Source organism: Flavobacterium laiguense (genome assembly GCF_003097655.1).
GTDB lineage: Bacteria > Bacteroidota > Bacteroidia > Flavobacteriales > Flavobacteriaceae > Flavobacterium > Flavobacterium laiguense.
In genome coordinates, this window is sequence record NZ_QCZH01000002.1 from 229,015 (window position 1) to 286,685 (window position 57,671).

The following is a 57,671-nucleotide window of genomic DNA, read 5'->3' on the forward strand; positions in this document are numbered from 1 at the left end:
TTATAAATGGGGAATTATTGAAATTTAAAGGCGGTTTAGCTCAAGACAATGTAATCATTGTAGAAGAAATTCAAGCCTTAGAGTTTGAAGATGGCAATGCTCACGATGTAATATACATCCGATATGCCACTTTTGGAGTTGCTACCACACAATGGCCTTGGTCTGACTTTAAACGCGGTTTTGAAACGAAGCTCATACCGGAGGAATTGGAAAAGAAAGAAGACAAAGCCACTATTAATGCTTTGATCGAAAGAATAGAAGATTTGGAAGCACGGCCAGCAAGTAATATTCCAATAGGACTTATTGCAATTTGGGGGCTGCCTGTTGGTGATATTCCTGACGGTTGGATAGAATATGAGGACTTGCGTGGAAGAATGCCCGTTGGGTTAAAGACTAGTGATCCATTGTTTGACACATTGTTAGGTTATGGAGGAGCAAAAACTAAACTCCTTTCGCTACTAGAATTACCTAAACACTTTTTCTACCTTTTTTCTAATGAAATACGAGGTGGGGCGGGAAATACAGAACTTGTAAACCCTAATAAATATACTGCTAGATCGGCTGCAGGAGGTAAAGGTATTTTGGCTTATGAAATGTCTGAAGGTAATGATGCTCCAACACTTGGTAAATCATCAGAAATCGGAGGCGATCAACCTTTCTCAATTATGAACCCTTTTAGAGTAGTACACTTTATACAATACGTAGGATAATGGCATTACAAACATTAAACACAATAAAGAACTGGTTTAAAACTGGTTTAAAACCCACACAAGCACAGTTTTGGGATACGTGGGATTCTTTTAGACATAAAAGTGACAAAGTTCCTGTAGCTGAGATTGAAGGTCTCAATGAATTGCTTGCAGGCGTTAGTGCGGCCACAATTTATAAACCCGGGCAATTATTGATTTTTAAACGACTGCCAAATGAAAATAATTCTATCCTAGAAGCGGGTGATTTAGGGATTGGGATTGTCGAAAATGTTTTTATAACTGGGATTTATTTAGGAGGGGATTTATTGCTTCTGAATTTTAATATTATTAATCAAATAGACTTTTAAAATGAAAAAAAGAAAAAGAATTGAAATTTTAGAAAAAGAAATTTTAGAATTAAAAAAAGTCGTCAAAAAAGATAGCATAACGCTAACGGACGAATCAAACCCCAATCAAGTGGTAACCATGAGTTATAAAAATGGAGCATTCTCTACTGATAAAATTACTACCGAAGTTGTCACGCAAACTGAAAACATTTCTAACGAACAAAAAAATTAACATGAAAAAGATTTTATTAAGCTTACTATTATTTGTGGCAATAGCCACACAGGGACAAACGCATACTATTGCGAGCCAATTAAAATTGGGTACCGTTAATCAAGGCACTAGTAATGATAGTGTACTCGTGAGAGGTGTAGATAAGTTGGTTAAATTCATTCCTCGTAGTCAATTTGTTTCCCCAGCTGCGCCAATTCCTACGTTACAACAGGTTTTGTTACAAGGAGGCTATACAATTGAAAATATCTTTATGAATGGTGGGCATATAGTTTCGTATCAAGTAGAGGACGGAATTAACTACAGTTCCCAATTAGGAAATAAAGGATTTACATTACAAAATGATTTTAATAATGGCTATACTAGCTATAGTAGAGAATTTATAAAAGCGGGTACAACTAGTCCTGAAATTTATAATAAATTATTATTATCAAATAGAGTGGCTTCGGGCGAAGCTTTATATAGTTTTGACCCAAATAAAATTGCTGGAAATTACACAATAGTTACAAAAGATGAGATTCCTAACCTTATCCCTAGTGTTGACTATTTAACGCCTACGGGTAATGCATCGGGATTAACAAATTTCCCAATATTAAATCAAAATACCACAGGTGTCGCATCTAATATTACTGGAAACATCCTGCAATCTCAGGTGACAAATTTAGTTAGTGATTTATCGGCTAAACAATCTACTTTGATCTCAGGGGCTAATATTAAGACTTTAAACGGAACCTCGATATTAGGAAGTGGTAATTTAGTTGTTTCTCCAGGTACATCAATAAGCGGTGGAACTTCTAATAGAGTACCAAAATTTAATGCTACGGGGGATAATATTGTAAACTCTTCAATAACCGACACAGGAGCTTTAGTAACTATTGCAAATCCAACAGAAATAAATAGTGGAGTTTCTGGGACATCGGGTTTAAAGTTTACTAATCTAACATCTATTCCGTCTCCTGCTACTTCAAATTATGGCCTTACTGGAACTTATCCACATAGGATGGTTGTCACCAATGATGGAACTCTTTATGTTGCAGATAGGGCCGACGGAACAATTAGTAAAATCACACCCGCTGGAGTGTCAACAGTATTTGCAACACCAGGAGGTGTTTATTTATCGGGCCTGCTATTTGACTCATTAGGAAATCTGTTTGTTACTAATAGAAGCTTAAATGTAATTCATAAAATACTTCCAGACGGTACTGTTACAACTTTTGCTACTTTGCCAGCGGGATCACTTTTAACAACGATAAAAGACTCATCTGATAATTTGTATGTAGCAAGAGTCGTTGGCAGTAACTCGTCTTATATAGACAAAATAACGCCCGCGGGAGTTTTAACGCTATATTCAACAGTAGGAACTGGTTCCACTACTTTTGGGGGTTTAGTTGACATGGCTTTAAATCCTACTACAGGTGATATTTTTACTGTACATATCGGTAGTGGTTCAATTTATAAAATATCAACTGCAGGAGTAAGCACTTATTTTGCAAGTACCAATAGCCAAGAATGCTACGTAATAAAATTTGATAACAATACAAATAATTTATATTCTTACGGACTTGCTACATCAACATCCTTGCTTAAAACCAATATGTCGGGGATTACATCTCTTTTGTCAACAGTTGGTGGTGGCTTTGATTTGAATCTTGACTCATTAGGAAATATATATACAATAGGGAATAGTGCTACCAACATTACCAAAACTACGCCCGCAGGTGTATCGACAATAATTGGAACAACTGGTGCAAATCCTCGGTGTATCGCAGTCGACATTAACAGAACTGTTTATAGTGCTAACCGTACTCCAAGAAACATTACTAAAATAACCCAACCTACTAATAGGGATGTACTTGCACTTGACAATTTAGGTAATGTAACTGTTAATAGTAATATAGTTACCGATGCAGGAGGTTTGGCTTATGCACCTAATGCAAATAACACTTTGATTGGTGCAGAAATATCAGGTAAATCATTAATTACAAAAGAGTATTTAGGTGCTAAAATTGGTACAACTGCGCCAGCATCTGCAACCGATACCGGAACAACAGGAGATATAAGAGTCGTTCCGGGTTATGTGTATTGGTGTATAGCCACTAATACTTGGGTTAGGACGGCTGGAACAACTTTTTAAACCATTACAATGAAAAAAATAACACTCGACCCATCCATCGCGGCAGTTGTCGATATTGAGAATATTGCACATAATGAGCGTGTAGTTATCAATTTCACATCCGACGCTAACTGGGTAGGAGATTTTGCTTTTAAAGTTTATAACTCGGAAAAGAAAAATAGCGAAATAGTGGTTGTCAATGCGCTTATTGTACAGGATAACCAAATGACATTGACACTAGAACCCGCACCTCAAAATATTCCTGACGGCACTAAATATTATGAAATTTCGAGTGTAAGCACTAAAAGATTATTGTTTAAAGGCTCTTTAAAAATAAATCGATGATAGTAACAATAACAAGCGATGCTCCCAATATTGTATTTGGGGATTCACAACGAAAAATTGAGGTCACGATTGATCTTAAAAAAGATGGCATTGATGGCAAAAGTGCGTATGAGATTGCAGTTGATAATGGCTATAATGGCACGCTAGAGGAGTTCACGATCAACCTAGTTGACCAGGATATTGATTTTAATGCTTATTACATACTTTCAAAAAATTAGATTATGACAACAATACAAAGAATTATCGCATTAGCTACGGCTATTGGTACCGACATTAAAGGATTGACAACCAAACAAGGTGACTTAACTGGATTGTCAACGACAGCTAAGTCAAATTTAGTTCTTGCTATCAATGAAATTTTTGGATTGGTCGGCGGTAACTCGTCAATTGATGATGTAGCGGGCGATGGAATTACGAATAAGACATGGTCGGCAAACAAAATTTTTGACACCATTGAGGCGGCAAAAGTTGCAATAAAAAATGAGCTGACCAATGGAGCTGCAACGGCTTTGGATACACTTTCGGAACTGGCAACGGCTTTGGGTAATGATCCAAACTTTGCGTCGACAATTGCTACAGGATTAAGTCAACGAGTTCGATTTGATTCGGTTCAAACATTAACCGTTGCTGAAAAATTACAGGCGTGTTCCAATATTGGTATTGGCGATCCGGATTACAATTTTATAACAGACTATAATACGGCCAAAGCATAATGGATTTGATTGATAGAATTAAAGCTGCTTTTATAGCTGTTGGTGGTGACATCAAATCTATCAATAGCAAATTGATGGCTTTGGATGCCGATGCAACCAACGCAGACTTTACAGCGCTGGTTAATACTTCAAAATATTTACCATCGGCAACACTAACAGCCAATAGAACAATTACAATGCCCGTTGGTGTTGATGGAAATGTGATAGAATTTTACAACAACGAATCGGGTTTTGCTTGGAGTTTGGCTGGCAGTTTGGTATATCTCGCAGATGGAATCACAGTCGTTGCGTTTTTATATGCAAACACCAATTATATAATTAAGAAAATCTCTGGAAAATGGAGAATCGCAAATTAAAGATTATGAAAAAAATACTTTTACTTCTAGTACTGTTTGTTGGCGTTAATTTGTCGGCACAGGTGCAATTTGGGAATGTTCAAAAACTGGCTACGGTTACAGCAACTGGAAACATAACCACCCAAAATTTAGTACCAACTGGAACGGCTACGGCTAACAGTGCTGTTGAAATTGCTTTAACAGGATCTAATTTTTTGTCTATTCAAACAACTGGAACATACACAGGAGCTTTGACAATACAGGCGACGGTAAATGGAACCACTTGGGTAACTCTAGGAGGCTTACCTATTCTAAATTCAAATTCCACTAGTACGGGACTACCCACGATAACATCCGCTTTGCAATCTATTTTTCAAGTACAAGTTGCTGGGGCATTAAAAGCTAGAGTAACAGGACTTTCCGCAATGACAGGAACTGCAACGATTACGATGATTGGTTTACAAAATACGGCTATTGTTGCCCTCGGTGCTGCTATTCCTCCTGGAGGTAATGTAGTGGGAGGTGTGACGCAGTCGGGAGCTTGGACTTTTCAACTAGGAAATACTCCAAATACAACGCCTATACTTGCCAATGTCTTGAATCCCCTTGTAATTGCTACAGGAGATGTAGGCATAAAAACGGTAACATTCAACGGAGCTACGCAAACCAACACAACGGCAAAAGGTGCTGTTGTAGTGTTGAATGTTGGTGCCGTTACAGGTACTAGCCCCACAATGGTGTGTAAGGTACAAGGTTCTGCGGATTCGGGTACAACTTGGTTTGATGTGCCAAGTGCAACTACTGCAACTCTTACTACTACTGGTGTTTTTGGAATTGAAGTTTATCCCAATATTACTACGGTTATAGGAACGACAACCACAGGAACAATTGCACAGATAGCAAGTGTTTTGCCTAGAACATGGCGTGTAGTGTACACAATTGGAGGAACAACGCCCTCATTTACGTTAATAAACGTACAAGTTAATTATTTACTTTAATATTAATATAAAAACAAAAACAGTATGAAAGATTGGAAAACAACTCTCGCGGGAGTTATTGTTGGAGGGGTAGCCGTTGCTATTGCATTGGGTTACATCTCTGCAGAAGTGGGGGCTCAAATTATTGCAGTTGCAGGTGCATTGGGTTTAATTGCAGCTAAAGATGGTGATAAAACTGGAATAGCGAAGTAGTTTAAATTCTCAGGAGGAATGGAATTAAAAAAAGTCCTCCAACAATTAAAAACTTCTCACGGTAATTTAATTAAGCATAAAGCCACAGCGTTGGAGGACATAAGTCTTCTATGCTGTGGCTTTGTTATGTCTTGTAAATTCCGTGAGAGGTGCAAACTTAGGCTAATTATAGCAAATATAAAAAACAATTATTTATGATTTTAGGTTTAAAAACCAATGAAAAGCCACAGGCAAGGCTAAAAACGCCAATTTCTTATTATGGAGGCAAACAATCAATGTTGAAACATATTTTGCCATTAATCCCTGAGCATCGGGTATATGTTGAGCCGTTCTTCGGTGGTGGTGCCGTCTTTTGGGCTAAAGAACCGTCCGAGGTTGAGATAGTAAACGATTTGAATGGGAACGTTATTAATTTCTATAGAGAGTTAAAAACTAACTTCCAAGAGTTGAAAGATATGATTATGTCAACGCCATACAGTCGTGAGGTTTATAAAAATGCGATGGTAGTTTATGAAATTCCATATATATTCACTCCAACACATAGAGCATGGGCATTTTGGGTAGGAACTGTACAAGGTTTCTCTAATAAAATAGGTTCGTGGCGAAGTGCAACGCAACGAAGTAAGGAAAGCACATTGAATTATAACAAGAAAGAGGGTTTTAACGCCTCTTTGTCTAAAAGACTAGACATAACTCAGATTGAGTGTAAAGATGCCGTAGAATTGATTTTAAGGCAGGATTCGGAAGATACTTTCTTTTATATTGATCCTCCGTATGTAGGAGCTAATCAGGGGCATTATGGCGGTTACACACAGGAGCATTTTAATGCGTTGCTTAATGTGTTGAGCATTATAAAAGGAAAGTTCTTGCTATCCAGCTATCCTAATGAAGTGTTGGATGAGTATCGATTACAGTATGGTTGGTACAGTAGTGACAAAGATATGGTATTGTCAGCCAGCCGTAATAGCAATAAACGTAAGATAGAAGCTTTGACGGCTAACTATGTGATATAATAATTAAGCCCTTTAAATTGTTTTTAAAGGGCTTTTAAATGTCGTCTAGGTTTTGGGTATATTTGTCAAGAAAATGTACATTTCAATTTAGATTTTTGTACATTTCAATTTTTCGATTATAGAAGAGGAGAAATAAAATTACTTTAATAAAAAAAAAACACTCATTGAGTGTTTTTTTTTTATTAATTCTGTATCTATTTTTCAGGACCAGACATTTGAGGCTAATTTATTTCTTCTTTCACCTCTTCTTCAACTTCACTTTTTTCTTGAATAAGTGCTACTTCAGACTCTATTTCTTCTTCATTTTCAGTATTCTTACTTTTAGAAAACCATCCTTTTATTTTATTTTTGAAAACACCAAAAAAGCCTAAGAGACTTAATACGATTATTTTTCCGAATTTAAGAAAAATGGCAAAGAAACCAACTTTGGCTAAAACTTTCCCAGCTACAAGACCTCCAATTGTCCAAGCGGCAACTTCATCGACAGAAGAGTCGAAATCCTCATATTTATAGCCATCATTGAATTGCACAATGTCAAGCACTTTACTAATGTCTTTTTGTACAAGAGGCAATTCATTTTCGGTTGCAATAGCATTTAATACTAATACCCCTTTTCTGCCTAGGATTCTAACATTATAGTTTAGTGTATTTAAGGAATCTTGTCCAAATTTTATTTCTTTGGCCCAATGCAGTATTTTCCTGTCTTTGTCATAAAATGGTTTTGCGGCCCAACCTACAATACTAACAGGTGCATATCCTTCTTTTTGTCTTTCCTTGTTTTCTTCGACCGTTTCCTTTTGCATTTCGGTTAACAAATCATCGTAATTGACATCGTCTGCATCGTCGTCCTCAACATGACCAATTTCATCATATTGAATATTGAAAACATAACCAATTTGACTCATTACTCCTTGGTTTTCGGGTAATAGTAAACCTAGAGTTAAATTTTCTCCTTTTGGGTTTCCCCATAAATCAACCAACACTCTTTCTGCTTGTACAGGGTTTAAATATTTAAAACCATTTGGGACATTTATTTTACCTATTCCGTTTTTTAAATTAACAGAGCCATGTTCGTATCTAAAAGTTTTTTCAATAGAATCAATTTTCTTTTGAATGTTTTCTTCTTGTGAATACATGAAAAATGTGAACAGGCAGGAAATAATAGTTAAAGTAGTTTTCTTCATTCTCATCGTTTGGTTTAAAGGTTTGGTTAATTTAAAAAAAAAGTAGTCAAAGGACTATTTATTTTCAAATATAACTTTTGTTTTTAATAAATGTTAATTTTTTTACTTTTTTAAAAAAATTAACACAAATTGTCTTTTTTAAACCAATGATCTGAAATATAATAAAGAAGAGTAAAAGGTACTACTTTGAGAAATTAGTTTCAAAAGTCTTAAATTGATTATCCAAATCTTGAATTAGTTGTTTTTTTACTGCAGGGTCTTGTATGAAACTATAATTGATACTGTTATAAACAAATTGTTTGATATCGGTATAGGAAATGGTTTGGTATCTTTTGGCCAGTAAAACATATTGTTCGGTCATATTGGTTCGTAATATTCCGGCATCGTCTGTACTTATGACTATTGGTACTCCAAATTCTTTGTACAGAATAATAGGATGACGGTTTTCTTTTACTTTTAAAATGAACTCATTACTGGCAAGATTGATTTCGATTGGAATGTTATTCTTGGCCATGTAACGCATTAATTCATAACTATTTTCCTCGTAAGCCATATCTACTCCATGTCCGATTCTATTGGCGCCAGCGGTATAAACTGCGGCATTGATATGCCAAGTCAATTCTTCGGGGCGAACTAATCCTAAGGTGAGTTCACCGGCATGCATGGTATATTTTACCTTCGGGAAACGGCTGTGGCAATACTTGAACATGACCATGTGTAGCCAATAATCTTTCATGGATGTTTCGCCATCTTCGGGAGAAACGATATTCACTCCCGCCATCAGCGGACTGCTATCGGCCGATATAAAAGCAACCACAAGATTTTTGAATAAATCCACCGGTTCCATGAAACGCAACACAAAATTTTGGTAGCGCATTGTGAATTGTTTGTCATCCATTTTGAGCTCTTTGTGCATTTTGGCAACAAAATTGGTATTAAAATCAGCGGCGTATTTTTTGGCTTCTTTTTGGATGAAAATGGCATACAATGAATCCAAAGATTGCATAACGGCTTTTTCGTTTTTGTTAGCCGCCATTTGTCTCAATTGAGCATTGTATTGAGCTAAATCATCCGTTTTTATTGCACAAGGAATAGTAGATAATTGGGTTTCGATGTAACTTACATTTTCCTTAATGGCTCTATTTTTTAATTCCAATAAACCAGCTTCAAAATTGCCTTTTATAGCGGGTTCGAACTTCATAAAGGATTCGAAAAACAATTTGTCCGAAGGATAATCGACATTATTATAATCTTTGACAGACCATTTTTGCATTATTTTTTGTTTGTAGGTATCCAATTCTCCATTATTTTTCAAAGTCGAAAATAATATCCAGTCGCTACCAGTCTGTTTTTCTTTACTAACAGTCATGGTTTGGGTATTGAGATAAAAATCCTCGTCAATGGCGTGGGCTAATAAAGGTTCGGCATAAATAGAACCAGAATAATGGTGGTGTAAATCGCCTCCTTTGGGCATTTGGGCAAAGAAAGCGGTCAGCTCGGCTTCGTTATTTCTAATTTTTTCAAAATACTGATTGGCCGATTGGGAAAAACCTACTTGGAATAGGATGGTAAAAAGGAAGGTAAAAAATATCTTCATAGTATAAATTTCATTCAAATATACTTCAAATAAAAATTAAAAAAAAATTGGTAATTCTGAAATTTATCAAATGACCCCAAGAATTAGTAGTAAAGCAAAGAGAATTAACATTGTAGCAACTAGGGTTTGAAGGTTTTTTATGGTCACTTTTTTTAATAATTTATTTCCAAAATAGGCTCCGATAAAAGCGGATAATGTTGCTAAGCCCAACAAGAGGTAATCAAATTGATTATGGTGAATTATTATTTCCTTTGAATAAATAAAAAGTCTAGAGATGTCAATCAGACAGGCAATTACAACTCCTGTGGCAATATACGATTGAGGTGAAAGATTGGCTCGAATTAAAAAAGCGGCTCTCAATGCGCCTTGATTTCCGGAAAGTCCACCAAAAAAGCCACTTAAAACCCCACCAAGAGGCAAATATTTTTGATCAAACTGCAGATTGGTTAAACTTGGAATTACTTCGAAAAGAGAAAAAAACAGCAAAACGATGCCGATAATTAATTTTATAGGCATAATTTCGAAAGTATGATTTTCTATTTGATAGTCCAAAACAGAATGCATTTCGGTTAATAAAGATAGGAGATAGGCACCAAGAAAAGCAAATGCAATAGCGGGAATCCCGAAACGGAATACCACGTTTCGATTCGCATTTTTACCCAATAAAAATAACTTGAAAAGGTTGTTCAAAAAATGGACGATCGCTGTGAGCATTATCGCTATTTCGATAGGGAAAAATAATCCAAATACGGGTACAAGGATTGTTCCTAGCCCAAATCCAGAGAATAAAGTTAGTCCAGAACCGATTAAGGCTGCAAGGCAAATAATTAGATATTCCATTTGTTTTAAATAAAAGTTTCGTTGCCTTTTTCGGTATAATCCAAGTCAACATGAAAGGTTTCCTTCAGTTTCCACAGTGCCAATAAAGAAATAATAGATAATAAGGCACCAACGATCATACCCGATTTAAGAATATCTCCTTCGAAAAGGCGGTCACGAAAAAAACTATAGATTAAAATAATTAGCGGAAGCGAACCCCGAACAAAATTAGGAACAGTAGTAGTTACGGTAGCCCTGATATTAGTGCCGAATTGCTCGGCAGCTATGGTTACAAATAAAACCCAATACCCCACAGAGAATCCCATAGCAAAGCAAAGTAAATAAAAAGAGGAAGCAGAAATCCCGAATGCATTCAAATAAACAAAAACCATTATCAGATTAAAAATCAAAAACAAGCCCATGATTTTTTTTCGGCTTTTTAGCCATTGACTGAATAATCCGCTGGCAATATCCCCAAAAACCAAACCAGTGTAGCAAAAGGCAATTGCTTTTCCTGCGGCGATGGTTTCGGCTTGTTGTACGCCAAGGGCTTTGGCAAATTCGGGTGAGAAAGTAATCAGAACGCCCACCAAAAACCAAAGCGGAATCCCAATAAGAATGCATTGAAGGTATTTTGAAAACCTTTTTTTATCGGTAAACAAAGAAAGGAAATCCCCCTTTTTTTCTTCGCTTTGTTGAATTTGTTTGAACATACCCGATTCGGTAATACTGATTCTTAAAAACAACAACAAGATGCCAAGAATTCCACCAGCATAATAACACAAACGCCAATCCTGAAAAACTTGATAGACCAGATAGGCAGCAACAGCTCCAGAAACCCCTACCGAAGCAACAATCATGGTTCCGTAACCGCGTTTTTCTTTGGGCAATGATTCGGTAACCAAGGTGATTCCGGCGCCCAATTCTCCAGCGAGTCCTATTCCAGCAATCAATCTCCAAAAAGCGTAACCACCAACGGTGGTGACCATTCCGTTGGCAATATTGGCAACCGAATAAATTAATATCGAACCAAATAAAACGGATATTCTTCCTTTTTTATCCCCTAAAACCCCCCAAAGAATTCCTCCGAAAAGCATTCCGAACATTTGCATGCTAATCAAATATTCTCCTTGATCCCGAATGGCATCGCCTGTTATTCCTAGGTCTTTGAGGCTATCGGTACGGACAATCCCAAAAAGCAGTAAATCATAAATGTCTACAAAATAGCCTAGGGCGGCTACAATTACGGCAGCATTAAGAATGGATTTCGATTTTGTTGTTATTGTGTCAGGAATGCTATTCATTAGGATTTGGTCTTTATTTTTGGTTTGGTTAATTCGGTTTATTGGTCGTAAAGTTCTAAGAGGCTATGGTTTTCTTTTAAAACGCTCAGCCAAATATAATCGACAGGGATTTGTTGTGCAAGTTTTAGGTCTTGGTTTGGTGCTATTTGCTTTATGGTAAATGAGTGGGTTTGAATGTTTTTTTTGTATAACTCTACTTTCTTACAAACAAAAAAAATAGTTGTTTTGTTGTAAAGCGGAAATACAGGAAAATAAAAGCAAATGAGCTTAGTACAGTTTGTAGATTTGTCATTTTGTATTTGATTTTTTACTTTAATGTGTTGGTATATAGATTGATGTGGTTTTTTTTGTGTTGATTGAATTCTAAATTGTAATGACTATTATTTTGGAGAAATAACATGTGATTTTAACTAATTTGGTTTGTTATATGTAGCTTATCTTTTTATTTTTTAATAGTTTAATATATTTAGTTAAGTTTGCTTAACAGATATTAAACAAACCAACCCCCGAAAAATTGTTATGAAATCACCATTGCAGTCTTTAGATGAGTCAATTATTTTATCAGAATTGGCATCAGGGAACGAAATGGCTTATACTTATTTCGTCGAGAAATATTGGCAAAAAGTTTTACAACATGCTCTGAGTTTTGTGAAATCATATCCTGTTGCCGAAGAGCTTACCCAAGATATATTTATCCAAATTTGGCAAAAAAGAGAGAAGCTATCCGAAGTAAAAAGTTTTGATAACTATCTTTTTATTGTAAGTCGCAATTTAATTATTACCCATATTCGTAAAAAGTTAGTCGAAACAGAATCTTTTAAAGGAGAAAAACTCCAAGAAATGTTTCTGAAACCAGATGAGCAATATGAGTATAAGGAGTTGGATCGAATTATAAACGAAGGAGCCAATCTTTTGGGAGAACCCAGACGTACTATTTTTTTATTAAGCCGTTTAGAAGGAAAAGATGCCGATTTTATCAGCGAAGAATTGGGTCTTGCCAAAAGGACCATACGTTGGCATTTGTTGGAGGCCTTAAACTTCCTTAGAATCTACCTTAACAAGCATTATGGTATTCATTTATTGATCCTAATTTGTCTGGGATTCTATTCGTTTATTGCTATTTTTTTGTGATTATTATTGGGCTCTAAATATTTTTTTACTCTTTTTTTAATTTTTTCACCATTTTCATTGCCACTTTAGTAAAGTATCCTCGTCTTTATATAAGAAGGACATCCTTACTGGCTTAAATCTTTTAGTTATGTATCAAAAAGAAGTGTTTAAAGAACTTATGTATCAGTTTGTTTCAGGAGAAATATCTCCTGAAGGGAAAGCACAGTTATTAAAAATGATTGATGATCCTCAATATGCAGACGATTTAGATTTTATACTTCGTGAAAATTATGATCGTATAGAACCAATTAAAGCAAATCCAGAATCTACTCAGCAATTCATTCAATCTCTTAGAGGCAAAATGAATAGTACTGAAGAAGAAGAAGAGGAAGAAGAAGCTGATTTTACTTTATTCAATTGGAGAAGATTGCTAGTTGCAGCTAGTGTAGTATTAGTTATGGGGCTTGGTTATTTTACATACAATCATTCTAAGCCATCGCCAGTTATAGTAAGTAATGAAAAGAATAATGTGATAATGCCAGGAAGATCTGGAGCAATACTTACTTTAGGAGATGGATCTCAAATTGTTTTGGATAGTGTTGCAAATGGGGTTTTAGCGAATCAGAATAATACTGCTGTTTCTAAAAAGGATGGAGAATTGGTTTATACCGAAGGTAGTAATGCACATTCTGTAATTAATAAAATGACAACACCGAGAGGAAGACAATATAAATTAGAATTATCGGATGGTACAAAAGTTTGGCTTAATGCTTCATCTTCTATCTCTTTTCCAACTTCTTTTTCGGATGATGAAAGAAGAGTGACCATAATAGGAGAAGCTTATTTTGAAGTGGCCAAAGATAAGAGTAAACCTTTTACGGTAACAGTTAATGATATTGAAGTAAAAGTATTGGGTACTCATTTTAATATCAATGGGTATAATGATGAGGCCAAAATTAACACCACACTTATGGAAGGTAGTGTATTGGTAGGTAGAAAAGATAAAAAAGTACTTCTGAAACCGGGTCAGCAAGCCGAAATTAAAAATACGGGTGGTGTAAAGGTCAAAGATCTTGAGAATTTTGATGCGGTACTGGCTTGGAAAAAAGGGATGTTCCATTTTGAGAATGCCAGTCTTGAAACGGTATTGCGTCAATTAAGTCGTTGGTATGATGTAGATGTTGTTATAGATAAAGGGGTTGTTTCCAGAAATTTTGAAGGAGAAATAAACAGAGACTTAGAATTATCGCAAGTTTTGAAAATTTTAGAAGGAAATAATGTTCATTTTAAAATAGAAGGCAAAGTTTTGAGAGTAATGCCTTAAGGATAAAGACAAATCGGGGAGACCCTTTTTTATAAAATATTTATTTGTGATCCAATAAAAAAGCCAGCAGATGTTGGAAGCATCGCTGGCTTGTTCCTTAGTACAAAGGAACTATGACTGGAAAAACAGATAAATAGACCAAGCAAGGAAAATTTATTATTAACCAAAATCATTACAAAAGTATGAAATTATTACCAAAATGCAAGTCAAGAAATTCTTGGCTTACACCTAAATTCTGGAAAGTTATGAAATTAACGTCCATATTGATAATTGCTTTGACATTAAATGTTTCGGCAGCAGTATCTTCACAAACGATAACTTTCTCCGGGAAGAACGTAACAGCAAAAAAAATGTTATCTGTTATAAAAGAACAAACAACCTATGTTTTTTTCTATGATGTGACCATTTTAAATAATGTTAAACCCATCTCAATAGACGTAAAAAACGCATCAATTGAAACGGTTTTGCAAGAAGCTTTCAAAAATGCACCTGTAAAATGGATTATTCAAGGTAAAACAATTTCTTTAATTCCAAAAGTAGAGAATACGATAAAGAAAACAAAGATTGCACCGGTTAGCAGAAAAATAAAAGGTAGGGTTGTCAATGAAAAAGGGGAATCGTTAGCTGGAGTAAATATATTGGCTAAAGGCACAAAAGTTTCTACACAGACTGATGTTGACGGCTCTTTTGAAATTGAAATTCCAGATGATGTGACTGTATTAGTTGTTACTTATATAGGTTTACAAGATCAGGAAGTTAAGATTATTAATGATGGACCACTCAATATTGTATTAAAAGAAGTTGGACAACAAATGAATGAAGTAATTGTTGTTGGGTATGGTTCTCAGAATAGAAGAACGGTGAGTACTTCGGTTTCTAAATTAGATAAAAAAGTTTTAGAAAACGTACCTTATTCTAATGTAACACAAGCATTGCAAGGGAATGTGAGTGGTGTAGTTGTTCGTACTGCATCTGGTCAACCGGGTAAAGCGTCAAGTATTATAGTTCGTGGTGGTACTTCTATTGATAATCCTGCAGGAGCTACACCATTATATATTGTTGATGGGGTTATTCGTAGCCAAATTGATGATATTAACTCGGCCGATATTGCTTCATTGCAAGTATTAAAAGACGCAGCATCAACTTCCATTTATGGTGCACGTGGGTCTAATGGGGTAGTTATTATTACGACTTCTGTTGGTAAAGTTGGGAAAACTAAAATTACTTATGGGTATTCTTCTCAATTCAGTCAAGTTGCCAAAGAATACAAATTTTTGGGCGGAGAAGACTTTATACGATTATCTCGTTTGGGAGTTAAAAATGCTGCCGATATTATGGGTGGTACACGTCCTAATGCTAGAGACAATCAATTAGTTGGGGCAACTCCTTATGGAACTGGGAATAATTTAAATAATAATACAGCTTTTGCCACTTTATTGAAATCTAGTTTGTCTGCAGAAACGATAGCCTCCTTACAAGCTAAAGGCTGGGAAGAAATGGTAGATCCTCTTAATACATCCAATACAATTATGTTTAAAAGTACAGATTGGAATGATGTTTTGTTTCAAGATGCTTTGACGCAAAATCATAATTTAAATTTTAGTGGAGGGACAGATAAAAGCCTTTTCGATTTAAGTTTAGGATATTTAAAAGGAGATGGGGTTACAATCTTTACAGGTTACGAAAGATTTACTGCAAAGATGAATGCTTCTTTTACTTTGGCCGATAATTTTACTTTAAATGGTAAAATGTTATATGCTAGATCAAATAACAATCAAGTAGTGAGCAATAGTGTTGTCTTTAATAGGTATTTAGGAAATGCTCCAACTACAAAATTCTTATTAGAAGATGGTACATTAGCTCCGGGTCAGAATAACATAAACGGAAATCCATTGTATCAAATGGGGAAAGTAAAAGGGATTAATGAAAATGAAAAATTGCAATTAGCAATTGATGGAGATTTAAGACTTACAAAAGATTTAGTTTTTACACCATCGATGTCATTGTATAGTGAAAATACTTCCGGAAATGTTTTTCAACAAGCCTTTCTAAGTGGAAATACGGGGTTAGTTGATAATACTCGACCAGCTTCTCAAGTAAATAATCGTTTGTTTCAAACACAATTCGAAGGGGTTTTTACGTATACGAAATCGATTGATGAAGTAGGTAATTTTCAAGCGAAATTAGGGGCTTCCAATTATGGAAGAACTATAAAATCATTTAATGCTTCAGGAAAAGGAAGTCCTTCAGATCTTGCACAAACATTAGATTCTTCTCCAATTCCAGTTTCAGTTTATGCCAATAATACCAAATTGGTAATGAATGGCGTTTTCGGACGTTTGAATTACGATTATAAAAACAGGTATTTATTTACGGGATCTTTCCGTTATGATGGCGCTTCAAATTTAGGACCAGACAATAAATACGGTTTTTTTCCTGGTGTATCTGTAGGATGGAATGCTCATGAAGAAGAATTTTGGAAAGTAATGCCAACAGTTGTGTCTTCATTCAAATTAAGAGGAAGTTTTGGTATCAATGGAAATTTAGGAACCTTGGGCGATTTTCAAGCTGGAGGATTGTATTCAGGGTCTACCAACGGAATTGCCAATAATTACAACGGTCAATCGGCTATTGTTAACTCTCAAATTGCCAATCCTGGGTTGAAATGGGAGCAATCACAAACGAACAACATTGGTTTTGATTTAGGGATTAACCAAGATAGAATTAGATTAATTGGGGATTTTTATAACAAATTGACTTCGGATTTATTAACCAATTTGACATTACCTTCTAATAGTGGATTCTCAACAGTTTTGACCAATCTTGGTGGTTTAAGAAGTAAAGGATTCGAAATGGAATTGGCAGCAAATATTTACAATCAAAATGATTTGAAAATTAATGCTGGATTTATTATATCTCACAATACCAATGTTATCGAAACACTTCCTTACAATGGAAATTTAAACAACAGAATTGGTGGTACTCAAATTTGGGATGCTGGAAGTGGATCGTATGTATATGTAGGTGGATCACAAGAAGGACAAAAAATTGGAGATTTTTACGCTCATAAACAATTGTATATTCTTCCAACACAAGCCGCTGCGGATGCCTATAATGCAACAACAAAAGATACTTATGTGACTAAAACGAATGCAGCAGGTGGAAATCCAAATGGAATTAAATATCCTGGAGACGCTGTTTTTGAAGACACAGATGCCAATGGTGTTATCGACAGTAAAGACAGAACCTTTATGGGGAATATGTTTCCTAAATATGTAGGAGGTTTTAATTTTGATGTAAGTTATAAAGGATTTTCATTAGTGGTAAGAACAGATTATTCTTTAGGGGCAACAATATACAATGAAGCCAGAGCTCGTTTTGTAGGTCAATTTCAAGGGAATTATGGGTTGCTAGCCGAAAGTTTACAATCTTGGCAAAAAGAAGGAGACATTACAGATGTACCTCGTTATCGTTGGGCTGATCAAACCAATCAAAATAACTTATTTAGATCTGAAGCCAGTGGAGCAGCTTATAACACAAATATGTTTCAAGGAAATAGCCGTTATTATGAAAGTGGGGATTATTTATGTTTAAGAGAAATCACTTTAGGATATACCGTTCCTACTTCTTTTGTAAATAAAATAAAATTGGCATCGGCTCGTCTTTATCTAACGGGAAGTAATCTTCATTATTTTACTAAATATAAAGGTTTAAATCCTGAAGTTCAAGGTATAGATGGAGGGTCTAGTCAAGGTTTAAATTCGGCTGGAGCTACAGGAACCTATCCTGTACCAAGAAATATTATACTTGGATTAAATGTAAGTCTGTAAATTTTAATATTAAACAACATGAAAAATAAATATATATTATATTCTATCTTATTCGCTTGTCTCTCGCTATTGAATTCTTGCGCAGACGACTTAAACTTAGAATCCGAAAGTGTAATCACTTCTGACGTTTTTTGGAAAACAGAGGATGATGCAAAGGCAGCTATCAATGGATTGTATTTTAATTTTAGAACACAAACGCAACAAAATTATTATTTATTGGGGGGTGCAAGAAGTGCGGAAATTAAAGGAGGTAATCAATCGCCATTAACTTTAGCGAATTATTACAACAACAATCTTACGGCTCAAAATGTAGATGTAGATTGGGCTGGTCTATATACTGTTGTACAACAAGCGAATCTAATTTTGAAGTATGTCCCAACTATTCAGTTTAGTCCATCTACTTTAAACGAGCAAAAAAGGTATCTGGCTCAAGCCTATACGATGAGAGCTTTGGCTTATTTTATTATGGCCCGTTCTTGGGGGGGTGTTCCGATCGTTACAACACCAACAGAGAATACGAATCAAAACGAATATATTGTTCCGCGTAACACTTTGGCTGAAACTTTTGCATTCATTAAATCGGATATTGATTTGGCTCTTGCTAATTTTCCGGATGCAAATAATAATAAAGTGCAATTGTCTAAATCAGCCGCATATGCTTTAAAAGCGGACGTGAATTTATGGACTGCTAAACAATTGGCAGGTGGAGCTACAGATTTGAACATTGCTCTAGATGCCATAAATGCGATTGCTGCAGGTCCCGCTTTATTGCCTAATTATAAAGACGTATTCAATTACGCGAATAAAGGAAATAATGAAGTGCTTTTTGCGGTTCGTTATTCATTGACGGATGTTCCTTCAAATTTATCGGATAACTGGAATTCTTTTATGTATGTTGGGCCAAATGATTATTCAGGTGCTACAACTGCAGAAGCAATTGCAATGTTTGGAACACTGGGTTCCGGGTCTGGTAATGCGGGTATTTCCAGAGTACAACCCGATCCTGCACGTTTTAATTTTGCAGCCACTGACGCTCGAAAAGGTGCCACTTACTTAACCCTAAGAAACACTGCAAATACTGCAGATGTGGTTACGGGTTTAATGAAATACAACGGTACTGTTGATGGTACATTAAGACGATTTACCAGTGACATCATTATTTATCGTTGGGCAGATATTTTATTGATGAAAGCCGAAATAAAGAATGCTTTGGGGCAAGATCCAACTCTAGAGATGAATCAAGTGATGCAAAGAGCTGATGCTACTGCTGCATTTACCAATTCTTCACAAGCTGCTAATGATGATGTTATTTTAAAAGAACGTCTAAAAGAACTAGCTTTTGAAGGGAAATCATGGTGGGATTTAGTTCGTTTTAATAAAACGGCGACTGTTCCATCTATGGCTGGGAAACAAATAGTATTCCCAATATCTCAAAACACAATTAACTACAATCCAAAAGTAACCCAAAATCCTGGGTACTAATTTAGATTAAAATTTTACCGTTGACTGATTGAGTCGAAAATTTAAAAATTTTCGGCTTGGTCAATTAACACCCATAATTTAACGATAAAACATCATGAACATACAACACTTACAAGGACTTATAGCTGCACCATTCACACCATTTAACAGCGATGGAACATTAGATGTTAGCTTAATACCAGGATACTACGCATTTTTAAAACAAAATAAAATTACAGGGGCTTTCATAAATGGTTCAACAGGCGAAGGAGTTTCTATTACTTTAGAAGAAAAAAAAGCCGTAGCACAAGCATGGGCAGATTGTTCCAATCACGATGCCGATTTTAAAGTAATGGTATTTTTGGGAGGGACTTGTCTTTCGGATTGCATTGATTTGGCCAAACACGCTTATGAAATTGGATTGTATGCAGTTTCCTTAACGTCTCCTTTTTATTTTAAACCAGCCAATGTTGATATGCTGGCCCAAGCTTGTATTATGGTTGGAGAAAGCGTACCCAATATGCCTTTATATTACTACCACATTCCAGTTTTGACAGGCGTAAATGTACCTATGTTTGATTTGGTTCAAGCACTGGATGGTAAACTGGACAATTTTGCCGGAGTAAAATATACGCATGAAGATTTTATGGATTTTCAAAGCTGTATGAGCTATAAAGACGGTAAATACGATATGCTTTGGGGACGTGACGAAAACATGTTGTCTGCTTTAGTGCTGGGAGCCAAAGGTGCTGTTGGAAGTACTTTTAATTATGCAGCTCCTTTGTACTACAAATTGATTGATGCTTTCAATACAAATGATTTAGCTGCAGCTCGTGTTTTACAGCAAAAATCAATTAACATGATTCGTCTTTTAGGCAAGTATGGCGGAATTTCTGTTGGAAAAGCCTATATGAAAGTTGTAGGATTGAATTTAGGCGAGTTCAGATTACCCATTAAAAACATGAGTATAGAACAGTTTGTGGACTTCCAAAAAGATGTGGAAAGTTTAGATTTCAAAAGCTTTAAATCAAATCCCACAACTTAGTTTATAGATGAATTCAATAGAAAAGGTATTACTTTCTCTAATTCCATTACTTTTTATGATGTCAATAACAACAACCGTTTCTTCTCAAAATAAAGATTTTAATACTATCGAATGGAAAAATGCAGCTCATGTGCAAAATCCAGATGGGACTAAATCACTTGGTTTTGCCGGTGCAATAAATGGGGTACATAAAAATGTTTTTATTGTGACCGGTGGAGCCAATTTTCCTGATAAAATGCCGTGGGAAGGTGGAGCAAAAAGATATTCTGATGAAATCCATGTGTTGCAAAAAAAGCATGAGGATTTTATTTGGAATAAAAAGACTAAAGCTAGATTACCGGAACCCATTGCCTATTGCGGAGTAACTTCAACCGATTTGGGTGTAGTATATGTAGGAGGGGAAAATGAAAAAGGACTATCCAATAAAGCGCATATCTTGAAGTGGAAAGATTCCAGAAATGATGTTGCGATTCTGTCTTTGCCTCAATTTCCTTTGGCTATGACCAATATTACCCTGACTCATATTGGAAATGTGGTTTACGCAATTGGTGGAGATGAAGCCAAAAAATCGTCTAATCTTTTTTATAGCTTGGATTTAAATGTTTTGAATCCAGAGTGGAAAGAGCTGCCAAATTTGCCCATTGCATTGGCTAATGCTGTTGCGGTGGTGCAAGAAACAAAAGAGGGTACAGCAATTTTTGTTATTGGAGGGAGAACCAAAACAGCAACCGGCATCAGTGATTTACACAGTACTACTTTCGTTTTTAATCTAAAAAAACAAACGTGGTCAAGCGTCGCTGATATATCCGACGGAACAAATGCCACAAATTTTTCTGCTGGTGCCGCTGTTGCTTTAGGAACTCATTCGATTTTAATTCTTGGAGGAGATAATGGTCTTGTTTTCCATAAAATCGAAACTTTTTTATCACAAATCGCCCAAGCAAATTCAATAGCAGAAAAGGAGAAGCTTATTGCAGATAAAAATGTGTTGAATACCCAGCATCAAGGGTTTTATAAAGGGATGTTGTTGTATAATACACTGACGGATACTTGGACAAAAGTAGGGGAGTTACCATTTTTGGCACAGGTTACAACAACTGCTGTGTTATGGGGTGATGACATTATTTTGTCTAATGGTGAAATAAAACCGGGAATACGAACACCTAATGTAATGTTAGGAAAAATAAAATAAAATAATCAAATCTTACATTTTTCTAGTTAGCTATTTTTCTTTTACCCCAATAGAAGAAGATAAAAATCATTAGAATACATTTTAATTACAAACAAATTATGAAGAACTCAAAATATTATCCGTGGATAGTAGTGGGCTTGCTATGGGTTGTTGCCTTGCTCAACTACATGGACAGACAAATGTTGGCGACCATGCGTCCCTCAATGGAGGCGGATATTCCGGAACTGGTTTCTGGAGAGAATTTCGGACGCTTAATGGCAATATTTCTTTGGATATATGCTTTGATGAGTCCTGTATCTGGGATTATAGCCGACAAATTAAATAGAAAATGGCTCATTGTTGGTAGTCTATTCGTTTGGTCTGCAGTTACCTATGCTATGGGATACGCTACAAGTTACAATCAAGTGTATTGGTTAAGGGCACTTATGGGGGTTAGCGAGGCATTGTATATCCCTGCTGGATTATCCTTGATTGCCGATTATCATCAGCAGAAATCAAGATCACTTGCCATAGGAATCCACATGACCGGACTTTATGTTGGGTCGGCTTTAGGAGGATTTGGAGCTACAATTGCTGGCGCATATTCTTGGCACGCTACCTTTCATTATTTTGGATTAATTGGAATTGTTTACGCTTTTGTTTTGGTATTCTTCCTTTTCGAGAAAAAGGTTTCAGAACAAAAAAAGTTAGATACGAATTTAAATAGTACAAAAGAAAAAGGCTCTGTTTTTAAAGGATTAGGATTGTTATTTACGAATATTTCGTTTTGGATTATTTTATTCTTTTTCGCCACAATCAGTTTACCGGGTTGGGCTACCAAGAACTGGTTGCCAACATTATTCTCGGATAATTTAAGGATTTCTATGGAACAGGCTGGGCCATTGGCAACGATAACAATCTCAATGTCTTCTTTGTTGGGGGTAATTTTCGGAGGGATATTGTCAGACAAATGGGTACTGGTAAATGTTAAAGGGAGAGTCTATACAAGTGCTATCGGGCTGAGTTTAACAATTCCTGCATTATTGTTGATTGGTTTTGGAAGTTCAATACACCATATTATTATAGCGGGTCTTTGTTTTGGGATTGGTTACGGAATGTTCGATGCCAATAATATGCCCATTCTTTGTCAGTTTGTGTCTTCAAAATACAGAGCAACTGCTTATGGAGTTTTGAATATGACAGGAGTGGGGTGTGGTGCATTGGTTACTTCAATATTAGGAAAATATGCAGACGAAGGGACATTAGGAAACGGCTTTGCAATGATGGCGGGTGTTGTATTGGTTGCATTATTGGTTCAAATTATTTTTCTACGTCCACAAGTAAACGATTATACGGATGCATAATTGCATCAGGTTTGAATTTTAGTTTTTAAGTTTTTTAAGTTGAGTTATTTGGTTGGTTGTTTATCTGCCGAGGTGAAATCTGAACTTTCACCTTGGCCGATATTTCTGAAACATTAGAACATTGTATTAAATAAAAATATGAAGAGTTTTAAACGATATAGTACACTATTGCTATTTACTGTTGCGCTACTATTACAGAATAGATTGCCTGCACAAACTCCTTTGATAAAAGTAGCTTGTATAGGCGATTCTGTAACTGCAGGCTATCTTTTGGCAAGCCCTGTAACGGAATCCTATCCTTCTCAATTGCAATTAATGTTGGGGAATAACTATGAAGTAAAAAACTTCGGATATAGTGGAGCAACCCTTTTAAAAAAAGGGCATAAACCCTATTATAAAACTAAAGAATGTGCTGATGCTATTTCTTTTAGACCCGATATAGCTATTATTCACTTAGGTCTGAATGATACAGATCCTAGGAATTGGCCCAATTATAAAGAAGATTTTGATGCCGACTATGCTTGGTTATTGGATACTCTACGGAAACAAAATCCAAATTTGAAATTATTTATTTGTCGAATGACCCCAATTTTTAATGAGCATCCTCGCTTTAAATCAGGAACCAGAGATTGGTATTGGGAAATACAATCCCATATCGAACGAATTGCAAAAGCAAATCAGGTTGGGCTAATTGACTTTCATGAAAAATTATATGCCCGTCCAGATCTATTCCCAGATGCATTACATCCTGTCAAAGAAGGGGGGGCTTTTTTGGCACAAATCGCTTATGGGAATATTACAAAAGATTTTGGCGGGCTTATTTTAGCTTCTGTTTTCACTGATAATATGGTAATACAACGTCATAAACCAATTGTAGTTTACGGAACTGCTAATGGAGGTGAGAACGTTGAGGTCTTTTTTAATCAACAAAAGCAAAATGTAACTACTGATGAGCACGGAAAATGGAAAGTTACTTTCCCCGCTATGGCTCCTGGTGGACCGTATCAAATGACAGTTCAATCTAAAGGAAAAAGCATTGTCTTAAAAAATATTTTAGTTGGAGATGTTTGGTTCTGTTCGGGACAATCGAATATGGCTTTTCCACTCCAAAAATCTGAAAATGGAATGGCCGAAGTTAAAAAGGCAATTGCCAATTCGAAACTTCGATTATTGAATTGGAAAGCTATCCAAGAAACGGATGATATGGCATGGGATTCTGTCACTTTAGCTAAAACCAATCAATTAAAATTTTTCTCGGGAAGTTGGTCTGTTTGTGATTCAACATCGGCAAGAGACTTCTCGGCAATTGCTTTTTATTTTGGTCAAAATATCGTTCACGAAGAAAATGTACCTATTGGTTTGATACAAGTTGCAGTTGGTGGCTCACCCATTGAGTCTTGGATTGACAGATACACATTAGAACACGATGACAAAGTAGTGGATATATTAACCAATTGGCGCAAATCAGATTTTATTATGCCTTGGGTTCGAGAGCGTGCTGATATAAATTTAAAAAATACTAGCAATCCCAAGCAACGCCATCCCTACGGTCCATCTTATAATTATGAAGCGGGAATCGATTCCTTTACTCAATTTCCAATCAAAGGTGTTCTTTGGTATCAAGGAGAAAGTAATGCGCACAATGTAAGTCTATACGAGTATCTTTTGCCTGTTATGGTTCAAAGCTGGCGTAAATCTTGGGGAACTGATTTCCCTTTTTATTATGTTCAATTATCAAGCACCGATCGACCAACATGGCCTGAGTTTCGGGAGATGCAAAATAGATTGCAAAGCCATATTCCAAATAGCGGTATGGCTATAAGTATGGATTATGGAGACGAAAAAAATGTGCATCCTATACATAAAAAAGAAGTTGCCGACCGACTCGCTCGTTTGGCATTGCACTTTACTTATAAAAAATCAATTGTAGCTAAGGGACCATTTGCATTAAAAGCGGAACAAAAAAAAGAGACCATTTGGATTTCTTTTGCGTCAGCGAAACAATTAACTACCTCGGATAAAAAAGCAGTATTTGGTTTTGAATTAGTAACTGATAAAGGGCAACACATGGAGTCTGAGGCTAAAATTGTAAATAATCAAGTGGTCATTAGTATTCCAAAAGGAGAAAAAATTATAAGTGTTTTATATGCTTGGAAGCCATTTACAGTGGCCAATTTGGTAAATGAAGCGGGATTGCCGAGTTCTACTTTTAGATTGGAAGTAGAGCCTTTAAAAAAATAATAAGTATGTCTAAGAAAGACAAATAAAGATATAAAAAAAATAATGACCGGGTAAATAGAGTAATTGATGCCAGCTATTTCTTATATCCCAAAAATTCAAAATAAAATGAGCTATTCAAATACAGATCTTCAAAACTTACAGGAATTTTATCAAAATCAATTGTTAAATGATACGGTACCTTTTTGGTTTCCCCGTTCAATAGATACCGAATATGGAGGTTATTTATTAATGCGTGATCAAGACGGAAGTTTAATCGACGATGATAAAGCCGTTTGGATTCAGGGACGTGCAGCTTGGTTATTGGCTACACTTTACAATACGGTTGAACCCAAACAAGAATGGCTTGAGGGATCAAAGTCAGGAATTGATTTTTTGAATAAACATTGCTTTGATGTTGATGGACAAATGTTTTTTCATGTCACTCGTGATGGGTTGCCGATTCGTAAAAGGCGCTATTATTTTTCTGAAACTTTTGCTGTAATCGCAATGTCTGCTTACGCAAAAGCAAGTGGAGATGAAGCTGCCGCTGAAAAAGCCCGTTTTCTATTCGGGAAGTGTATCGAATATTCGACAGTTCCTGGTTTATTAGAACCTAAGTTTACTTCAACCCGACCTTCAAAAGGGATTGGAGTTCCTATGATAATGATGAATACAGCTCAACAATTAAGAGAAAATATTGGTGATCCACGCTGTGATGAATGGATAAATAAATGGATTGCCGAGATAGAACATGATTTTGTAAAAGACGATATCAAATGTGTGATGGAGCAAGTAGCGCCAGATGGATCTATAATAGATCATATTGATGGTCGCACCTTGAATCCAGGTCATGCTATTGAAGGAGCATGGTTTATTTTGCATGAAGCAAAATATAGAAATAATGATCCTCACTTAATTGCTCTGGGCTGTAAAATGTTAGATTATATGTGGGAACGCGGTTGGGACAAAGAACATGGGGGTATTTTATATTACCGAGATGTGTACGATAAACCCGTTCAAGAATATTGGCAAGACATGAAGTTTTGGTGGCCACATAACGAGGTAATTATTGCAACACTACTGGCTTATACCATGACGGGGGACGAAAAATATGCCAAGTGGCACAAAATGGTTCACGATTACGCTTATGAAAAATTCCATGATGATGAGAATGGGGAATGGTTTGGCTATCTACATAGAGACGGGAGTATAGCACAAACAGCCAAAGGGAATATGTACAAAGGACCCTTTCATTTGCCTCGCCAAGAATGGTACTGTCTTCAGATATTAAATGAGCATTTGAAAAACGTATAGTTTTAAAATGACAAAAGAGTATAATTAAATTTCACTATTAACTAAAACCACAGATTATGAAGAAATTATTACACCAGTTTTGTTTGCTTTTTTGTTTTGTTTTTTGTTTGAATCTTAACGCGCAAAGCGGGAAGGTTTTAAACTTAGATGGGGTCAATACGTATATGTCGGTGACCGACCATCCTGATCTTGATTTTGGCGCAAGCCAAAACAAAACAGTCAGCTGTTGGGTAAAAACCACCACTAATACTGGAACTCCAAGAATTTTTGCCAAAAGAGCAGGTACTGTTGGAAATGGATACGAATTTTGGACAGGAAGCGGGTCCAATGCGGGTAAGTTTGCTTTGAATATGAATGGAACAGGTACTCCAAATAATATTAGTACGGCAGGGTATTCAACTTCTTCTATAGCTGATGCTACTTGGCATCATGTGGCTTTGGTATTGGATGCATCGAGTACTCGAACTTTATATGGTTACTTAGACGGTGTTTTGGTTAATACGGGAAAAACGTTTACCTCAACTACGTCTGATTTTTCTAATGCTTTAAATTTTATTGTTGGCGCCACCTCCGATGGAACCAATAGTTACAAATGGGCAGGTCAAATTGATAATGTTCGTATTTGGAGTAAAGCCATGACGGCAACTGAATTACAAGCCGATATGGTTACTGTAATTACGGGACCTACTGCGAATCTTTTGGGAGCTTGGGATTTTGAAAATATAAGCGGTACAACGGTTCCCGATGTTTCAGGGAATAATCACCCAGGAACCTTATTTGGATCACCAACTACATCAAATGCATACCCGATGGTATTGGCTTTGGATGGAGTTAATGATTATATGTCGGTTGTCAATCATGCCGATTTTAATCTGGCCGCTGGACAAAGTTTAACGGTTACTTGTCGCATAAAAACAGCAGATTTTTCCAAGCGCATTATGAGTAAAAGACCTGGTGGGTCAGGGGTAGGGTATGAGTTTATCAATAATTCTTCTGCTGGCGGAGGTCAGTTTGGAGTTAATTTAACCACAAGTGCAGGAGCTGCAGGACCTCCTTACGGAACGTCTTCTATTTCAAACAATGTTTGGCATCATCTGGCGATGGTCATAGATGTAGCGACCACAAGTTGTAAAATATATGTTGATGGTACTTTGCAACAAACTAAAACTACTGCCAATATTGGAGGAACAAATACAGTTTCGAACACTGGAAATCTGTTTTTTGGAACTTTAAGTAGTTTGTCTTCTTTTATGAATGCTCAATTAGACGATATTCGTTTTTGGAATAAAGCAATGACTGCTACCGAAGTTTTGAGTGATAAAACCGCAATTGTTATTGGGAATGAAGCTACTCTTTTGGCAGCATGGGATTTTGAAAATATAAGTGGGACTACCGTTCCAGATATTTCGGGACACAACCACCCAGGGACATTAAATGGAGGTGCTACGGTAATTGCCCAAACGAATACCATGCAAATTAATTCAGTAGCATTGGTGCAAACCGAATTACCAACAGGTATGGGAGATAAAGACCAGCGTATAGTTGCGGTAAAAGTCTCTGCTAATGGTTCACTCCCTCCACTGTCGGTAAGTGCCTTGAAATTTACTATGACAGGAACTACTACTATAGCTGATGTTACCAATATAAAAATCTACTCTAGCGGAAATACGGCCGTTTTTAATCTTGCTACAGCGACTTTATATGGGAGTATAGCTCCTGCAACGGGTAATTTAACTGTTAATGGTAGCCAAGCTCTAGTTTCTGGTGATAATTATTTTTGGATTACCTATGATGTAGCTGCTGGTGCTACCGAAGGAAATTTACTGGATGCTACTTGCGAATCCATTATAGCCAATTCGGTTACTTATAATTCGGTTGCAAGTTCTGTTACCGGTAATAGAGTTGTTTTATTAGGGAATACTCTTTTATTTACTCCTGGTGATGCTGGATCTTTAAACTATCGTATTCCGGCAATCATTACTGCTGCCGATGGTTCATTGGTAACGGTAACAGATAAAAGATGGAATCATGCAGGAGATTTAGCTGCCAAAATTGATCCTGTGGTGCGTCGTAGTATTGATAACGGAAAAACATGGTCAGCTCCTTTAACCATTGCGAATTTCGGAGGGCCAAACGGTGCTGGAGATGCAGCATTGGTTATGGATAAAGCGACTGGGAATTTGATATGCTTATTTGTTGCCGAAAAAGGTTTCTTTGCCTCAACAGCAACGGCACCAATTAAAATACAATACTGTAGAAGCACCGATAACGGAATCACTTGGGGAGCTCCAGTAGATATTACCAATCAAATTTATGGTGCAGGATGCAGTAATCCAATTACTCAAAATTGGTTAGGGGTATTTATAGGTGCAGGAAGAGCGCATCAATTACGCGATGGGACTATTGTAGCTGCACTTGTTGTTAGAGAAACAAGCGGTGGAATAAACAATTATATGATGTCTAGTACTGATGGAGGTATCACTTGGACACCTTCAACAGGGAGAGCAGAAACTGGTGGAGACGAAGCTAAAATTGTAGAATTGAACAATGGGAATCTGATGATGAGTATTCGAAATTCAGGAACCCGAAGATTTAATGTTTCTACCGATAAAGGACTAACTTGGGGGACGGCATACAATCAAGCCGATTTGACTGATCCCAATTGTGATGGCGACTTTATTCGATATACTTCTACATTAGATGGATATGATAAAAATAGATTGTTGCACACTATTCCTTTTGCAGGAAATAGAACTAACGTTTCTGTTTTAATGAGTACTGATGAAGGCGCTTCTTGGCCCGTTCGTAAAACCATATTCTCAGGAGCTTCTGCCTATTCAAGTATAACGGTTTTACCTGACGGAACCATGGGGATTTATTATGAAAATGGAGAAAACTCAACGTATCAAATGTATTTTGTACGTTTCAGTTTGAATTGGTTGACCAATGGGGCAGATACATTTATTCCAAATGAAGGTACTTCTGCTAAGTTGACATCAAAGAAAGCGATAGACTCAAATCTAAATACTGATTTGAAGTTTAATGTTACAATAGAACCCAATCCAACAACTGATATAGTAAGAGTTGCCATTGATAATGCAAATGGGAATGTCGAGGTTAAATTATTTAGTTTACTTGGGCAATTAGTAAGCAATGTGTCGCTTAAGAATAATGAAAGACAAACGACACTTTCTATGGGTAGTCTAGTGAGTGGAATTTATATTCTACAGGTGAGTGACAACAATGGGATAGTTTCTCAAAAAATAATTAAAAAGTAAGGTATTAAGAGAGCCCTCGACATAATAGAGGGCTTTTTTTAAAGCTAAGTAAAATAAAATGTAATTTTAGAAAATGAAACAAGCAATTGTAAATGCAATTATTCATACCGGTGATGAAATACTGAATAACAGTCTTGTCATTATCGAAAAGGGTGTGATTATTTCCATTCAAAAAGAAATTCCTAAGGACATTGAAGTTATTGATCTGAAAGGAAGTCATCTTTCGGCGGGATTTATTGACATTCAAATCAATGGAGGAGAAAAGCATTATTTCAGTCAGTATCCTACAGAGGAAACCATTCAGGATATCTATGAATCCAGTTTAAAATACGGGACAACCCATACGCTTCCTTGTTTAATATCATCATCAAAGGAAACGATCCTACAAGGGATTGAAGCAATTAGAGACTATCGGTCAAAATACAATAACGGAGTATTGGGGATGCACTTGGAAGGGCCATTTTTAAACCCTTTGAAGCGAGGTGCACATAGTTTGGATCAGGTTCGAAAGTCTACCAATTCGGAGTTAGAAGAGATTATCCGTTATGGTAAAGAGGTTATAAAAGTTATTACCATTGCTCCAGAATGTTTTACGGAGGAACAACTGGATATGCTATTAGAAAGTGGTATTATTATTTCGGCAGGACATTCAACAATGACTTACAAAGAAGCGCAATATTATTTTTCTAAAGGAATACATTTGGTGACTCACTTATTTAATGCGATGACTCAGTTTGGGCATCGTGAACCAGGTTTGGTAGGCGCTACTTTTGAAAACGAGGACGTTTATGCTCCTATAATTTTAGATGGTGCACATTGTGATTATGCTGCTGCAAGATTGGCTTATAAATTAAAGAAAGATAAATTCTTTTTAATTAGTGATGCTGCGTTTTTGGGGCGTAAAGTATCCAATTTTAAATGGGAAAATTTTGATGCCCATCTAGAAAATGGTTTTTATAGAAATGAAGAAGGTAATTTAGCTGGAGCCAGTATCTCTATGGAAGAAGCCGTTCGCAATGCCTATGAACATTTGAATGTAACTATAGATGAGGCTATAAAAATGGCAACTTGTCGTGTAGCAAGTGCGATTAAAATGGAAGACACATTGGGTAAAATAAAACCAGGATATTCGGCCAGTTTTGTTCGTTTTAATGATGATTTCTCGAAAGTTGAGTCATTAATTTATTAATAAAGAGAAAGAAAATTTTGAGCGAAAGAACTAAAGAATTAGGATTGATAAGTACAAGTAAGTTTAAAGAGTGGAAGCTTGTTATTGTGGGGATAGCATTCGCTTTTTTGTGGTCCTCCGCTTCAACAGCTACCAAGATTGGACTGACATCTGCTCAGCCTTTTGTGATTTCGATTTTTAGATTTCTTATCGCGGGAGTAATTATGTTATTCGTTACCCATATAGTGTTGCAAAATCGGATGCCTGCAAAACGTGAATGGATACAAATAGGTATTTACGGATTTCTAAATATTACATTTTACCTCGGGTTATATGTAATTGCCATGCAGCAAGTCTCTGCCGGTTTAGGGAGCTTGGCGGTGGCTACCAATCCTGTTTTTATTGCTATGATGTCAGCCTTTTGGTTTTCTCATAGAATCAAGTTCAAAAACATTTTGAGTTTGGTTTTGTGTTTTATGGGAGTGATTTTGGCAGCCTATCCACTTTTGCAAAACAGTTATGCGACTCCTTTCGGGATACTCATTTTATTGGTGAGTATGGTTGGGTATTCATTGGGTACCATTTATTATTCTCGCGTGAATTGGAATGGGTTAAATATTTTGACAATCAATGGATGGCAGACTATTTTTGGAGGTGCTTTTTTGTCTCCGGTTTTATGGGCGACGTATCGATCGGATAAAAATATTTTTGATATTTCTTTTTGGACTTCCGTATGTTGGTTGGCAATTCCCGTTTCAATAGGCGCAGTACAGTTTTGGCTGTTTCTATTAAAAAACAACCCAATAAAAGCGTCGTATTGGCTTTTTTTATGTCCAATATTTGGATTTATAATTGCCCATTTTATGATGAAAGAACCCATTTCGTTCTATACTGTTTTTGGTGTTGCTTTTGTTATTTGTGGATTATACATCGTTCAAAAGAAAAGTAAAATCTGAATTTAAAGTTTAATTTTTTTACTAAAAAATAACAAAGTGCTCAATAATTTTAATGAAGGAGAATAAACGATATGAGGTCTTTATCAAAAGGGAAGCCCCATGTCTAGCTAATAATTTAATTTTTTAAAGGAAATAATAAAATGGAAAGTACATTTGAATTAAAAAGAGATATCAGTTATAAAACAGCTGGTCAATTTGAAGAAACCCGTTTCGAAAAAAATCATAACGAAATTTTTAAAAACTCAACTGATGCTTCACTAATCGTTGCTCAAGAAATTGCCGATTTAATTCGTTCTAAACAAGCCAAAAACAAACCTTGTGCACTAGGATTGGCAACAGGTTCTTCTCCTATAAAAGTGTATCAGGAATTGGTTCGTATGCACAAAGAAGACAGCTTGAGTTTTGCAAATGTGGTGACTTTCAACCTAGATGAGTATTATCCAATGCCAAAGGAAAGTAACCAAAGCTACCATTACTTCATGCACCAGCACCTTTTTAATCATGTTGATATCAAACCCGAGAATGTCAATATACCAGATGGTACAGTTGCTATTGAAGATTTAAACCAGTTTTGTGTCGATTATGAACTGAAAATTAAAAATGCCGGTGGACTAGATTTTCAATTGTTGGGAATTGGCCGTACGGGACACGTAGGATTTAATGAGCCAGGTTCGCATATCAACTCAGGAACCCGTATTATTACTTTGGACCATATTACCAAAGTAGATGCTTCGGGAGATTTTAATGGTATTGCAAACGTTCCCAAAAGAGCGGTTACCATGGGCGTTTCTACAATCCTTAGGTCCAAAAGAATTGTATTGATGGCTTGGGGACAAAACAAGGCGTCTATTATAAAAAGAACCATTCAAGGTGAAATTAGTTCTGAGGTTCCAGCCACTTTTTTACAAAATCATAACAACACCACTTTTGTTTTAGACGAAGGTGCTGCATCAGAATTAACACGATTAGAAACTCCTTGGTTGGTTGGAGAATGTATCTGGACTGAACAATTAAAAAACAAAGCTATTGTTTGGCTATGCCAAAAAACAAATCAATCGATTCTTAAATTAACCGATAGAGATTACAATAATAACGGTATGTCGGATTTATTGGCTGCCGGAAGTTCATCGTACGATTTGAATATCAATATGTTCAATGTCTTGCAGCATACCATTACAGGTTGGCCTGGAGGAAAGCCAAAAACGGATGATAGCAATAGGCCAGAACGCTCCACACCTACTAAGAAAAGGGTTATCCTTTTTAGTCCACACCCGGATGATGACGTGATTTCTATGGGAGGAACTTTTGCTAAATTAATCAAGCAGGGACATGATGTGCATGTGGTGTATCAAACTTCAGGAAATATTGCCGTTACTGATGATGAGGCTCTAAAATTTGCCGAAGTATGTAATGATTTTGTCGGAGATAATCTACCGGGAATTAATTTTCAATCGGTTATTGATACCATAAATGCCAAGACTCAAGGCCAAATGGACTCTTTGGAGGTGCGTAAATTGAAAGGTTTAATTCGAAGAAGAGAATCTTTTGCTGGAGTACGATATATTGGATTGAAAGATGAAAATGTGCATTTTCTTGATTTACCGTTTTACGAAACAGGATTGGTTCAAAAAAAACCATTAGGTTCTGCAGATATTGCAATCGTAAAAGATATTATTACTAAAATACAGCCACATCAAGTATTTGCAGCTGGAGATCTTGCTGATCCACACGGAACACATGAAGTATGTTTAAATGCTATTTTTGCAGCCATGAAGGAATTAAAACCGGAACCTTACATGAACGATTGTTGGTTATGGTTGTATAGAGGTGCTTGGCACGAATGGGATATTCATGATATAGACATGGCAGTTCCTTTAAGTCCAGACGAAGTTTTGACAAAAAGACAAGCTATTTTATGTCATCAATCTCAAAAAGACAGAGTAATGTTTCAAGGAAATGACTCCAGAGAATTTTGGGTTAGAGCGGAAGATAGAAATAAAAATACAGCAAAATTATACGATGACTTAGGGCTTGCAGAATATGAAGCCATTGAAGCTTTTAAACGTTTTGAGTATTAATAAATATAAGTTTAAACCAATCGTGTAGAAGTATGCGATTGGTTTTTTTTTTTGAATAGTATATTGAATTGAAACTATTTTAATTAATTTCAAGTTTCATCAATAAATCGGTTTGTTGATCATCGCCTAAAATGAAAACATGGCTGTCAAAAGTCACAAAACCATTTTTAGCATAAAAGCCTAATGCATTATGGTTGTTTTCCCAAACGCCTAACCATATGTAATCAACTTTAAGTTGTTTGGCAATTTCAATTGCTTTTTCTAAAAGTATTTGGCCAATTTTTTTTCCATGAAAAGCTTTCATAACATAAATGCGATGAATTTCTAAGGTTTGTTCTTTAAAAATTTCAGTTTGAGCATCACTCTGATTTGTTTTTAAAAAACCAATGGGTTGGTTTTCATAATACGCCAAATAAAATAAGGAATTAGGATTGTTAATTTCGGCACTTAATTGGTCAGAGTTGAAATTTTCTTTGAGGTATTTTTCGTTGTTCTCGGACGTGTTGTTTATAGCAAAAGTTTCTGTATATGTCTGTTTGCCTAAGGATATAATAGTATTTAGATCTTCTATTGTGGCTTTTTTGATTTCAATCATTATGATAAGATGTATTTCTTTATAAATTCAAAATTACGAAAAATTTAATCGCCATCATTTTAAAAATCTATGATTGTATTAAACAATTCAATTCAGAGTTTCTCTATTTTAGATTTCAATTTGTACTTTTGAAATTACTAAGAAAATGAATCCGAAAGCTCCTCTATATATGAAAATTGTTTTATCTCCTGCCAAATCATTAAATTTCGAAAAAGAATTACCCACAACTCAATATAGTGAATCCTCTTTTCTAAAAGAATCCAGACAAGTTCATAAAGTTTTAAAAGAGCAAACTCCTAAAGCCTTGTCTGAATTGATGCATATTTCGGATAAATTGGCCGATTTGAACTGGCAACGCAATCAAGATTGGAAAACTCCTTTTACTCCTGAGAATGCAAGACCTGCTATTTTTGCTTTTGATGGGGATGTTTATACAGGACTCGATGCATATTCGATTCCAATAGATAAATTAGATCAACTTCAAGATCGTTTGAGAATTTTATCGGGTTTGTATGGGTATTTAAAACCCTTAGATTTAATGCAGCCTTATCGACTTGAAATGGGAACGAAATTACCCATTGGCGAAAGCAAAAATTTATATGAGTTTTGGAAAAAAAACCTAACCAATGCATTAAACAAAGAACTTCACAAGGATGAGTTGTTTATCAATTTGGCGAGCAATGAATATTTTTCGGCTGTGGATGTCAAAGCTTTGAAAGTGCCTGTAATTACTCCTGATTTCAAAGATTATAAAGATGGAAAATTAAAGATTATTAGTTTTTTTGCTAAGAAGGCTAGGGGATTGATGGTGCGATATATAATCGACACCAACGCTCAAACCATTGAGGATTTAAAGGGTTTCAATTATGATGGCTATCAATTTGATGCCAATTTATCCAAAGAGAATAATTTGGTTTTCACGAGATAGAACGAAAAAGTCGAAAGTCAAAAGATGTTTTTCAATATAGTATGGCTCATTTTATATAAAAAACAGCTCCGAATTTTACTAAATTAATAAGTGAAATTCGGAGCTGTTTGTTTACTATTTAATGTGTCGCCTTTTAAAAAAATCTAAAATCTAAAATCTAAAATCTAAAATCTCTAATGCATTGCATCTGCTGGATTAATTTTGTTTTTTCCTTTTTTTATCAAAAGAATAAAAGGGATACAAAATAAAAATAATAATCCGAGATACATAAAAATATCCATAAAAGACAAGACAGAACTTTGTGTCATAACTTTATATTCTAAAACTTTATAAGCTTTTGCTAAAGCTTCATTGGCAGAATATCCTTTGGACATAAATCCCATTTGCAGTTTTTGTACTGTTTGTTGTACTTCAAATGATGTTTTGTCAAGATGTGAAATTAGATTTACACGATGTTCTTGATTGAATCTCGAAAGGTATGTGGTTATAATAGCAATACCAAAAGAACCTCCCAATTGTCTCATCATTCCTGTAAAGGCAGCACCTTCACCAATGTGTTTTCCTTTTAGAGTCGATAATGATAAAGTGGTAATCGGTACAAATAATAATCCTAAACCAACACCTCTAAGTATTAATGGCCAAAACATATGCTCTACTCCGGTATCTGGTGTAAGAACACCACGCATTAAAAAGGTAAATAGGAAAAACATGAAAAATCCTAAAGCTACCATATAGGCTTGTGGAATTCCTCTCTGAATCATTTTACCAATAAACGGCATCATAATTCCAGTGGTTATTGAACTTGGTATCAACAATAAGCCAGCATCTGTAGCACTCCATCCCAATACCGATTGGGTATAAATAGGGATGATAAATGTAGAACCATACAATCCAAATCCAAGAATAAAACACATAATGGTTCCAATTTTTAGATTATTATCTTTAAAAACTTTTAGATTTACAATTGGATGCTCATATGTTAATTCTCTCCAAATAAATAATAGTAATCCAAAAATAGAAACGGTACTTAAAATCACAATCCATCCATTATTGAACCAATCATCTTGTTGGCCATGTTCTAAAACAAATTGTAAGGATCCAATAAAAGAGGATAAGAAAATAATTCCCCACCAATCCACTTGATTGGCTTTTAGTTTAGTTCCATATTTTGGACTTTTAACAAATGCTATGGTTAGAAAAGTAGCAATTATTCCCAATGGAATGTTGATGTAAAATATAAAAGGCCATGAAAAATGATCTACTATATATCCTCCTAAAGGTGGACCTAAAGTAGGCCCAACAATAACTCCCATTCCGTAAATTGCTTGAGCCATTCCTCTTTTGGCAACAGGATAACTTTCTGTAATAATGGTTTGTGCAGTCACTAATAAGGCTCCTCCTCCCAACCCTTGAATGAATCGAAAAGCAACGAGTTCCCATATATTGGTGGCATTTCCACACAAAAAAGAAGCTAATGTAAAAATGACAATGGATGTTGCAAAATAATTGCGACGACCAAATTGTTGTGACAACCAACTCGTCATAGGGATCACAATTACATTTGCTATTGCATAAGCTGTAATTACCCAAGCCACGTCTGTTAAAGTAGCACCAAGACTACCTCTCATATTATTTAAGGCTACATTTACAATTGTAGTATCAACAATTTCAAGCATTGCACAAAGCACGCACGTAATTGTAATGATGATTCTTCTATAGCCGTATTCTATTAAATCGTCCTCTTCGTTTTGTACCATTTTGGATTTATATATTGTAATGGTTTGTTTTTTTAAATACGTTTGTTCTAAAACGTATTATTTTAAATGAACATCTACATCAGCGTTCATACCTGGGCGAAGCAATTTTATTTTTTCAGGGTCGTTTGAGGCATTCAAACTTATTTTTACCGGTAATCTCTGAATGGTTTTTACAAAATTTCCAGTTGCATTGTCTGGCGGAAGCAATGAAAAACGAGATCCAGTTGCTGGAGAGAATGAAGTAATAGTTCCTTGAAAATCATAGTCAGGATAAGCGTCAACTTTTACCGTTACTTTTTGTCCAATAACCATTTTGTTCAATTGCGTTTCTTTAAAATTAGCCACCACCCAAGCTTCATTGTTGTTGATGATATAAAATAAAGATTGTCCTTGTTGAACCAATTGTCCCGGTTGAATGTCTATTTTTGAAACCTGACCGTCAATAGCCGCAGTTACTACAGTGTAAGTCAAATTTAATTGAGCTGCCTCAAGTAATGCTTTTGCTTTTTTAATATTGGCAGCAGCTACTTCTGTTTGTTTGTTAGAAACTCTTGATTTTGCTTCAATTACTGATTTTTGAAAAGCACTTGCTTTTTGTTGTTGTTGCAAAATGCGTACTTGGCTTTCCGCTTCTTGTTTGGTAGCTAATGCTTGTTCGTATTGTTGTTTGGTAATCGAATGATTTTTGTATAAATTTTCGTAACGAACATAATCACTATTCGCTCTTCCCAACCTAATTTTTGCGGTTTCAATATTTCCGCCTGCCGTTTGTACATTGGCATCCGAAACTGCAATGCTGGCAAGGGCACTTCCAATATCTTCTTTGGCTACAGCATACCCACCTTCGGCACCTATAAAAGCTGCATTTGCTTCTTCTATTTTCAATTGGTAATCTCTTTTGTCAATAGTAAATAAGGTGTCTCCTTTTTTTACAAAGTCATTGTCTTTGACATATACTTTGCTAATATATCCCGAAACTCTTGGGATTATTGGGTTCATGTTTTTTTCTATTTGAGCATCATCCGTTTCTTCGTGTGCTTGTGAATGTATGTATTTTGAGATTCCGTAAGTTCCTCCTGCAAGGATCAAAACCAATAGGATTATAATGAATTTTGCGTTTGTTTTTTTCTTTTCCATGTTTGGTAGTGGTTATATTTTTGAAATGTTGAAGGTTTGTGATAGTTGTCCAGTAGCCGAAAGTAATTCGTAGTATTTTTGAATAACATCTACTTTAGCAATGGTTTCGCTTATTTTTGATTTCAGTTGCTCCACATCGGCTTCCAGTAAATCGTTGGTGTCCGAAAGGCCGTTGTCGTATTTGTCTTTTACAATTCGGTAATTTTCGGTAGCTTGTTCAACAGCTTGGTTGTAAACGACATTTTGTTTTTGTGCCAAATCATAGTTGGTAATCGCTTGTTGCACTTGGATTCTGATATTGTCTTTTAATAGTTCTTCCGAGTTTTTTACTTCGAGTGCTTTGCTTTCGGCAATTTTTACGTGAGTACCATTTTTTAAAATACCACTGATATCATATGATAAACCCACACCAAAAAACATTGCGTTTTGTAATGTTATAATATTGTTTAGGTTTAATGCGGCATATCCACCTACCAAAGCAATATTTGGGTAGTAATCGCCTTTAGCCATGTTAATATTGTCTTGGGTCGCTTTTTCTTGATAGTGTAGCGCTTCTAAATCTTTACGGTTTTGAAATGCGGGTTGTTCATCAGTAGGGAGAGCATTCTTTGGAAAACCAATTAAATCGCTTTCATTTACCACTAGTTTTGTTTCTGTTGGTAATTTCAACAACGTAACCAGATAGTAATTGATTATTGTTTCATTGTTCATGGCTTCATCAAGTGACAACTGAATTTTAGAAGCTTGAAGCTGAGATTTCAATAAATCATTTCGCGGAATAATTCCGTTTTTTTCCAAAGCTGTAAAATCAGTTACACGTTGTTGGGCACTTTTTTGATTTTCCTTTAATAGTTCAACGGTTCTTTGCGCTTTGTACAAATTGGCATAATAGTTTATCACTCTCATGGCCACATCTTCCTTGGTTTTAGAAGCCATTGCGTTTTCGGCTTGAAACAAATTATCCTGAAGCTTTATACCGTTTTGAATTTTCATTCCAGCAAAAACAGGCATTTTCAAATTGGCTTGTCCGATCAATAGTTGATCCGGTACGGGTAGCGTTTTTGAACCTGTATTAATTTCTAAATCAATACTTGCTTCTGTTAAATGAAGATATTGTCCCGTAATTTTAAAATCAGGATATTGGTTGTTCTTAACCGATTGTAATTCTTGCTTTTTGGTTTCTACTTTGGTATTGGCCAATGAAACCTCATTGCTTTTTGTCCAAGCCAGATTTATCGCTTCTTCGAGCTTTAAATTGGTTTTCTCTTGGGCATTTATGGACGAAATCCCAATAAGGAAACCTCCAAAGAGCATTAAATAACTAACTTTCATATGTCAAGAGGGCTTTAATGGTTTGTTGAATGTGCATTGTTAAAGTTGTTTTTATGTAGGTATTGTATTTTTCTTCGGTATTCAAGTGTAATAGATTTTCGTAAAAAGGTCTATTCATATGAAAATGAAAATAAGTCCCAAGAATGGTTGGTGTGATTAGCGGAACAATAATGTCTTTTTTGAAAATTCCTTTTTCTTGACCTTCTTTAATAATAGTTTCTAACGATTTTAGATTCCCCTTTTTTAATTCTGTAAATGCTTCAAGGTTAAGATCTCTTTTTTTAGAAGAAAATTCGAAGTGTAAAATTTTGTAAATACATCTATTGCTATTGATTCTACTGATATAAAGGGCAATAAGCTTATTTATTTTTTCAATAGGATTCAAATCTTCCAGAATTAAATTATCCAATTGTAATTTAATATCTGAGGCACGGTACACAATAAGGGATTCTAATAATTGTTCTTTAGACCCAAAATAATAGGATATCATGGCGATATTTATTTTGGCTTCTTTGGCAATGTCTCTTATCGAAGTGCCATCAAAACCTTTTTCTGCAAATAGCGCTTCGGCTACCTGTAGAATTTGAATTTGCTTGTCGTTAAAGTCAGTTTTCAATGCTGCGTTTTTTAATTCGAAGCGAAATTAAACAACTGTTTAAATTAAACGATTGTTTAATTTTATTTTAACTTTTCTTTAACAATTGGTAATATGCTCATTTATTTTTTAAAGAGAGTTTTTGATTTCCAAAGTCTTAAAATATAAAAACAAATTTTAATTTGTAAATGATTGAAATTTAAGCAATTGTAGGATATTGATTGAATGCCTTTTTTTATATTTGTTTACTAATTGATTGCTAAAAAAATAATGCATGTATAAACGGAGTCATTATATTGTTAATGGAATTACTTTGTATCGCATTATTGCTGCACCGATATTATTGGTTTTAATTTTTACAAAGCAATTTGATATATTCAAATGGCTACTTCCACTTAGTTTTTTTACGGACTTGATTGATGGATATCTCGCCAGAAAATACAAAGTTGTCAGTATTATAGGGGCTCGTCTCGATTCTATTGGCGATGATCTAACGGTGTTTGCCGCTATAATAGGTTTGTTCGTTTTTGAATCCGAATTTGTTCGTAAGGAGTTTATGATTTTTATTATTCTCTTTTCACTTTTTGTTGTTCAAACTACATTTGCGTTGGTTCGTTACAAGAAAATCTCAAGTTTTCATACTTACCTTGCCAAATCGGCTGCCATATTGCAGGGATTATTTTTTATTTTGATTTTTCTTTTACCGGAACCTTTGTGTTTTTTATTTTATTTAGCTGCTGTTGTTACAGGCATCGAACTCCTAGAAGAAATTATACTGGTAGCGTTACTTCCGAAATGGGAAGCAAATGTAAAGGGATTATTTTGGGTTTTGAAAAGAGAAAAATAAAATCAAACCCAACCAAAATGAAGTTTCGCAGAAACGATTCATATGAAAGCTGGGTTCATTTTTTGTAATTTATCGAATGACTTTTTTCAAACAAACACTAGTTGCAATAGTTTCATATTGACCATAATTTGGTATTATTTCATAACCCGATTTGTGATACAATGCTATGGCTTCGGGATTGTTTTTCCCAGTTTCTAAAACGCAGTTTATATAATCGAACTCGCTTGCCCATATTTCCAATTCTTTCAGAACTGTACTGGCAATTCCTTTCCCTCGAAAATCTGGATGAACAAACATTCTTTTTATTTCAACCGTATTCGAATCCAATTTCTTGAAAGCACCACAACCAATCGCAACATCATCCTGATAACAAATGACAACGTGATTGATTTTATCAAGTGTGTTATGCTGAGCATAGAAATCATGATCTTCGCCATCTTTTATTCTCAAAACTTCATCGAGTAAAACGACAAGTTTCTGAAAATCTATGTTTTCGGAGGTTGTTCTTATTGTTGTTGTCATGTCGTTTTACTTGTAAAGTTAAACTATCGAATCGCTTTCACAAACTCTCCAATTTTCCCAATTCCATTGGCTGTCAAATGCGTGATAAAAGCACTTCCAATAATGGCTCCTTTGGCAAACTGAGTCGCTTGATTGAAGGTTTCGGCATTATTAATTCCAAAACCAACGACTTGAGGATTTTTCAGATTCATGTCGGCAATGCGTTTGAAATACGTTTCTTGTGTGTTTCCAAAACCAGATTGTGAACCAGTGACACTCGCCGAACTCACCATATAGATAAATCCATCTGAAACACTGTCAATAAAACGAATGCGTTCTTCTGAAGTTTGAGGTGTAATCAAGAAAATATTGATTAATCCGTATTTGTCGAAAGTGGCTTTGTATTGTTCCGCATATACATCTACGGGAAGATCGGGAATGATTAGACCATCGATTCCAATTTCGGCACATTTTTTGCAAAAATTCTCTACTCCGTATTGCAACATCGGGTTGAAATACCCCATAATCACCAACGGAATGGTTACGCTTTGGCGAATGTCTTTCAACTGGTCAAACAAGATTTGTGTTGTCATTCCGTTATGCAAAGCTTGGGTCGAACTGGCTTGAATAGTTGGTCCATCGGCCAAGGGATCACTAAAAGGCAGCCCAATTTCGATCATATCGACACCGCTTTTTTCTAAATCCTGAATGATTTGCACGGTGTCATTTAAGTTGGGATATCCAGCTGAAAAATAGATGGAAAGTATTTTTTTGTCTTCTTGTAATTTTTGATTTATTCGGTTCATTTTATATGTTTTTTATAATGTCTTTTTATGTTTTTGAAATACTTTAATCATTTAGTATTTTACTGGTCCAATCATTATCTTGCTTTTCTACGAGCAATAATCCAGAACCCGAATCTCCCATTTGAGCAATCAATTCTCCCTTGTTATTCCAAAAAGCAGAGAGACCGCCTGATGGACTTCCGTAAGAGTCTCCTCCAAAATTAGCCATCAGCACATTCATTTGGTATTGGGAAGCATAACTTTGTAAGGATTGATGCGCTTGTGGAATCCCGTTTGGCGAAAAGAAAATACTGGCTATATAAGTTGAACTATTGTTTTTACATGCATTTTCTGGATGTTTTGGATGATCAATATCGGCACAAATAGCACAAGAAATTCTTTCGTTTTCTATTTCGATTATGGGATTGTAATCGAAAGAAGATTGATAGTAAACCTCTTCTCCAGTATGAAGAAATTGTTTGGTGTATAGGGAAACAGTATCGTTTGGGGCAATACAAAATTCGCCCAAAAGCAAGTCTGATTCTATGCGTATTGGAGCTCCTGCGATTATGGTAATATTATATTCGGTGGCTAATTTTTTTAAATGATTCAATCGAGTATCATTTTCATTAAAAGCCAATCGAGCGGCATCTTCTCTTTCATAACCAGTAATCGACAGCTCTGGAAACACGATTAATTGGGCACCATTGGCGGAAGCTAATTTCACAAGACGATAATGATCCAATAGATTGGCATCGATATCTCCACGCTTCGGTTTGGTTTGAGCGGCAGCTAAAATCATTTTTTTTCTTTATTTAGAATACTAATTATTAAACTCTGGTGCTATAAGCCCATACCTTTTCATTGGATTGCAAATGCACTTCAACCCTTTTGTAATGCAATCCTTCGTACAGATCCGTTTGATGAAGATCGTTTGACGTGATTTGATAAACAATGCCGCTAATGGTATCTTCTGGATTTTGCGTTTCAGTTATAATCGGGTAGTGTACTAATCCAAATTCTTCTTCGATTTGAATTTTATTTAACTTATAACCAATTAATGTTTCGGGAGTTCCTTGAAGAATACGTCCAAAAAGGTTTTCTTGTATGTCCTCATTTTGCAGGGTGCCGTAAGTAAATAATTTTTGCATAGATTCTAATTTTGGAAATGTTAATTGCACTTAATTTAAAATAATCTTTTTCTAGTTTTTTCCTGATAAAGCCACTTTTATTCCAAGTGCTATCAAAACTGCTCCACACGTTTTGTTAATATAATTGGAAAGCGTTTTATTGTGCTTCAATTTTGAAAAAAGGAATGAAGCAAAGTTTGCCAAAATTAGACACCATATTGTTCCAGTTATGGTAAATGTTATTCCAAGTTTTAAGAACGGTAAAACGGTATTTGAAACACTAGAGTCAATAAACTGTGGAAGAAACGAAATAAAAAACAAGGCTACTTTTGGGTTTAGTACATTGGTTATTACGCCATCTCTATAAATCTTTTTCAGGTTTATTGTTTTTTCCGCAAATGAAACATCGGTATTGAGGCTCGTTTTATCTGTTAGCATTTGGTAGCCAATATATAATAAGTAGGCTGCACCGGCATATTTAATAATGCTAAAAACCAATATGGATTTGGCAATAATCATTGAAAGACCAAAAGCAGCAAGAGTTGTATGTATCAGGGATCCTGTTGCAATACCCAATACAGACATAAATCCTGCTTTTTTTCCTTGAGCCATACTTCTGCTTATTATAAAAATAGTATCATTACCTGGAGTGATATTCAAAAGAATTCCAGTTAAGATAAAGGTCTCATAATGAATAATTCCTGTCATATTTTTTAGTTTTTAATTAGCTTCTTAATTCCCTTTCGATTCTTTGTTATTTCGAGAGTGCGCGTTAGGGATAGAAGTGGAAATCCTTTTTTGCCTAGCTTTTTTTGCTAGGTAAAAAAGATTGCAACGAATAGCCCGACCCTTGTGGTAACGCCCAACTACAGTTTGAAATAATCAATATACGTATTCAAATCCTTGTCGCCACGCCCCGAAAGGCAGATGACTACAACATCGGTTGGTTTGAATTTTCTTTCTTTTAGAACGGCCAATGCGTGCGAGGATTCGATGGCTGGAATGATGCCTTCGAGTTGGCATAATTCAAGACCGGATTCCATCGCATCATCATCGGTTACGGAATAGAATTCGGCACGACCCGTTTGTGCCAAGTGGGCGTGCATTGGCCCTACACCTGGGTAATCGAGTCCAGCCGAAATGGAATATGGCTCGGTTATTTGCCCATCAGGTGTTTGCATCAATAGGGTTTTGCAACCGTGAATGATACCCACTTTCCCGAGTTTGCTGGTGGCAGCACTGTGTCCGCTATTGACCCCTTTTCCGGCGGCTTCGACAGCTATGATGCCTACTTGGTCTTGGTCTAAAAAATGATAAAATGTTCCAGCGGCATTGCTTCCTCCTCCAATGCAGGCGACTACAAAATCAGGGTTTTCACGACCTTCTTTTTCCTGTAATTGCCATTTGATTTCTTCGGAAATGATGCTTTGAAAACGGGTTACCATATCGGGATAAGGATGTGGGCCTATGGCGGAACCAATGATATAATGGGTGTCAACAGGGTTGTTAATCCAATCACGAATGGCTTCGTTGGTGGCGTCCTTCAAGGTTCGAGATCCAGAAAGTGCTGGACGCACGGAGGCTCCAAGCATTTTCATACGGGCTACATTGGGCGCTTGACGCTCGATGTCGATTTCGCCCATATATACGATGCACTCCAGTCCCATCAATGCGCAAACGGTTGCTGTGGCCACACCGTGCTGACCCGCACCAGTTTCGGCAATGATGCGTTTTTTGCCTAGTTTTTTTGCCACTAATATCTGACCAATGGTGTTGTTGATTTTGTGCGCGCCAGTATGGTTGAGGTCTTCTCTTTTTAGATAGATTTTAGTTTCGTATTTTTCAGATAGCCTTTTGGCAAAATACAAAGGACTTGGACGACCTACATAATCTTTGAGTAGTTGATCAAATTCTTTGATAAAATCGGGTTCGGCAGTAATTTTTAAATACTGTTGGCGTAATTCTTCTACATTTGGGTATAACATTTCGGGAATGTAGGCTCCTCCAAATTCGCCGTAATAGCCTTTTTCGTTGACATTGTATGACATGATTTTTGTTTTTTATTAGTTTTCCGTAGAGACGCGATAAATCGCGTCTGTACATAATGATGTGTTTTTTAATCCGGGTTCTATTTCAAATTTGCTATTTATATCGATGGCATAAAGAGGTAAATTAGTTTTCGAAATTTCCTTTATGGAATCCAATTCCTCGATTCCAATTCCTCCGCTAAGGAAGAACGGTTTTGTGGATGGGTACTTTTCTAATATTCTCCAGTCGAAAGTCGTTCCGTTCCCGCCTGGTAATTTGCCTTTGGTGTCAAAAAGGAAATAATCACAAACGGATTCGTAGGGTTTTAAAATGCTAAAATCAAAATTTTCGTCAGCCGAAAACACTTTGAAGATTTCAATCGAAGGGTCAATTTTAGTTTTTAATTCCGAACAAAATGCAACGGATTCCTGACCGTGTAATTGAATGGCTTGTAAATCGTACTTCGCTATTTTTTCTTCAATTACAGGAATACTTTCATTGACGAAAACCCCTACTTTTTTAATTGACTTTGGTAAATCGGGCATGACTCCATCAAAATACCGAGCCGATTTCTCCCAAAATATAAATCCCATATAATCGGGTAGGAGCGAGCCTACTTCGAGTATATTGTTGGGGTATTTCATGCCGCAGATTTTGAGTTTCATAGTGTGTTGTTTTCAACCCTCCGAGGGTTTAGAACCCTCGGAGGGTTGGGTTATAGTTGAGCAATAAATTCCTTCGCTGCTTTGCCCGCATTATCGGTTTTCATGAAGTTTTCCCCAATCAAAAATCCTTTGTATCCATAAGGCTTTAGTTCGTTGATGGCTTCAATGGAACTTATCCCGCTTTCGGAAACTTTTACAAATTCATTAGGAATTTTTGAAGCTAATTCTTTGCTGAAATCCAAGCTTACTTCAAAGGTTTTTAGGTTTCTATTGTTGACACCAATCATATCTAGTGTAGGCATGATTGATTTTTCTAATTCCTCTAAATTATGTACTTCCAACAAAACTTCCAATCCCAAACTTTGGGCAAATTCGGATAACGATTTGATTTCCTCTCTTGTTAAAACGGCTGCGATAAGCAAAATCAAATCGGCTCCATGGGCTTTGGCTTCCAGTATTTGGTATTCATCTACAATAAATTCTTTTCGCAAAAGCGGAAGGTGCACTGAGGCTCTTGCCAAAAGTAAGTCGTCCAATGAACCACCGAAATACTTCCCATCCGTCAAAACCGAAATACCACAAGCACCAGCATTTTCGTATCCTTTGACAACTTCTTCAACAGTGAAATTTTGGTTGATTATGGATCTGGAAGGCGAACGGCGTTTGTGTTCTGCAATGATTCCAGTGTTACTGTTTTTTAAATTATGGCTTAAGGAAATGGTTTCTTTCCCAAAGAAAACCGAAGCTTCCAATTGCGAAACAGGAATGATGGATTTCTTGAGAACCACTTCTCTTTTTTTGTCAACTATGATTTTATCTAGTATGTTCATTCTGTATTATTTTGTCACAAAACCACAAAAAAATAATTCGTGCTAATTTGTGAAATTCGTGTTCTATTTTATTTACTTAATTCTTGCAATGTCTTCAAAGCCGAAAGCCCTTTCCCAGAAAGCAAACTTTCTTTGGCCAATTCAAAGCCTTCGAGCGGCGTGCATTTGGTTACCGTTGCAATTGCTATTCCGGCATTGGCACAAACCACGTTGTTTTGGGCCTCATTTCCTTTTCCGGAGATGATATTCAGGAACATTTCTGCCGATTCTTCAATGGTTTTTCCGCCTTCAATTTCGCTTTGCGCTAAAAGGCGAACCCCAAAATCACTAGGATTCAAGATCCCTTCCATAGTACTGGTTATAATTTTGGTTGGCCCCGTTAGAGACACTTCGTCATAACCGTCTAAGGAATGTAAAATTGTAAAATTGACAGGGGTATTTTGGTATAAATAACTATACATTCGAGCCAATTCGAGATTGAAAACCCCTATCAATTGGTTTTGAGGGAAAGATGGATTTACCATAGGTCCCAACATGTTAAAGAATGTTTTTACGCCCAATTCTTTTCTGATTGGACCTACATTTTTCATGGCGGGGTGAAACAATGGAGCGTGTAAAATGGCAATTCCTGCTTTGTCGACACATTTTTCGATAAAGTCATTGTCGTTGCTGAATTTTACTCCCAGCTTTTCCATCACGTTACTGGAGCCTGAAATAGACGAAACACCGTAATTTCCGTGTTTAGCTACTTTTATTCCAGCACCTGCAGTAACAAAAGAGGCTAAAGTAGAAATGTTAAAAGTGTCTTTTCCGTCGCCACCTGTACCACATAGGTCGATAGTATTGTAGGCTGATAAATCTACTCGAATGCATAATTCCAAAAGTGCTTCCCTAAAACCCGCCAACTCTTCGATGCTAATGCTTCGCATCATATACACGGTCAAAAAGGCCGAGATTTGGCTAGGGTTGTAACTCCCGTTAGAGATATTCACCAATACGTTTTTGGCCTCTTCTTTCGAGAGCATTTCGTGATTGATGAGTCTATTTAATATGTTTTTCATTTTTTTACTTTTTAACCGCTAAGGCACTAAGGCGCAAAGTTTTTTTATTTTTTTTCAAAGTAACCATAAACTATGACTGCCTACTAATCCCGATAGCTATCGGGACAGAAAACTGCCTACTTTTTTCAGTGTTCATTTCCTTGATAAATCCACATTGGTTCTGTGTTTCCAGCACGTTCAAAACCATTTTTTTTATAAAAGTCTACTGATTTTCCATCTGCGGTTAGCATTTGCATGTGGAAATCTCGATATTTCTCCCGCATTTTGTCAAAAATCATTTTTCCAATTCCTTTCCCATGATATTCAGGTAGTACCAATAAATGCGGATAATAAACGGTTAAATGCCCGTCAGAAATGGCATTTCCAAGTCCAATCAATTTTTTATCTTCCCAAGCAGTAATTAATGTTTCGGAATTCAATAATCCATTATACAATTGTGTTGGTTTATCGGCAGAACTCCATTTATTTGCTTTATAAAGATTTAAAATATCTTGAAGGTCTATATCTCGTGTTTCTGAAATTTGTATATCCATTTTTTAATTGATGCTAAGTTTTTTTATTTATTCGAATTTTATCCGCAAACTTGGACTGAACACTAATCCCGAAGAGTCGGGACTGAACACTGAGCACTAATTTTTTACCCAGTTTTCCAATATCTTTTTCCCATTGGGTGTCAACACACTTTCGGGATGAAATTGTACGCCACGCACATCGTATGTTTTGTGTCTTAACGACATCACCTGACCGTTTTCATCGATTGAGGTTACTTCCAAAACATCCGGTAAATTGGCATCGACGACCCATGAATGGTAGCGACCCACTTCAAATTCGTTTTCTAGTCCATCGAATAAATGTTCGTCGGAAACTACCTTTTTTACCATTGAAGACACACCGTGATACACTTTGTCTAAGTTAGATAGTGTTCCTCCAAAAACTTCTCCAATGGCTTGTTGTCCGAGGCACACTCCAAAAATACTTTTGGTAGAAGCGTATTTTCGGATGACTTCTTTTAATAATCCTGCTTCTTCTGGAATACCTGGTCCAGGAGAAAGTAGAATTTTATCGAAAATAGCGATTTCATCAATATCAAATTCATCGTTTCTGTAAACGGTTACTTCGCAATCTAAATCTTCCAGATAATGCACTAAATTGTAAGTGAAACTATCGTAATTGTCTATGACTAGTATTTTTTTCATTTTTTTTATTTTTGTTTAAAAGTTTTAAGTTTCAGTTTTCGCAAACTTGGACTGAACACTAAAAACTGTCCCGATAGTTATCGGGAACTGATTACTTTTTTAAATTGTTTCCGCCAAATCCAACGCTTTATTCAACGCTAATAATTTATTGTATACCTCTTGCATTTCACTTTCTTCATCAGAACTAGCTACAATTCCGGCACCGGCTTGAGAGTGTAACTGGTGGTTTTTACTCAAAAAAGTTCGAATCATAATGGCATGGTTAAAATTACCTTCAAAATCCATAAAACCGATGGCTCCTCCATAAAAATTACGATTTGTTTTTTCGTAATCTTCTATCAATTGCATCGCTCTGTGTTTGGGAGCTCCGCTCAATGTCCCTGCTGGAAAAGTGTCGGCAACCACTTGCATCGTCGAGGCTTTTTCGTGTAAAATTCCTGTTACCTTAGAAACCAAATGGATAACATGGGAGAAAAACTGAACTTCTCTGTATTTTTCCACATTTACGTCATGACCGTTTCGGCTTAAATCATTTCGAGCCAAATCAACCAACATCACGTGTTCGCTATTTTCTTTTTTGTCTTCCGATAATTTTTTGGCAAGAACGGCATCTTTTTCATCATCGCCAGTTCGTTTGAAAGTTCCAGCAATAGGATGAATCTCCGCTTTACGGTTTTTGACAATAATTTGGGCTTCGGGTGAAGAACCAAATATTTTGAAATCGCCGTAATCAAAAAAGAATAGGTAAGGAGAAGGGTTGATGCTTCTTAAGGCTCTATAAACATTAAACTCATCACCTTTGAATCCTTGAGTAAATCTTCTGGATAAAACCAATTGAAACACATCGCCACGGAAACAATGTTTTTTGGCCAACGCCACATTTTGTTTGAACTCTTCATCCGTTAGATTCGAATAGCCTTCACCTTCCTTTGAGAATTTATACGAAGCAATATTTCTGGATTGTAATAACTGTTCGATTTCGGCGATGTTGTTTTTTCCGTCAAGACTATGACAGAAAATATACGCTTCGTTTTTGAAGTGGTTAATGGCTATGATGTTTTGGTACACCGCATAATACACATCGGGAATCGAATTGGAGTTTTCTTTTTTGGCAATGGTCACTTTTTCAAAATAACGAACGGCGTCATAAGAAATGTATCCAAATAAGCCATTGTTGATGAATTTAAAATCATTTTTATCCGATTGGAATTGCCCCGAAAATTCTTGAATGATTTCGGGAATATTGGTGTTTGCATCAATGGCAATTGTCTCCGAATTCCCGTCAGGAAAAGTTTTATAAATGGTCTCGTTTTCAATTTTTATAGAAGCTATAGGATTGCAACAGATATAAGAAAAGCTGTTGTCGCTTCCATGATAATCGCTACTTTCTAATAACAAGCTGTTTGGAAATTTATCTCTAATTTTAAAATAAACGCTTACAGGTGTTATCGTATCGGCTAGGATTTGTTTGTACTTGGTTTGTAGTTTATAGGTCTTCATAATTGTTGTTTCCTTTTAATTCCCCTCTTTTGGAAAGCCTGTCCCGTTCTTAAAACGGGAGGTGCCCAAAGGGCGGGGTGGTTTTTTTTCGTTATATTTAAAAAAATGAAATAAAAAAAAAGGCCTGTCGTGATGACAAGCCTTTTATATTTATAGTTCAAATAATACTATAGGAGCTTAGTTCACGACGACTGACGTAAATTATTCCACCACCAAGTATTGTTTGTTATAGTTTTCATATTCTGTTTTTCTTGGTTACAAATATATAAATGATATTTGGTTTGGCAAAATCAAAAAAAATAAAAAAAAGATGAATTTCGTGCTTTTTTGTTAAATTTCAAGGATTAATATACTAGAACTACGTCTAACTCGAAATCATCGTATATCGTTTTATCTCCCAAATCATCAAAATAACTTCCCGAACCATATTTAATATCATATTTGGTTCGGTTCACAGTTAATGAGGCAGTGGCTTTATTTCCGGTAACAACCAAATCAAATTGTATGGAGCTTGTAATTCCTTTAATGGTCAAATCAGCATTGATTAAATAAGTATTGTTCCCTTTAGTAGCAATACTTTTGAAAACTAAAGTCGTTGTAGAGAAATTATCGACACTAAAAAAATCTTCTGATTTTAAATGCCCTTCTAATTTTAATTTGGAACTGCCAGTTTGATCGGTATTCGATAAGGACTTCATGTTTACCGTAAAATTTCCTCCGGTTACTTTTTTGTCTTTGAAAACAAGATAACCTTCTTTGAAGAGAACTGTACCACTATGTTGTCCTGTAATTTTTTTCCCTGTCCAATTAACAATACTTTTTGAAGGATCGATTTTATACGTTTGGGCTATTCCTTTATTAAATGAAAAAAGAACCAGAAGAGCGATGCTAATTAATTTTAGGTTTTTCATATTTTTTTAATTTAGGTTAATAGATATTAAGTAAAATTAATTCCATTTTGTTGAAAGTGTGGAATGAAATTGTTTTGAATTGTAAGGTTGTTATCTTATGTTCAGGGTTTTAAGCGATGTATAAAGTTAGTTTAAAATTTTATATTTCAATTCGTTTCCATAAAATAATTTGCAACTTAGATTCTAAATTTATTAAAAATGGCTATTTTATTGAATATTAGTAATAGTAGTTTTTTTTTTAGGGAAAGCAACAAACCAAAAAAACGGACTGTTTAAACCGTCCGTTTGGTATAATAAATGGATTTATGATTTAATAAGTACTTGTTACTACTGTGCTTATTTTTTTTCTAAAATCGGGAGATTTTTTAACATCTGATTGTATGAATAATTCGGCATTATTGAGTTTTGAAAATTCTAATGAAAAAGTATCACTATTGTACCAACTTATTAAATCAGGATTATTAATAGCTGTTTCGCTTAGAACCACTCCGTTGCATCTGTTTATTTGTAATCCCAGAATATTGATTTTAGCTAAGTTTATCGGATTTGCCCCTATTTTGTTTTCGAGTAAAACACAAGAACTAAAACCGTCAACAATACTATTGTTTAAACTAAAATAACTTTTTTCTTTAATGTAAATTGCTTCTCTCACCAATCCTTGATTGTTGTCTTCGGTGTTTACTAGAGTGATGTTATTGGCTATTATCTTGGTTAATTTTTTAGATACATCAGCGTTCTCAATTTTGTCATAAGAGTCAATTTCAAAACAACGGGAACCTGATATGTCCGAAGAATAAGGATTCCTGATGGCAATACTATTGGCAATATTACATTGAACACCTTGAGTAAAATCAAAGTCATCATCAGTTGCCCGGTATGAAATTAAATTATTAAAATTCACATCACCTCCGTAACATTCAAAAGAATCATCATTAGAAAAACTAATCTGGATAAATTCAAGTTTAGTGCTTTTTCCTACTCCAGCCAGCGATAATCCGTTTAGTTCTTTAAGGGCATTTATTTTTCTGCCTGCATATTCGATACGAACATATTTTAAAATTCCCGAATTGTTATTTGGGTCTTGACCTCCATAGTAACTAACGGCAGGATCAAAATTGAAATCCAAATAACCCACTCCTCCAATTTTGTTTATAGGTGCTTCTCCAAGAATTACAATTCCGCCCCAATCTCCGGGTCTCCTTTCCGAAATGTTATTGTTTGAAGTAAAAACGATTGGGTCTGTAGCCGAACCCTCTGCTATAATTTTTGAACCTTTGGTTATCACAAGTGTGCCGCAGGTTTCTTTATCTCCCCGTATTACTGTACCTGGCTCAATTGTTAAAACGGCATTGTTGGTTACATACACTATACCAACGAGGCGATAGGTGTTGCCTTTTGTAAGTTTAAGATTTGCGCTTATGGTACCAGTTAATAATTGAGTGGCATCATCGTAATCTGTAGTTGATGGCTTGAAATTTGTCCAATTACTGAACCAATTATTCTCTCCGGTTATCCCTTTTATTTGTTGTGCATTAAGAGTTGTAAATATAGAAAGACTGATAATTGCAACTAATACTATTTTTTTCATAACGATAATGATTGTAGGTTATTTAAGCTACTCTTTTTGGGCTCTTTAGTTTTTTTTCAAAAGTACTATTAGAATGTTTGGGGTGTATTTTCTGAATATTATCTATTTGTAACTTTTGAGTTAAGGATGTAAAATCGCTACTGTGTGAAAAAGAAGGTGGAGGAGATTGTTATGAGGGTAAAAAAAATGCTCTTGTTTGACACAAAAGCATAAGGTTGTTAGTAGTGTCGATTGTTGCCATAAAAAAAAAGCACCCTCAACAATAATGCTGAGGGTGCTTTCTATAAATAGTTCTAAAATTAGACTTTCAAGTTCACTGTTAACTCAAAATCATCATAGATTGTTTTGTCTGCTAAACCTTCAAAGAAGAAATTACATTGTCAGATATGTTGTAAATTCAGTAAACCGATATCGTTAAAACTCAAAAATAATTCATATTTTAGCTAAAATTATTTGAATTGAAACATTTATATATACTTATAGGATTTTTTATTTTTTTTTGCGAATCTATTATTTCACAAAATATTGATAGTTTGAAACTACAATATCAAGTAAATTCTGAACCTAATAAAAAGGTGCGTTTGCTTATTCAAATAGGACATGCATTAGAGAAAAAAGACTTAGATTCTTCTATATTTTATTATAAAAAAGCGTTAACCTTCCAAAAAAAAATGTCTGATACCCTTTTGGCTAGAGTGTATTCAAGTATGGGTACAGCTAATCTCCTTAAAGGCAATATTGATATTTGCCTTGACAATCAGATAAAAGCACTTAAAATTTACGAAAATCACCCCTCAAATCCAGATGTTTTAAAAGTTTACAATAGCATTGCATTAGTTTATTTTTATCAAGGAGATTTTGAAAAAGCACTTATTAACTTTAATCATGTAAAAAGCTTATTGGATAAAAATATTTTAACCGATTCCCTTAAAGTCAATCAAATTAAAGGAAAATTGCTTAATAATATTGGTATTATTTATGATAATAAAAGCCAGTTGGATCTTGCTCTTGAATATTTTATGCAGGCATCAACACATAGCAAAAAGGCAAATGATAGTGAAAACCTTTCTTCAGTATATTCCAATATGGGACTCATATATCTTAAAGGAAAGCGTTACGAACTTGCCGAAGCTATTTTTACAGAAGCTCTTACTATACGAAAAAAAGAGAACAATATATATGGATTATGTAAATCTAATTAACACTTAGGAAAGCTTTATAAAGAAAAAGGGGAACTAAATAAATCACAAGAATATTTGCTTAATAGTCTCGAATACTGTCAACAAGCTAATTCGTCTTCTGCAAGGGCATCTGTTTTGGAAGAACTTAGCCTGGTATTGGCTAGAAAAGGAGATTACAAACAAGCCTACCAATATCAGGTTGCCTATAAGTCATTAAGCGACAGTCTTTTTAATAAAGAAAACCAACAAAGAATTACCCAGACCGAAATGCAGTATAACTTTGATAAAGAAAGTCAAACTGCAAAAGCAGCACAAAACCAAAGAGAACTGGTTTACTTGATTATTGCAATTGTTTTGATTCTTGTAATCATAATTGTTATCACAATGTACAGGTTTCAGGAAACGAAGGCTAAAATCCAACAATTGTTAAAAGAAAAAGCAGAATTGAACAATAAAGAATTTTCTCTGAGAGAAAACACTTTGAAAAGAGATTTGGAATTTAAAAATAAGGAGCTAACCACCAATATAATGTATTTGCTAAAAAAGAATGAATTCATTATTGAAATTTCCAACCGGTTAATGACATTGAAAAAACAATTGAAAAAAGAGGACCAGGAAATTACCCAAAAAATAATAGTGGATATTAAAAACGCTCAAGATGACGATGTTTGGAAAGAATTTGAAGTTCGCTTTAATCAGGTGTATAACGATTTTTATGAGCGTTTAAAGAGTAAATATCCCGATTTAACACTTAATGAGAAAAGAATCTGTGCCTTTTTAAGATTAAATATGACCACCAAAGAAATTTGTGCACTTACACGTCAATCGTATAACAGTCTTAATGTTGCAAGAGCAAGGCTAAGAAAAAAACTTAACATTCAAAATGAAGAAATTAATTTGGTGACTTTTCTGGAAAATATATAGATTCTTTTAAGAAATCATAAAAAATGCCTAAGTTAAAAAACAGAAGGGTTTTACTTTTTAATTAAAGTAGAACCCTTTTCTAATTCAAAGTGAAGTATACTTAGAGTATTGATCTCCAATTTTGGTTTGACATTGACCCTTTTTTATTGTTTGACTCAAGACCAAATTGACCAATATTAAATCAGTGTCTATTTAGGAATCATTTTTATACCGATATAAAGATCCACCTTAAAAAGGTATATAGATTTATAAAAAAAGTATTTTGGTAAAAAAAGAAATGGTTAAATCTGAACCTATAAATTAACATTTTCATCCATTTGATAAAAAATGTTAATTTATTACCAATAATACATTTTCGAACTTTTTAAATTATTGCTGTTTTTCTGTTTGAATAGTTGTTTTTTTGGGATTATATTGAGAATTCAATTAATATTTTTTAAGCTAGAATCTTACTCCAAAAAAAATATTCATTAAATAAGCAAATTGACACTTGTTTCTGTTCACTTTTTAGTTCCTTTTAAGTCAAAAATAATATTGTCTAAATAGTTTATATACAATTACATACATCTCTTTGTTATATTAATGTAATGGTCTCTTATTATGTGTTATATAAAATGTAACTGTTTTTTGAATCATAGCTATTTGGTTTATCCATATCATTGCTACAAACATTTAATGCGTTGCTCTTTTAAAAAATATTTATAACCATTTAAAATTTCAAGATTAAGGAATTTAAGGTTTAAATATAACTATTGACAAGTGCTTTAAATTATTAATTAACCAAATACAATTTTTATGACAAATTATTACAAGAAAGGAAATCGATTACTATGGTTTTTGTTTTTTTTGCTTTGGTCTGTTTTTTCATTTAGTCAGCATGCTACATTTAAAAAGGGGGTTAAACAAGGTTCTGTAAAAGTTAAATTTTCAGGGCAATTAACTCAAACTTTAAGAAAAATGAGCGTGTCTAAAGGAGATAAACTTTTGACAGGAATTCAAGCTTTTGATAAAGTTTCTGCAAAGGTTGGGGCAAAGAAAATGCAAAGGTTATTTCCAGAAAACCCTAATCCGAGATTAGAAGCAAAGTTGCGAAAACACAAATTAGATTTGTGGTATGTTGTAGATATAGACATAAATCAAAACCCTCAAGAGGTAGTTCTTCAATATAAGGGCATTGCTGATATACAAATAGCTGAAACAGAAAAAGAAAAAGTACTATCAGATTATAGTTTTGAAAAAATTAATCTTGAGAATTCTTCTAAAGTAACCTCAGCTTCTTATTTCAATGATCCTAGTTTGGGTGATCAGTGGCATTATAATAATACAGGACAAACTGGATATACAGATGGTTCCGACATCAATTTATTTAAAGCATGGGATGTTGTTAAAGGGAATCCAAATATAATCGTTTCGATACACGATGAAGGAGTAGACATAGAGCATCCAGATTTAAAGGATAATATTTGGACAAATCAAGCTGAACTTAATGGAATTCCAGGAGTGGATGATGATGGAAATGGATATAAAGATGACATCCATGGTTGGAATTTTGATACAAATAGTGGAAATATTGACCCTCAATCTCATGGAACCCATGTAGCTGGTACAATAGCTGCAGTCAACAACAATGGAATAGGTGTTTGTGGTGTTGCTGGTGGGAGTGGTAATAATGATGGTTCTAAAGTAATGTCACTTCAATGTTTAGGTGGCGGTGGTTTTGAACGAAGTTATATTTTTGCAGCAGACAATGGTGCTGTGATTTCTCAAAATAGTTGGGGATATACAAGCCCAGGAAATTTTGACGAATCTGTAAAAGATGCTATTAACTATTTTGTTGCCGAAGCAGGAGATTATCCGAATAGCCCAATGAAAGGTGGAATTGTAATATTTGCTGCAGGAAACAGTAACTCTGATTCAGATTGGTATCCTGGACATTATGAAAATACGTTGTCTGTAAGCTCAATTGGACCTAACTGGATAAAA

Annotated in this window: 52 protein-coding genes (2 of these 52 only partly in view); 29 read left to right on the forward strand and 23 right to left on the reverse strand. The window is 35.3% G+C overall.

Annotated elements, in window-relative coordinates; all coding sequences use genetic code 11:
- The 11 genes from DB891_RS03890 to DB891_RS03935 all read left to right on the forward strand — a co-directional run.
- On the forward strand, positions 1 to 710 hold the 3' portion of the coding sequence (locus DB891_RS03890) for a hypothetical protein (protein WP_116760790.1). The gene continues 172 nt to the left of window position 1, outside the view; 710 of the gene's 882 nt are visible here — the last part of the coding sequence; its start codon lies off the left edge, out of view; it ends in the stop codon at positions 708 to 710.
- Positions 710 to 1,057: a hypothetical protein gene (locus DB891_RS03895; RefSeq protein WP_116760792.1), complete on the forward strand. Its 348-nt coding sequence runs from the start codon at positions 710 to 712 to the stop codon at positions 1,055 to 1,057. The genes DB891_RS03890 and DB891_RS03895 overlap by 1 nt, the downstream gene beginning before the upstream one ends.
- 1 nt (position 1,058) lies before the next feature.
- Positions 1,059 to 1,268: a hypothetical protein gene (locus DB891_RS03900; RefSeq protein ID WP_116760794.1), complete on the forward strand. Its 210-nt coding sequence runs from the start codon at positions 1,059 to 1,061 to the stop codon at positions 1,266 to 1,268.
- A 1-nt stretch (position 1,269) separates the two neighbouring features.
- Positions 1,270 to 3,399, forward strand: a complete 2,130-nt coding sequence (locus DB891_RS03905; RefSeq protein ID WP_116760796.1) for an NHL repeat-containing protein — start codon at positions 1,270 to 1,272, stop codon at positions 3,397 to 3,399.
- Between the two features lie 9 nt (positions 3,400 to 3,408).
- The gene (locus tag DB891_RS03910) at positions 3,409 to 3,723 is read left to right on the forward strand and encodes a hypothetical protein (RefSeq protein ID WP_116760798.1); all 315 of its coding nucleotides are present in this window, start codon (positions 3,409 to 3,411) and stop codon (positions 3,721 to 3,723) included.
- Positions 3,720 to 3,941 (forward strand): hypothetical protein, encoded by a 222-nt coding sequence (locus tag DB891_RS03915; protein WP_116760800.1) that lies wholly within the window; start codon positions 3,720 to 3,722, stop codon positions 3,939 to 3,941. The genes DB891_RS03910 and DB891_RS03915 overlap by 4 nt, the downstream gene beginning before the upstream one ends.
- Before the next feature lie 3 nt (positions 3,942 to 3,944).
- Positions 3,945 to 4,436, forward strand: a complete 492-nt coding sequence (locus DB891_RS03920; RefSeq protein WP_116760802.1) for a hypothetical protein — start codon at positions 3,945 to 3,947, stop codon at positions 4,434 to 4,436.
- A 5-nt stretch (positions 4,437 to 4,441) separates the two neighbouring features.
- The gene (locus DB891_RS03925) at positions 4,442 to 4,792 is read left to right on the forward strand and encodes a hypothetical protein (RefSeq protein ID WP_124019486.1); all 351 of its coding nucleotides are present in this window, start codon (positions 4,442 to 4,444) and stop codon (positions 4,790 to 4,792) included.
- Between the two features lie 5 nt (positions 4,793 to 4,797).
- Positions 4,798 to 5,769: a hypothetical protein gene (locus tag DB891_RS03930; RefSeq protein ID WP_124019487.1), complete on the forward strand. Its 972-nt coding sequence runs from the start codon at positions 4,798 to 4,800 to the stop codon at positions 5,767 to 5,769.
- 24 nt (positions 5,770 to 5,793) lie between these two features.
- A complete protein-coding gene (locus DB891_RS17560; RefSeq protein WP_189337091.1) occupies positions 5,794 to 5,961 on the forward strand; it encodes a hypothetical protein in 168 nt (55 codons plus the stop codon).
- A 194-nt stretch (positions 5,962 to 6,155) separates the two neighbouring features.
- A complete protein-coding gene (locus DB891_RS03935; RefSeq protein ID WP_116760808.1) occupies positions 6,156 to 6,974 on the forward strand; it encodes a DNA adenine methylase in 819 nt (272 codons plus the stop codon).
- Between the two features lie 221 nt (positions 6,975 to 7,195).
- Here DB891_RS03935 and DB891_RS03940 read toward each other — a convergent pair whose 3' ends face one another.
- The 4 genes from DB891_RS03940 to DB891_RS03955 all read right to left on the reverse strand — a co-directional run bounded on the left by DB891_RS03940 (position 7,196) and on the right by DB891_RS03955 (position 11,878).
- On the reverse strand, positions 7,196 to 8,158 hold the full coding sequence (locus DB891_RS03940) for a DUF2167 domain-containing protein (RefSeq protein WP_223256044.1): 963 nt from the start codon (positions 8,156 to 8,158) through the stop codon (positions 7,196 to 7,198).
- 181 nt (positions 8,159 to 8,339) lie between these two features.
- Positions 8,340 to 9,755, reverse strand: a complete 1,416-nt coding sequence (locus DB891_RS03945; protein WP_116760812.1) for an amidohydrolase family protein — start codon at positions 9,753 to 9,755, stop codon at positions 8,340 to 8,342.
- 66 nt (positions 9,756 to 9,821) lie between these two features.
- Positions 9,822 to 10,595: a sulfite exporter TauE/SafE family protein gene (locus DB891_RS03950; RefSeq protein ID WP_116760814.1), complete on the reverse strand. Its 774-nt coding sequence runs from the start codon at positions 10,593 to 10,595 to the stop codon at positions 9,822 to 9,824.
- A gap of 5 nt (positions 10,596 to 10,600) precedes the next feature.
- Positions 10,601 to 11,878 (reverse strand): MFS transporter, encoded by a 1,278-nt coding sequence (locus DB891_RS03955; RefSeq protein WP_116760815.1) that lies wholly within the window; start codon positions 11,876 to 11,878, stop codon positions 10,601 to 10,603.
- Positions 11,879 to 12,397: 519 nt separating this feature from the next.
- On the opposite strand from DB891_RS03955, the gene DB891_RS03960 reads away from it, so the two are divergent.
- The 13 genes from DB891_RS03960 (at position 12,398) to nagB (ending at position 34,197) form a co-directional block, all read left to right on the forward strand.
- The gene (locus DB891_RS03960) at positions 12,398 to 13,009 is read left to right on the forward strand and encodes a sigma-70 family RNA polymerase sigma factor (RefSeq protein ID WP_116760817.1); all 612 of its coding nucleotides are present in this window, start codon (positions 12,398 to 12,400) and stop codon (positions 13,007 to 13,009) included.
- Between the two features lie 127 nt (positions 13,010 to 13,136).
- The gene (locus tag DB891_RS03965) at positions 13,137 to 14,312 is read left to right on the forward strand and encodes a FecR family protein (protein WP_116760819.1); all 1,176 of its coding nucleotides are present in this window, start codon (positions 13,137 to 13,139) and stop codon (positions 14,310 to 14,312) included.
- 245 nt (positions 14,313 to 14,557) lie between these two features.
- Entirely contained in the window at positions 14,558 to 18,142 is a 3,585-nt protein-coding gene (locus tag DB891_RS03970; RefSeq protein WP_189337092.1) for a TonB-dependent receptor, read from the forward strand.
- An 18-nt stretch (positions 18,143 to 18,160) separates the two neighbouring features.
- Complete coding sequence (locus tag DB891_RS03975) at positions 18,161 to 19,624, forward strand: RagB/SusD family nutrient uptake outer membrane protein (RefSeq protein ID WP_116760823.1); 1,464 nt, start codon at positions 18,161 to 18,163, stop codon at positions 19,622 to 19,624.
- Positions 19,625 to 19,718: 94 nt separating this feature from the next.
- Positions 19,719 to 20,648: a dihydrodipicolinate synthase family protein gene (locus DB891_RS03980; protein ID WP_116760825.1), complete on the forward strand. Its 930-nt coding sequence runs from the start codon at positions 19,719 to 19,721 to the stop codon at positions 20,646 to 20,648.
- 7 nt (positions 20,649 to 20,655) lie between these two features.
- A complete protein-coding gene (locus DB891_RS03985) occupies positions 20,656 to 21,840 on the forward strand; it encodes a galactose oxidase (RefSeq protein ID WP_116760827.1) in 1,185 nt (394 codons plus the stop codon).
- 98 nt (positions 21,841 to 21,938) lie between these two features.
- On the forward strand, positions 21,939 to 23,183 hold the full coding sequence (locus DB891_RS03990; protein ID WP_116760829.1) for an MFS transporter: 1,245 nt from the start codon (positions 21,939 to 21,941) through the stop codon (positions 23,181 to 23,183).
- A 138-nt stretch (positions 23,184 to 23,321) separates the two neighbouring features.
- The gene (locus tag DB891_RS03995; protein WP_116760831.1) at positions 23,322 to 25,424 is read left to right on the forward strand and encodes a GDSL-type esterase/lipase family protein; all 2,103 of its coding nucleotides are present in this window, start codon (positions 23,322 to 23,324) and stop codon (positions 25,422 to 25,424) included.
- 105 nt (positions 25,425 to 25,529) lie between these two features.
- The gene (locus DB891_RS04000; RefSeq protein WP_116760891.1) at positions 25,530 to 26,717 is read left to right on the forward strand and encodes an AGE family epimerase/isomerase; all 1,188 of its coding nucleotides are present in this window, start codon (positions 25,530 to 25,532) and stop codon (positions 26,715 to 26,717) included.
- A 56-nt stretch (positions 26,718 to 26,773) separates the two neighbouring features.
- Positions 26,774 to 29,995 carry a LamG-like jellyroll fold domain-containing protein gene (locus DB891_RS04005; RefSeq protein WP_116760833.1) on the forward strand — a complete coding sequence of 1,074 codons (3,222 nt, stop codon included), beginning with the start codon at positions 26,774 to 26,776 and terminating at the stop codon, positions 29,993 to 29,995.
- Positions 29,996 to 30,068: 73 nt separating this feature from the next.
- A complete protein-coding gene (nagA, locus tag DB891_RS04010; protein ID WP_116760835.1) occupies positions 30,069 to 31,184 on the forward strand; it encodes an N-acetylglucosamine-6-phosphate deacetylase in 1,116 nt (371 codons plus the stop codon).
- A gap of 17 nt (positions 31,185 to 31,201) precedes the next feature.
- On the forward strand, positions 31,202 to 32,119 hold the full coding sequence (locus tag DB891_RS04015) for a DMT family transporter (RefSeq protein WP_223256045.1): 918 nt from the start codon (positions 31,202 to 31,204) through the stop codon (positions 32,117 to 32,119).
- A gap of 140 nt (positions 32,120 to 32,259) precedes the next feature.
- Positions 32,260 to 34,197 carry a glucosamine-6-phosphate deaminase gene (nagB, locus tag DB891_RS04020; protein WP_116760837.1) on the forward strand — a complete coding sequence of 646 codons (1,938 nt, stop codon included), beginning with the start codon at positions 32,260 to 32,262 and terminating at the stop codon, positions 34,195 to 34,197.
- A gap of 79 nt (positions 34,198 to 34,276) precedes the next feature.
- Here the strand turns inward: nagB and DB891_RS04025 are convergent, their stop codons facing one another.
- A complete protein-coding gene (locus DB891_RS04025) occupies positions 34,277 to 34,792 on the reverse strand; it encodes a GNAT family N-acetyltransferase (protein ID WP_223256046.1) in 516 nt (171 codons plus the stop codon).
- A 169-nt stretch (positions 34,793 to 34,961) separates the two neighbouring features.
- Between DB891_RS04025 and yaaA the strand changes: the two genes are divergently transcribed.
- Entirely contained in the window at positions 34,962 to 35,720 is a 759-nt protein-coding gene (yaaA, locus tag DB891_RS04030; RefSeq protein ID WP_116760895.1) for a peroxide stress protein YaaA, read from the forward strand.
- A gap of 173 nt (positions 35,721 to 35,893) precedes the next feature.
- On the opposite strand, the gene DB891_RS04035 is transcribed toward yaaA, so the two are convergent.
- Genes DB891_RS04035 through DB891_RS04050 form a run of 4 tightly spaced genes read right to left on the reverse strand, consistent with a single transcriptional unit; the run spans position 35,894 to position 40,562 of the window.
- Entirely contained in the window at positions 35,894 to 37,477 is a 1,584-nt protein-coding gene (locus DB891_RS04035) for a DHA2 family efflux MFS transporter permease subunit (protein WP_116760841.1), read from the reverse strand.
- A 57-nt stretch (positions 37,478 to 37,534) separates the two neighbouring features.
- Positions 37,535 to 38,614 (reverse strand): HlyD family secretion protein, encoded by a 1,080-nt coding sequence (locus DB891_RS04040; RefSeq protein ID WP_116760843.1) that lies wholly within the window; start codon positions 38,612 to 38,614, stop codon positions 37,535 to 37,537.
- Positions 38,615 to 38,626: 12 nt separating this feature from the next.
- The gene (locus tag DB891_RS04045) at positions 38,627 to 39,946 is read right to left on the reverse strand and encodes a TolC family protein (protein WP_116760845.1); all 1,320 of its coding nucleotides are present in this window, start codon (positions 39,944 to 39,946) and stop codon (positions 38,627 to 38,629) included.
- Positions 39,936 to 40,562 (reverse strand): TetR/AcrR family transcriptional regulator, encoded by a 627-nt coding sequence (locus DB891_RS04050; protein ID WP_116760847.1) that lies wholly within the window; start codon positions 40,560 to 40,562, stop codon positions 39,936 to 39,938. Before DB891_RS04050 ends, DB891_RS04045 begins: the two co-directional genes overlap by 11 nt.
- Before the next feature lie 253 nt (positions 40,563 to 40,815).
- Here DB891_RS04050 and DB891_RS04055 point away from each other — a divergent pair, with 253 nt between their 5' ends.
- The gene (locus tag DB891_RS04055) at positions 40,816 to 41,388 is read left to right on the forward strand and encodes a CDP-alcohol phosphatidyltransferase family protein (protein WP_116760849.1); all 573 of its coding nucleotides are present in this window, start codon (positions 40,816 to 40,818) and stop codon (positions 41,386 to 41,388) included.
- Positions 41,389 to 41,457: 69 nt separating this feature from the next.
- Here the strand turns inward: DB891_RS04055 and DB891_RS04060 are convergent, their stop codons facing one another.
- The 14 genes from DB891_RS04060 to DB891_RS04125 form a co-directional block, all read right to left on the reverse strand.
- Positions 41,458 to 41,910 (reverse strand): GNAT family N-acetyltransferase, encoded by a 453-nt coding sequence (locus tag DB891_RS04060; protein ID WP_116760851.1) that lies wholly within the window; start codon positions 41,908 to 41,910, stop codon positions 41,458 to 41,460.
- Positions 41,911 to 41,933: 23 nt separating this feature from the next.
- Entirely contained in the window at positions 41,934 to 42,695 is a 762-nt protein-coding gene (trpA, locus tag DB891_RS04065) for a tryptophan synthase subunit alpha (RefSeq protein WP_116760853.1), read from the reverse strand.
- Between the two features lie 43 nt (positions 42,696 to 42,738).
- Positions 42,739 to 43,476, reverse strand: coding sequence for a carbon-nitrogen hydrolase family protein (locus DB891_RS04070; RefSeq protein ID WP_116760855.1), 738 nt, complete (start codon positions 43,474 to 43,476; stop codon positions 42,739 to 42,741).
- A 28-nt stretch (positions 43,477 to 43,504) separates the two neighbouring features.
- Positions 43,505 to 43,825 carry a gamma-glutamylcyclotransferase family protein gene (locus DB891_RS04075; RefSeq protein WP_116760857.1) on the reverse strand — a complete coding sequence of 107 codons (321 nt, stop codon included), beginning with the start codon at positions 43,823 to 43,825 and terminating at the stop codon, positions 43,505 to 43,507.
- A 51-nt stretch (positions 43,826 to 43,876) separates the two neighbouring features.
- Positions 43,877 to 44,512: a LysE family translocator gene (locus tag DB891_RS04080; protein ID WP_116760859.1), complete on the reverse strand. Its 636-nt coding sequence runs from the start codon at positions 44,510 to 44,512 to the stop codon at positions 43,877 to 43,879.
- Between the two features lie 158 nt (positions 44,513 to 44,670).
- Positions 44,671 to 45,852: a tryptophan synthase subunit beta gene (trpB, locus tag DB891_RS04085; protein WP_116760861.1), complete on the reverse strand. Its 1,182-nt coding sequence runs from the start codon at positions 45,850 to 45,852 to the stop codon at positions 44,671 to 44,673.
- A 15-nt stretch (positions 45,853 to 45,867) separates the two neighbouring features.
- A complete protein-coding gene (locus tag DB891_RS04090; RefSeq protein WP_116760863.1) occupies positions 45,868 to 46,497 on the reverse strand; it encodes a phosphoribosylanthranilate isomerase in 630 nt (209 codons plus the stop codon).
- A gap of 50 nt (positions 46,498 to 46,547) precedes the next feature.
- Entirely contained in the window at positions 46,548 to 47,327 is a 780-nt protein-coding gene (gene trpC, locus DB891_RS04095; RefSeq protein WP_116760865.1) for an indole-3-glycerol phosphate synthase TrpC, read from the reverse strand.
- Positions 47,328 to 47,395: 68 nt separating this feature from the next.
- A complete protein-coding gene (trpD, locus tag DB891_RS04100) occupies positions 47,396 to 48,388 on the reverse strand; it encodes an anthranilate phosphoribosyltransferase (RefSeq protein ID WP_116760867.1) in 993 nt (330 codons plus the stop codon).
- Between the two features lie 125 nt (positions 48,389 to 48,513).
- Entirely contained in the window at positions 48,514 to 48,921 is a 408-nt protein-coding gene (locus DB891_RS04105; RefSeq protein ID WP_116760869.1) for a GNAT family N-acetyltransferase, read from the reverse strand.
- Positions 48,922 to 49,017: 96 nt separating this feature from the next.
- Positions 49,018 to 49,584 carry an anthranilate synthase component II gene (locus DB891_RS04110; RefSeq protein ID WP_116760871.1) on the reverse strand — a complete coding sequence of 189 codons (567 nt, stop codon included), beginning with the start codon at positions 49,582 to 49,584 and terminating at the stop codon, positions 49,018 to 49,020.
- A gap of 99 nt (positions 49,585 to 49,683) precedes the next feature.
- Complete coding sequence (locus tag DB891_RS04115) at positions 49,684 to 51,084, reverse strand: anthranilate synthase component I family protein (protein WP_116760873.1); 1,401 nt, start codon at positions 51,082 to 51,084, stop codon at positions 49,684 to 49,686.
- Between the two features lie 344 nt (positions 51,085 to 51,428).
- Entirely contained in the window at positions 51,429 to 51,995 is a 567-nt protein-coding gene (locus DB891_RS04120; RefSeq protein WP_116760874.1) for a YceI family protein, read from the reverse strand.
- Positions 51,996 to 52,305: 310 nt separating this feature from the next.
- Positions 52,306 to 53,583 carry a hypothetical protein gene (locus tag DB891_RS04125; protein ID WP_116760876.1) on the reverse strand — a complete coding sequence of 426 codons (1,278 nt, stop codon included), beginning with the start codon at positions 53,581 to 53,583 and terminating at the stop codon, positions 52,306 to 52,308.
- A gap of 458 nt (positions 53,584 to 54,041) precedes the next feature.
- Between DB891_RS04125 and DB891_RS04130 the strand changes: the two genes are divergently transcribed.
- The 3 genes from DB891_RS04130 to DB891_RS04140 form a co-directional block, all read left to right on the forward strand.
- The gene (locus DB891_RS04130) at positions 54,042 to 54,785 is read left to right on the forward strand and encodes a tetratricopeptide repeat protein (protein ID WP_116760878.1); all 744 of its coding nucleotides are present in this window, start codon (positions 54,042 to 54,044) and stop codon (positions 54,783 to 54,785) included.
- Between the two features lie 54 nt (positions 54,786 to 54,839).
- Entirely contained in the window at positions 54,840 to 55,688 is an 849-nt protein-coding gene (locus DB891_RS04135; RefSeq protein WP_124019488.1) for a helix-turn-helix transcriptional regulator, read from the forward strand.
- Between the two features lie 795 nt (positions 55,689 to 56,483).
- A protein-coding gene (locus DB891_RS04140) for a S8 family serine peptidase (RefSeq protein ID WP_116760882.1) crosses the window boundary here: on the forward strand, positions 56,484 to 57,671 show its 5' portion. Its footprint extends 549 nt past the window's final position; only the first 1,188 of its 1,737 coding nucleotides appear in the window; its start codon is at positions 56,484 to 56,486; its stop codon lies off the right edge, out of view.

Excerpts from the sequence above, each read along its gene's own strand:
- DB891_RS03975 (WP_116760823.1), top strand. The coding sequence starts at position 18,161 with ATGAAAAATAAATATATATTATATTCTATCTTATTCGCTTGTCTCTCG.
- DB891_RS04120 (WP_116760874.1), bottom strand. The coding sequence starts at position 51,995 with ATGAAAAACCTAAAATTAATTAGCATCGCTCTTCTGGTTCTTTTTTCA.
- DB891_RS03935 (WP_116760808.1), top strand. The coding sequence starts at position 6,156 with ATGATTTTAGGTTTAAAAACCAATGAAAAGCCACAGGCAAGGCTAAAA.
- DB891_RS03980 (WP_116760825.1), top strand. The coding sequence starts at position 19,719 with ATGAACATACAACACTTACAAGGACTTATAGCTGCACCATTCACACCA.
- DB891_RS04005 (WP_116760833.1), top strand. The coding sequence starts at position 26,774 with ATGAAGAAATTATTACACCAGTTTTGTTTGCTTTTTTGTTTTGTTTTT.
- trpB (WP_116760861.1), bottom strand. The coding sequence starts at position 45,852 with ATGTCATACAATGTCAACGAAAAAGGCTATTACGGCGAATTTGGAGGA.
- DB891_RS04105 (WP_116760869.1), bottom strand. The coding sequence starts at position 48,921 with ATGGATATACAAATTTCAGAAACACGAGATATAGACCTTCAAGATATT.
- DB891_RS03915 (WP_116760800.1), top strand. The coding sequence starts at position 3,720 with ATGATAGTAACAATAACAAGCGATGCTCCCAATATTGTATTTGGGGAT.
- DB891_RS03930 (WP_124019487.1), top strand. The coding sequence starts at position 4,798 with ATGAAAAAAATACTTTTACTTCTAGTACTGTTTGTTGGCGTTAATTTG.
- trpD (WP_116760867.1), bottom strand. The coding sequence starts at position 48,388 with ATGAAAAACATATTAAATAGACTCATCAATCACGAAATGCTCTCGAAA.
- DB891_RS03955 (WP_116760815.1), bottom strand. The coding sequence starts at position 11,878 with ATGAATAGCATTCCTGACACAATAACAACAAAATCGAAATCCATTCTT.
- DB891_RS03900 (WP_116760794.1), top strand. The coding sequence starts at position 1,059 with ATGAAAAAAAGAAAAAGAATTGAAATTTTAGAAAAAGAAATTTTAGAA.
- DB891_RS03990 (WP_116760829.1), top strand. The coding sequence starts at position 21,939 with ATGAAGAACTCAAAATATTATCCGTGGATAGTAGTGGGCTTGCTATGG.
- DB891_RS03920 (WP_116760802.1), top strand. The coding sequence starts at position 3,945 with ATGACAACAATACAAAGAATTATCGCATTAGCTACGGCTATTGGTACC.
- DB891_RS03895 (WP_116760792.1), top strand. The coding sequence starts at position 710 with ATGGCATTACAAACATTAAACACAATAAAGAACTGGTTTAAAACTGGT.
- DB891_RS03960 (WP_116760817.1), top strand. The coding sequence starts at position 12,398 with ATGAAATCACCATTGCAGTCTTTAGATGAGTCAATTATTTTATCAGAA.
- DB891_RS04035 (WP_116760841.1), bottom strand. The coding sequence starts at position 37,477 with ATGGTACAAAACGAAGAGGACGATTTAATAGAATACGGCTATAGAAGA.
- DB891_RS04045 (WP_116760845.1), bottom strand. The coding sequence starts at position 39,946 with ATGAAAGTTAGTTATTTAATGCTCTTTGGAGGTTTCCTTATTGGGATT.
- DB891_RS04090 (WP_116760863.1), bottom strand. The coding sequence starts at position 46,497 with ATGAAACTCAAAATCTGCGGCATGAAATACCCCAACAATATACTCGAA.
- DB891_RS04040 (WP_116760843.1), bottom strand. The coding sequence starts at position 38,614 with ATGGAAAAGAAAAAAACAAACGCAAAATTCATTATAATCCTATTGGTT.
- DB891_RS03965 (WP_116760819.1), top strand. The coding sequence starts at position 13,137 with ATGTATCAAAAAGAAGTGTTTAAAGAACTTATGTATCAGTTTGTTTCA.
- DB891_RS04025 (WP_223256046.1), bottom strand. The coding sequence starts at position 34,792 with ATGATTGAAATCAAAAAAGCCACAATAGAAGATCTAAATACTATTATA.
- DB891_RS03940 (WP_223256044.1), bottom strand. The coding sequence starts at position 8,158 with ATGAAGAAAACTACTTTAACTATTATTTCCTGCCTGTTCACATTTTTC.
- trpA (WP_116760853.1), bottom strand. The coding sequence starts at position 42,695 with ATGAACCGAATAAATCAAAAATTACAAGAAGACAAAAAAATACTTTCC.
- DB891_RS03995 (WP_116760831.1), top strand. The coding sequence starts at position 23,322 with ATGAAGAGTTTTAAACGATATAGTACACTATTGCTATTTACTGTTGCG.
- DB891_RS04080 (WP_116760859.1), bottom strand. The coding sequence starts at position 44,512 with ATGACAGGAATTATTCATTATGAGACCTTTATCTTAACTGGAATTCTT.
- DB891_RS03905 (WP_116760796.1), top strand. The coding sequence starts at position 1,270 with ATGAAAAAGATTTTATTAAGCTTACTATTATTTGTGGCAATAGCCACA.
- DB891_RS04070 (WP_116760855.1), bottom strand. The coding sequence starts at position 43,476 with ATGATTTTAGCTGCCGCTCAAACCAAACCGAAGCGTGGAGATATCGAT.
- DB891_RS04055 (WP_116760849.1), top strand. The coding sequence starts at position 40,816 with ATGTATAAACGGAGTCATTATATTGTTAATGGAATTACTTTGTATCGC.
- DB891_RS03910 (WP_116760798.1), top strand. The coding sequence starts at position 3,409 with ATGAAAAAAATAACACTCGACCCATCCATCGCGGCAGTTGTCGATATT.
- DB891_RS04000 (WP_116760891.1), top strand. The coding sequence starts at position 25,530 with ATGAGCTATTCAAATACAGATCTTCAAAACTTACAGGAATTTTATCAA.
- DB891_RS03985 (WP_116760827.1), top strand. The coding sequence starts at position 20,656 with ATGAATTCAATAGAAAAGGTATTACTTTCTCTAATTCCATTACTTTTT.
- trpC (WP_116760865.1), bottom strand. The coding sequence starts at position 47,327 with ATGAACATACTAGATAAAATCATAGTTGACAAAAAAAGAGAAGTGGTT.
- nagA (WP_116760835.1), top strand. The coding sequence starts at position 30,069 with ATGAAACAAGCAATTGTAAATGCAATTATTCATACCGGTGATGAAATA.
- DB891_RS03970 (WP_189337092.1), top strand. The coding sequence starts at position 14,558 with ATGAAATTAACGTCCATATTGATAATTGCTTTGACATTAAATGTTTCG.
- DB891_RS04115 (WP_116760873.1), bottom strand. The coding sequence starts at position 51,084 with ATGAAGACCTATAAACTACAAACCAAGTACAAACAAATCCTAGCCGAT.
- DB891_RS03950 (WP_116760814.1), bottom strand. The coding sequence starts at position 10,595 with ATGGAATATCTAATTATTTGCCTTGCAGCCTTAATCGGTTCTGGACTA.
- DB891_RS17560 (WP_189337091.1), top strand. The coding sequence starts at position 5,794 with ATGAAAGATTGGAAAACAACTCTCGCGGGAGTTATTGTTGGAGGGGTA.
- DB891_RS04060 (WP_116760851.1), bottom strand. The coding sequence starts at position 41,910 with ATGACAACAACAATAAGAACAACCTCCGAAAACATAGATTTTCAGAAA.
- DB891_RS04125 (WP_116760876.1), bottom strand. The coding sequence starts at position 53,583 with ATGAAAAAAATAGTATTAGTTGCAATTATCAGTCTTTCTATATTTACA.
- DB891_RS03945 (WP_116760812.1), bottom strand. The coding sequence starts at position 9,755 with ATGAAGATATTTTTTACCTTCCTTTTTACCATCCTATTCCAAGTAGGT.
- DB891_RS04110 (WP_116760871.1), bottom strand. The coding sequence starts at position 49,584 with ATGAAAAAAATACTAGTCATAGACAATTACGATAGTTTCACTTACAAT.
- DB891_RS04075 (WP_116760857.1), bottom strand. The coding sequence starts at position 43,825 with ATGCAAAAATTATTTACTTACGGCACCCTGCAAAATGAGGACATACAA.
- yaaA (WP_116760895.1), top strand. The coding sequence starts at position 34,962 with ATGAAAATTGTTTTATCTCCTGCCAAATCATTAAATTTCGAAAAAGAA.
- nagB (WP_116760837.1), top strand. The coding sequence starts at position 32,260 with ATGGAAAGTACATTTGAATTAAAAAGAGATATCAGTTATAAAACAGCT.